General features: G+C 57.0%; 46 protein-coding genes, 7 pseudogenes and 1 riboswitch (2 of these 54 cut by a window edge). Of the genes and pseudogenes, 20 read left to right on the top strand and 33 right to left on the bottom strand.

Annotated elements, in window-relative coordinates:
* Positions 1 to 762 carry the 3' portion of a LacI family DNA-binding transcriptional regulator gene (locus tag JNO11_RS18025; protein WP_033773085.1) on the top strand. Its footprint begins 258 nt before the window's first position, so only the last 762 of its 1,020 coding nucleotides appear in the window; its start codon lies off the left edge, out of view; it ends in the stop codon at positions 760 to 762.
* A gap of 58 nt (positions 763 to 820) precedes the next feature.
* Here the strand turns inward: JNO11_RS18025 and JNO11_RS18030 are convergent, their stop codons facing one another.
* On the bottom strand, positions 821 to 1,648 hold the full coding sequence (locus tag JNO11_RS18030) for a hypothetical protein (protein WP_111534750.1): 828 nt from the start codon (positions 1,646 to 1,648) through the stop codon (positions 821 to 823).
* Position 1,649: 1 nt separating this feature from the next.
* The gene (locus JNO11_RS18035) at positions 1,650 to 1,847 is read right to left on the bottom strand and encodes a hypothetical protein (protein ID WP_033773307.1); all 198 of its coding nucleotides are present in this window, start codon (positions 1,845 to 1,847) and stop codon (positions 1,650 to 1,652) included.
* Positions 1,848 to 2,139: 292 nt separating this feature from the next.
* Between JNO11_RS18035 and JNO11_RS18040 the strand changes: the two genes are divergently transcribed.
* A complete protein-coding gene (locus tag JNO11_RS18040; protein ID WP_010253389.1) occupies positions 2,140 to 3,126 on the top strand; it encodes an aldo/keto reductase in 987 nt (328 codons plus the stop codon).
* Positions 3,127 to 3,131: 5 nt separating this feature from the next.
* Here the strand turns inward: JNO11_RS18040 and JNO11_RS18045 are convergent, their stop codons facing one another.
* Positions 3,132 to 4,316, bottom strand: a complete 1,185-nt coding sequence (locus tag JNO11_RS18045; protein WP_010671506.1) for an NAD(P)/FAD-dependent oxidoreductase — start codon at positions 4,314 to 4,316, stop codon at positions 3,132 to 3,134.
* Positions 4,317 to 4,559: 243 nt separating this feature from the next.
* Between JNO11_RS18045 and pitA the strand changes: the two are divergent.
* Positions 4,560 to 6,062: pseudogene (gene pitA / locus JNO11_RS18050) on the top strand (inorganic phosphate transporter PitA).
* 37 nt (positions 6,063 to 6,099) lie between these two features.
* Here pitA and uspB read toward each other — a convergent pair.
* Positions 6,100 to 6,435, bottom strand: coding sequence for a universal stress protein UspB (gene uspB, locus JNO11_RS18055; RefSeq protein ID WP_010253393.1), 336 nt, complete (start codon positions 6,433 to 6,435; stop codon positions 6,100 to 6,102).
* A gap of 416 nt (positions 6,436 to 6,851) precedes the next feature.
* Between uspB and uspA the strand changes: the two genes are divergently transcribed.
* A complete protein-coding gene (uspA, locus tag JNO11_RS18060) occupies positions 6,852 to 7,289 on the top strand; it encodes a universal stress protein UspA (RefSeq protein ID WP_010253396.1) in 438 nt (145 codons plus the stop codon).
* 51 nt (positions 7,290 to 7,340) lie between these two features.
* Here uspA and rsmJ read toward each other — a convergent pair whose 3' ends face one another.
* Entirely contained in the window at positions 7,341 to 8,087 is a 747-nt protein-coding gene (gene rsmJ, locus JNO11_RS18065) for a 16S rRNA (guanine(1516)-N(2))-methyltransferase RsmJ (protein ID WP_191922486.1), read from the bottom strand.
* 8 nt (positions 8,088 to 8,095) lie between these two features.
* Positions 8,096 to 10,138, bottom strand: a complete 2,043-nt coding sequence (gene prlC, locus JNO11_RS18070; protein WP_010253402.1) for an oligopeptidase A — start codon at positions 10,136 to 10,138, stop codon at positions 8,096 to 8,098.
* A gap of 430 nt (positions 10,139 to 10,568) precedes the next feature.
* Between prlC and JNO11_RS18075 the strand changes: the two genes are divergently transcribed.
* Positions 10,569 to 11,411, top strand: coding sequence for a 23S rRNA (adenine(2030)-N(6))-methyltransferase RlmJ (locus JNO11_RS18075; RefSeq protein WP_008926315.1), 843 nt, complete (start codon positions 10,569 to 10,571; stop codon positions 11,409 to 11,411).
* A 60-nt stretch (positions 11,412 to 11,471) separates the two neighbouring features.
* Entirely contained in the window at positions 11,472 to 12,290 is an 819-nt protein-coding gene (locus tag JNO11_RS18080; protein ID WP_325177682.1) for a CPBP family intramembrane metalloprotease, read from the top strand.
* On the opposite strand, the gene rnz is transcribed toward JNO11_RS18080, so the two are convergent.
* Entirely contained in the window at positions 12,287 to 13,198 is a 912-nt protein-coding gene (gene rnz, locus JNO11_RS18085) for a ribonuclease Z (RefSeq protein WP_010253411.1), read from the bottom strand. The two genes, JNO11_RS18080 and rnz, sit on opposite strands and share 4 nt — an antisense overlap.
* Positions 13,199 to 13,326: 128 nt before the next feature.
* Between rnz and gorA the strand changes: the two genes are divergently transcribed.
* Complete coding sequence (gene gorA, locus JNO11_RS18090) at positions 13,327 to 14,679, top strand: glutathione-disulfide reductase (RefSeq protein WP_052270755.1); 1,353 nt, start codon at positions 13,327 to 13,329, stop codon at positions 14,677 to 14,679.
* 1,798 nt (positions 14,680 to 16,477) lie between these two features.
* On the opposite strand, the gene JNO11_RS18095 is transcribed toward gorA, so the two are convergent.
* The 4 genes from JNO11_RS18095 to JNO11_RS18110 all read right to left on the bottom strand — a co-directional run bounded on the left by JNO11_RS18095 (position 16,478) and on the right by JNO11_RS18110 (position 20,925).
* On the bottom strand, positions 16,478 to 17,374 hold the full coding sequence (locus JNO11_RS18095) for an alpha/beta hydrolase (protein ID WP_022623984.1): 897 nt from the start codon (positions 17,372 to 17,374) through the stop codon (positions 16,478 to 16,480).
* A gap of 567 nt (positions 17,375 to 17,941) precedes the next feature.
* Positions 17,942 to 18,286: a hypothetical protein gene (locus tag JNO11_RS18100; RefSeq protein WP_010253423.1), complete on the bottom strand. Its 345-nt coding sequence runs from the start codon at positions 18,284 to 18,286 to the stop codon at positions 17,942 to 17,944.
* A gap of 22 nt (positions 18,287 to 18,308) precedes the next feature.
* The gene (locus JNO11_RS18105; RefSeq protein ID WP_325177553.1) at positions 18,309 to 19,655 is read right to left on the bottom strand and encodes a cation:proton antiporter; all 1,347 of its coding nucleotides are present in this window, start codon (positions 19,653 to 19,655) and stop codon (positions 18,309 to 18,311) included.
* A gap of 61 nt (positions 19,656 to 19,716) precedes the next feature.
* Positions 19,717 to 20,925: an MFS transporter gene (locus JNO11_RS18110; protein ID WP_325177554.1), complete on the bottom strand. Its 1,209-nt coding sequence runs from the start codon at positions 20,923 to 20,925 to the stop codon at positions 19,717 to 19,719.
* Positions 20,926 to 21,018: 93 nt separating this feature from the next.
* Between JNO11_RS18110 and JNO11_RS18115 the strand changes: the two are divergent.
* Positions 21,019 to 21,948 (top strand): annotated as a pseudogene (locus JNO11_RS18115) (LysR family transcriptional regulator); the annotation flags it as partial.
* Positions 21,949 to 22,022: 74 nt separating this feature from the next.
* Here the strand turns inward: JNO11_RS18115 and JNO11_RS18120 are convergent.
* The 9 genes and pseudogenes from JNO11_RS18120 to JNO11_RS18160 all read right to left on the bottom strand — a co-directional run bounded on the left by JNO11_RS18120 (position 22,023) and on the right by JNO11_RS18160 (position 33,437).
* Positions 22,023 to 22,526, bottom strand: coding sequence for a TIGR00645 family protein (locus JNO11_RS18120; protein ID WP_325177556.1), 504 nt, complete (start codon positions 22,524 to 22,526; stop codon positions 22,023 to 22,025).
* A 54-nt stretch (positions 22,527 to 22,580) separates the two neighbouring features.
* Positions 22,581 to 25,256 carry a two-component system sensor histidine kinase KdpD gene (kdpD, locus tag JNO11_RS18125; protein ID WP_010253433.1) on the bottom strand — a complete coding sequence of 892 codons (2,676 nt, stop codon included), beginning with the start codon at positions 25,254 to 25,256 and terminating at the stop codon, positions 22,581 to 22,583.
* Positions 25,257 to 25,272: 16 nt separating this feature from the next.
* A pseudogene (kdpC, locus tag JNO11_RS18130) lies at positions 25,273 to 25,840 on the bottom strand (potassium-transporting ATPase subunit KdpC).
* Between the two features lie 10 nt (positions 25,841 to 25,850).
* Positions 25,851 to 27,899: a potassium-transporting ATPase subunit KdpB gene (gene kdpB / locus JNO11_RS18135; RefSeq protein WP_010671495.1), complete on the bottom strand. Its 2,049-nt coding sequence runs from the start codon at positions 27,897 to 27,899 to the stop codon at positions 25,851 to 25,853.
* Positions 27,896 to 29,584, bottom strand: a complete 1,689-nt coding sequence (gene kdpA, locus JNO11_RS18140) for a potassium-transporting ATPase subunit KdpA (protein WP_325177557.1) — start codon at positions 29,582 to 29,584, stop codon at positions 27,896 to 27,898. Before kdpA ends, kdpB begins: the two co-directional genes overlap by 4 nt.
* On the bottom strand, positions 29,584 to 29,673 hold the full coding sequence (kdpF, locus tag JNO11_RS18145; RefSeq protein WP_010253443.1) for a K(+)-transporting ATPase subunit F: 90 nt from the start codon (positions 29,671 to 29,673) through the stop codon (positions 29,584 to 29,586). The genes kdpA and kdpF overlap by 1 nt, the downstream gene beginning before the upstream one ends.
* 108 nt (positions 29,674 to 29,781) lie before the next feature.
* On the bottom strand, positions 29,782 to 30,948 hold the full coding sequence (locus JNO11_RS18150; protein WP_010253446.1) for an HD-GYP domain-containing protein: 1,167 nt from the start codon (positions 30,946 to 30,948) through the stop codon (positions 29,782 to 29,784).
* 159 nt (positions 30,949 to 31,107) lie between these two features.
* Positions 31,108 to 32,064: a 2-hydroxyacid dehydrogenase gene (locus tag JNO11_RS18155; protein WP_187500728.1), complete on the bottom strand. Its 957-nt coding sequence runs from the start codon at positions 32,062 to 32,064 to the stop codon at positions 31,108 to 31,110.
* Positions 32,045 to 33,437: pseudogene (locus tag JNO11_RS18160) on the bottom strand (MFS transporter). Before JNO11_RS18160 ends, JNO11_RS18155 begins: the two are co-directional and overlap by 20 nt.
* 420 nt (positions 33,438 to 33,857) lie before the next feature.
* Here JNO11_RS18160 and JNO11_RS18165 point away from each other — a divergent pair.
* A complete protein-coding gene (locus JNO11_RS18165; protein WP_325177558.1) occupies positions 33,858 to 34,775 on the top strand; it encodes a sugar ABC transporter substrate-binding protein in 918 nt (305 codons plus the stop codon).
* A 35-nt stretch (positions 34,776 to 34,810) separates the two neighbouring features.
* On the opposite strand, the gene JNO11_RS18170 is transcribed toward JNO11_RS18165, so the two are convergent.
* Positions 34,811 to 35,311, bottom strand: coding sequence for a GNAT family N-acetyltransferase (locus tag JNO11_RS18170; protein ID WP_010253457.1), 501 nt, complete (start codon positions 35,309 to 35,311; stop codon positions 34,811 to 34,813).
* Between the two features lie 72 nt (positions 35,312 to 35,383).
* Between JNO11_RS18170 and JNO11_RS18175 the strand changes: the two are divergent.
* Positions 35,384 to 37,217, top strand: a pseudogene (locus JNO11_RS18175) (ABC transporter ATP-binding protein).
* On the opposite strand, the gene JNO11_RS18180 reads toward JNO11_RS18175, so the two are convergent.
* The gene (locus JNO11_RS18180; protein ID WP_010253462.1) at positions 37,214 to 38,338 is read right to left on the bottom strand and encodes a GNAT family N-acetyltransferase; all 1,125 of its coding nucleotides are present in this window, start codon (positions 38,336 to 38,338) and stop codon (positions 37,214 to 37,216) included. The pseudogene JNO11_RS18175 and the gene JNO11_RS18180 sit on opposite strands and share 4 nt — an antisense overlap.
* A gap of 141 nt (positions 38,339 to 38,479) precedes the next feature.
* Between JNO11_RS18180 and JNO11_RS18185 the strand changes: the two genes are divergently transcribed.
* From JNO11_RS18185 to JNO11_RS18195, 3 genes are all read left to right on the top strand, one after another.
* Complete coding sequence (locus tag JNO11_RS18185; protein WP_029519450.1) at positions 38,480 to 39,391, top strand: LysR family transcriptional regulator; 912 nt, start codon at positions 38,480 to 38,482, stop codon at positions 39,389 to 39,391.
* A 98-nt stretch (positions 39,392 to 39,489) separates the two neighbouring features.
* Positions 39,490 to 40,431 (top strand): glutathione S-transferase family protein, encoded by a 942-nt coding sequence (locus tag JNO11_RS18190; protein ID WP_187492279.1) that lies wholly within the window; start codon positions 39,490 to 39,492, stop codon positions 40,429 to 40,431.
* A 10-nt stretch (positions 40,432 to 40,441) separates the two neighbouring features.
* Positions 40,442 to 41,047, top strand: coding sequence for a dienelactone hydrolase family protein (locus tag JNO11_RS18195; protein ID WP_325177559.1), 606 nt, complete (start codon positions 40,442 to 40,444; stop codon positions 41,045 to 41,047).
* On the opposite strand, the gene JNO11_RS18200 is transcribed toward JNO11_RS18195, so the two are convergent.
* Together JNO11_RS18200 and crcB are read right to left on the bottom strand one after the other, a co-directional pair.
* Positions 41,044 to 41,859 carry a sugar phosphate isomerase/epimerase gene (locus JNO11_RS18200; RefSeq protein WP_325177560.1) on the bottom strand — a complete coding sequence of 272 codons (816 nt, stop codon included), beginning with the start codon at positions 41,857 to 41,859 and terminating at the stop codon, positions 41,044 to 41,046. The genes JNO11_RS18195 and JNO11_RS18200 overlap by 4 nt on opposite strands.
* Positions 41,860 to 41,991: 132 nt before the next feature.
* A complete protein-coding gene (gene crcB / locus JNO11_RS18205) occupies positions 41,992 to 42,369 on the bottom strand; it encodes a fluoride efflux transporter CrcB (protein ID WP_031593044.1) in 378 nt (125 codons plus the stop codon).
* Positions 42,370 to 42,458: 89 nt separating this feature from the next.
* A riboswitch (Fluoride riboswitch) is annotated at positions 42,459 to 42,534 on the bottom strand.
* A gap of 117 nt (positions 42,535 to 42,651) precedes the next feature.
* Here crcB and JNO11_RS18210 point away from each other — a divergent pair.
* Positions 42,652 to 43,572, top strand: a complete 921-nt coding sequence (locus JNO11_RS18210; RefSeq protein ID WP_033780928.1) for a nucleoside hydrolase — start codon at positions 42,652 to 42,654, stop codon at positions 43,570 to 43,572.
* Positions 43,573 to 43,595: 23 nt separating this feature from the next.
* On the opposite strand, the pseudogene JNO11_RS18215 reads toward JNO11_RS18210, so the two are convergent.
* Positions 43,596 to 44,625 (bottom strand): annotated as a pseudogene (locus JNO11_RS18215) (zinc-binding alcohol dehydrogenase family protein).
* A 137-nt stretch (positions 44,626 to 44,762) separates the two neighbouring features.
* Here JNO11_RS18215 and JNO11_RS18220 point away from each other — a divergent pair.
* Positions 44,763 to 45,665, top strand: coding sequence for a GntR family transcriptional regulator (locus tag JNO11_RS18220; RefSeq protein WP_089414967.1), 903 nt, complete (start codon positions 44,763 to 44,765; stop codon positions 45,663 to 45,665).
* 170 nt (positions 45,666 to 45,835) lie between these two features.
* Positions 45,836 to 47,189: pseudogene (locus JNO11_RS18225) on the top strand (MFS transporter).
* A gap of 21 nt (positions 47,190 to 47,210) precedes the next feature.
* On the opposite strand, the gene JNO11_RS18230 reads toward JNO11_RS18225, so the two are convergent.
* Complete coding sequence (locus tag JNO11_RS18230; RefSeq protein ID WP_325177561.1) at positions 47,211 to 48,602, bottom strand: hypothetical protein; 1,392 nt, start codon at positions 48,600 to 48,602, stop codon at positions 47,211 to 47,213.
* Positions 48,595 to 49,506 (bottom strand): alpha/beta fold hydrolase, encoded by a 912-nt coding sequence (locus JNO11_RS18235; protein WP_325177562.1) that lies wholly within the window; start codon positions 49,504 to 49,506, stop codon positions 48,595 to 48,597. Before JNO11_RS18235 ends, JNO11_RS18230 begins: the two co-directional genes overlap by 8 nt.
* Positions 49,507 to 49,806: 300 nt before the next feature.
* Between JNO11_RS18235 and JNO11_RS18240 the strand changes: the two genes are divergently transcribed.
* Positions 49,807 to 50,583, top strand: coding sequence for a nucleotidyltransferase domain-containing protein (locus tag JNO11_RS18240; RefSeq protein WP_325177563.1), 777 nt, complete (start codon positions 49,807 to 49,809; stop codon positions 50,581 to 50,583).
* Positions 50,584 to 50,764: 181 nt separating this feature from the next.
* On the opposite strand, the gene cspA is transcribed toward JNO11_RS18240, so the two are convergent.
* Positions 50,765 to 50,977, bottom strand: coding sequence for an RNA chaperone/antiterminator CspA (cspA, locus tag JNO11_RS18245; protein ID WP_010671477.1), 213 nt, complete (start codon positions 50,975 to 50,977; stop codon positions 50,765 to 50,767).
* A gap of 656 nt (positions 50,978 to 51,633) precedes the next feature.
* Entirely contained in the window at positions 51,634 to 51,897 is a 264-nt protein-coding gene (locus JNO11_RS18250; RefSeq protein WP_325177564.1) for a DUF2798 domain-containing protein, read from the bottom strand.
* 128 nt (positions 51,898 to 52,025) lie between these two features.
* Between JNO11_RS18250 and JNO11_RS18255 the strand changes: the two genes are divergently transcribed.
* The gene (locus JNO11_RS18255) at positions 52,026 to 52,928 is read left to right on the top strand and encodes a LysR family transcriptional regulator (RefSeq protein WP_325177565.1); all 903 of its coding nucleotides are present in this window, start codon (positions 52,026 to 52,028) and stop codon (positions 52,926 to 52,928) included.
* A 226-nt stretch (positions 52,929 to 53,154) separates the two neighbouring features.
* On the opposite strand, the gene JNO11_RS18260 is transcribed toward JNO11_RS18255, so the two are convergent.
* Both JNO11_RS18260 and JNO11_RS18265 read right to left on the bottom strand, forming a co-directional pair.
* Entirely contained in the window at positions 53,155 to 53,466 is a 312-nt protein-coding gene (locus tag JNO11_RS18260; RefSeq protein ID WP_325177566.1) for a zinc-binding dehydrogenase, read from the bottom strand.
* Positions 53,363 to 54,169 (bottom strand): NAD(P)-dependent alcohol dehydrogenase, encoded by an 807-nt coding sequence (locus JNO11_RS18265; RefSeq protein WP_325177567.1) that lies wholly within the window; start codon positions 54,167 to 54,169, stop codon positions 53,363 to 53,365. Before JNO11_RS18265 ends, JNO11_RS18260 begins: the two co-directional genes overlap by 104 nt.
* Positions 54,170 to 54,337: 168 nt before the next feature.
* Between JNO11_RS18265 and JNO11_RS18270 the strand changes: the two genes are divergently transcribed.
* The gene (locus JNO11_RS18270; protein ID WP_325177683.1) at positions 54,338 to 55,243 is read left to right on the top strand and encodes a LysR family transcriptional regulator; all 906 of its coding nucleotides are present in this window, start codon (positions 54,338 to 54,340) and stop codon (positions 55,241 to 55,243) included.
* 509 nt (positions 55,244 to 55,752) lie between these two features.
* On the opposite strand, the gene mntP is transcribed toward JNO11_RS18270, so the two are convergent.
* Complete coding sequence (mntP, locus tag JNO11_RS18275; protein ID WP_010253515.1) at positions 55,753 to 56,328, bottom strand: manganese efflux pump MntP; 576 nt, start codon at positions 56,326 to 56,328, stop codon at positions 55,753 to 55,755.
* Positions 56,329 to 56,644: 316 nt separating this feature from the next.
* Between mntP and JNO11_RS18280 the strand changes: the two genes are divergently transcribed.
* A complete protein-coding gene (locus tag JNO11_RS18280) occupies positions 56,645 to 56,887 on the top strand; it encodes a DUF1158 domain-containing protein (protein ID WP_325177568.1) in 243 nt (80 codons plus the stop codon).
* Here the strand turns inward: JNO11_RS18280 and JNO11_RS18285 are convergent.
* Positions 56,877 to 57,671: the 3' portion of a PLP-dependent aminotransferase family protein gene (locus JNO11_RS18285; protein WP_325177569.1), read on the bottom strand. It continues 642 nt past the right edge of the window; the window shows 795 of its 1,437 coding nt (coding positions 643-1,437); the start codon falls outside the window, past its right edge; its stop codon occupies positions 56,877 to 56,879. The two genes, JNO11_RS18280 and JNO11_RS18285, sit on opposite strands and share 11 nt — an antisense overlap.

Here is a 57,671-nt window from a genome sequence, read left to right on the forward strand (position 1 = left end):
CTTGGCTATCGCCGCCTGAAACTGCACAAAACCCTGGTGGCCGAAGCGCAGCCTGAGCAGCTGGCGCAAAGCATTATCGCCCGCAGCAGCACCCGCGACGGCATCATTGTTTTTGCGCATGACTCGCCGCCCATCTATCGGGCACTGGCGCTGTGCCGCAGCCGCAATGTGCCGGTGATCACCATCGTCACCGATCTGCCCGATGCCGACCGCTTGTGTCATGTTGGTATCGACCAGTATCAGGCGGGACGCACAGCCGGACTGCTGATGAGTAAGACAGTGAACCAGCCCGGCGACATTATGATGGTCAGTGGCCGTTTTGATTACCGCGCCCATCGTCAGCGCATCGCGGGATTCCGTGAGGCCATGGAGCAGCGCGCGCCGCAGCGTCATCTGCGGGAAGTGCTGTCGGGTCAGGATCAGCGGGAGACCATCCGCAGTGAGCTGGCCCGCCATCTGCGTCCGTCGCAGGCGATTGCAGGGGTCTATAACACCGGCATGGGGAATAGTGATGTCAGCGACACCCTGCGCGCCCACCAGCTGCTGGGTAAATGCACCTACATCACCCATGAGCTTTATGATGTCACCCGCCAGCTACTGCTGAACGATGAAGTGGCCTTTACCCTGGATCAGCATGCTCAGCAGCATGCCCGTTTAGCGATTGATCTGATGCTGAGTCATCTCGAAACCGGCTATCAGCCGGATGTCTATCAGGCGGGCAAAGTGGCCTTTCGGCTGTTTACGGCGGAAAATATGGTGTGAGGTGGAAACTGTTTCCCCTGATGAAGCGCTGTCATTAAGGGAAACAGATTGGGCTCAATTAACCCGCGGTATCCCGGCTTTCATCGTCCGGGCTGTCCGCATCTTCATTACCCTGACTCTTCTCCACTTCCTGCGGATGTCCCATCGAAAGCGCCGTGGCGCTGGCCGGATCGAACAGTGACAGACTTTCTATCTGGTCAACCATGATCACTTTACGGAACGACATCGCATCTTTGGGTTTCGAGTCGAGCGTGATGCCATGCTCGGCGTACCACTTGCTGTAGTTATGTTCCACCGCCAGCTTCAGCGTCTTGCTGTCGCGATATCCGCTCAGCATCGGGATCAGAACGATGTTTTTGGTGCTTTCATATTCAAAGGTCGAGGCATGAACCATGCCGATGTAAATGCGGCGCGACTTCAGCGTAATCCACGCCAGTTCGCCCTCTTCCATGCATTGAAACAATAATTGCTCCACGCCATTGGAGCGTGACAGTCGCTGATAGAGGTCTTTACGACCGGAAACGTTCAGTCGTGCGCTGCCTGCCCAGTTTGAGCGATAGAGACAGAGCAGAATGGCAAAGGCGAGCATGATCACCACCGGAGCCTGGATGCCCAGGAAGCTCCAGTTCATAAACTCCACCTGCCACTTCAGATGAACGCCGGGGATCATCTGGACGGCGTTGGCTATGCCGGAGATACAGAGCAGCAGTAACCAGACGATGCCGGTCGCGAACACACCCTGCAGGACGAAAATACAACCGTAAAGAGCGACCAGGAAATAGACATCCCAGCCCGACGAACGACGGATTTTAAAGCGGCTGTTCAAATCACGGCTGGTGTACCAGTAACCACTGACCATCAACACCATAAATATTGCGGTACCCACCTCACACTCCCTTTAACGTATTCACGTGGCGGGAAAAATCTTCATGGACTTCCTCGCTCAGCGTGTTAACCGAGATATTACCGTTTTCATCAATGATGATGCGCTCACCTTCAGCGATTGAGTCGTTGATATCCTGACGGGTCATGATCTGCAAAAACTTCTCGGGACTGGCAAAGACCGACTTAACAAATTTAAACATGGCGATCCACTTATTGGCCTGAAAATTGAAGTATGTGACCGAATCCACACTCTCGCCTGTTTAATTTCGGGTGAAATTTCTTAAAATCAATTAATTAGCGAAGCGGTAGTCACCTTGCCCATGCCGTTTTCCGCTGAAATCTTCAACGTAACCAGCAGCATGGCGTAGCAGCATCGTATTTTTACCGTGCAGGTCTGCAACGACGTCACATCGCCTCTCTGCCAGGAAGCGCTAAGCTCATTGGTTAGCCGCTTTCTGTCACCCTGTCTGAAACGCATCGAGGAATGTTTGCATGAAACTACGAACACTGGGCCGTACCGGTCAGCGCGTCTCCGAAATTGGCTTTGGCGCATGGGCCATTGGCGGAACCTGGGGGGAAGTGAGCATGGAGGATGCCAAAGCCGCGCTGAATGCTGCGCTGGATGCGGGCATTACCTTTATTGATACCGCCGATGTCTATGGCGATGGCCGTTCCGAAAAAATCATCGCAGAGGTGCTGAATCAGCGCGGCGGTGAACGTCCGTTTGTCGCCACCAAGCTGGGGCGTCGCCTCTCGCCACATGTGGCTGAAGGTTACAATGCTGAAAACCTCAACGCCTTTATTGACCGTTCACGCGAGAACCTGCAAACCGACACGCTGGATTTAGTGCAGCTGCATTGCCCGCCGACCGAGGTCTACTACAACCCGGACGTCTTTGCGGTGATGGATGAGATGGTCGCTGCCGGAAAAATCCGTCACTACGGTGTCTCCGTTGAGAAAGTTGAAGAAGGTCTGAAGGCGCTGGAGTTTCCAAACGTCTCGTCAATTCAGCTGATCTACAACATTTTCCGCCAGCGTCCGGCTGAACTGCTGCTGCGTGAAGCGAAACGCCGTGATGTGGCGATCATCGCCCGTGTGCCGCTGGCGTCGGGCCTGCTGACCGGCAAAATGCGTGCCGACAGCGTGTTTGCCGCTGACGACCACCGCACCTTTAATCGTAATGGCGAAGCGTTCGATAAAGGCGAGACCTTTTCCGGAGTACCTTATGAGGTGGCGCTGGAGGCGGTTGAAGAGATTCGCCGCTTTGTCACTGGCGACACCACCATGGCGATGTTTGCCCTGCGCTGGATCCTGATGAACGAAGATGTCAGCGTAGTGATCCCTGGCGCGAAAAACCGCGAACAGGCTGAAGCCAATGCCCGCGCCAGCGATGTCGATGCGCTCTCTGCAGATACGATGGCGGCACTGAAACAGATCTATCAGGAGAAGATCGCGCCTCACGTGCATCAGCGCTGGTAAGCGCCTTACAACGCCTGGGCGCAGGCCCAGGCGGAACTCCACGCCCACTGGAAGTTATAGCCGCCCAGCCAGCCGGTGACATCGGCCACTTCACCAATAAAGTAAAGTCCCGGCACCGCACGCGCCTCCATCGTTTTCGAGGAGAGCTGTGTGGTATCCACGCCGCCCAGCGTCACTTCAGCAGTTCGATATCCCTCGGTACCGTTTGGCTGAATGCGCCAGGCGTGCAGCGTCTGCGCCAGCTCGGTTTGCTGTTTGCTGTTAAGCTGCTTCAGAGTGATATCCGGCACCACCTTCAGCGCCTGCAATACTTCCACCAGACGCTTCGGCAGGATTTTCGCCAGGCTGTTCTTCAGGCTGAGATTCGGGTGTGCTTCACGCTGCGCCGTCAGAAACGCCTCAAGCGGCGTGGCAGGTGACAGATCGATGGTGACGAATTCTCCGGGTAGCCAGTAGCTGGAGATTTGTAACACCGCCGGGCCGGAGAGGCCGCGGTGGGTAAACAGCATCGCCTCTTTGAAGCGGGTGCCATCCTGCGCATCGATAGTGGTCTCCAGCGCGACGCCTGACAGCGTCTGCAACTGCTCCAGCAGCGGCTTGTGCAGGGTAAAGGGCACCAGCGCCGCCCGCGTCGGAAAGACGCTCAGCCCGAACTGCTCCGCTATTTTATAGCCAAACGGCGTGGCGCCCAGGCCTGGCATCGACAGGCCGCCGCTGGCGATGACCAGCTTCTCCGCCTGAACCGTGCTGCCGTTAAGTTGCAGGGTATAGCCGCTTTCATCGCGCGCCACGCTGAGCACTTCACTGCGCAGCCGCAGGGTGACATTGCCCTTGTCACATTCGGCCAGCAGCAGATCGACAATCTGCTGGGCGGAGTCGTCGCAGAAGAGCTGGCCCAGGGTTTTCTCGTGCCAGGCGATGCCGTGGCGATTAACCAGATCGATAAAATCCCACTGGGTATAACGCGCCAGCGCCGATTTACAGAAATGAGGATTGTGCGACAGATACGCCGCCGGTTCGGTGTAGAGATTAGTGAAGTTGCAGCGGCCACCGCCAGACATCAGAATTTTACGTCCCGGCTTTTTGCCGTTATCCAGCAGTAACACGCGGCGTCCCCGCTGTCCGGCCTGGGCGGCGCAGAACAGCCCTGCGGCACCGGCACCAATGATGATAACGTCAAACTGTTCCACTACGACTCGCTCACTTAACTGGAAAGGCGCAGATTGTAGTGATCTGCTCACTGAGACGCCAGCGTCAAAAAAATGCCGCAAATGTGTCATATTGTAACTGACTAATATCTAACCCTTTTTCTCTGAGTTACCCTTACGCCTTACATCGAAAGGTTAAATTAGCGCTATATTTTCCTTTCCCATACAGCACGTTGTCGCGGATAATGCGCCGCGTTCATGTCCTCCAAAAATGGCGTAACGTTTATGCTACATCTGTTTGCTGGTCTAGACCTCAGTACTAGCCTGTTATTGGTTCTTGCCCTGCTGTTTGTATTGTTTTACGAAGCGATCAACGGTTTCCACGACACGGCCAACGCAGTTGCGACGGTCATCTATACGCGTGCCATGCGTGCCCAGCTTGCTGTGGTCATGGCGGGTGTATTTAACTTCCTTGGCGTGCTGCTCGGTGGATTGAGTGTCGCTTACGCTATTGTTCATATGCTTCCCACCGATCTGTTGTTAAATGTTGGATCGGCTCACGGTCTCGCCATGGTGTTTTCTATGCTGCTGGCGGCGATTATCTGGAACCTCGGCACCTGGTATCTCGGTCTGCCGGCCTCCAGCTCCCATACGCTGATCGGCGCCATTATCGGTATCGGTCTGACCAATGCCCTGATGAGCGGAACCTCGGTGGTGGATGCGCTCAACATCCCGAAAGTGCTGAACATCTTCCTTTCTCTGATCCTGTCGCCGATTGTCGGTCTGGTGATGGCGGGCGGCTTAATCTTTATACTGCGTCGCTACTGGAGCAATACCAAAAAGCGTGCGCGTATTCATATGACGCCTGCTGACCGTGAGAAGATCGACGGCAAGAAAAAGCCGCCGTTCTGGACCCGTATCGCCCTGATTGTTTCGGCAATTGGCGTGAGTTACTCCCACGGTGCGAATGACGGTCAGAAAGGGATCGGCCTGATCATGCTGGTCCTGATTGGCGTGGCACCTGCTGGTTTCGTGGTGAATATGAATGCCTCCGGTTACGACATCACGCGAACCCGCGATGCAGTCAATCACCTGGAGCAGTATTATCAGCAGCATAACGCCTCGCTGACCCACATCATCCAGATGGCACCGCCTAAGCTGCCCACGCCGGAAGAAGTGCCAGCAAGCAGCCCGCAGGAGTTCCATTGTGACAGGCGCGCGCATTACAGGCGGTACAGGGTGCGCAGGTGTTGCTGAATAACCTGCAGAGCTACGATCAGCTGACGGTTGATCAGCGCGGTCAGATGCGTCGTCTGCTGCTGTGTATCTCCGATACCGCCGATAAAGCGGCCCGTCTGCAGGAAACCTCGCCAGATGACAAACGCTTCCTCAATAAGCTGAAAAGCGACCTGCTTGGCACCATCGAGTATGCGCCTATCTGGATTATTGTGGCCGTCGCGCTGGCGCTGGGCATCGGCACCATGATTGGCTGGCGTCGTGTTGCCACCACCATTGGTGAGAAGATTGGTAAAAAAAGGCATGACCTATGCGCAGGGAATGTCAGCACAGGTGACAGCAGCGCTGTCGATTGGCGTCGCCAGCTATACCGGCATGCCCGTCTCCACCACGCATATCCTCTCCTCATCGGTTGCCGGTACCATGCTGGTCGACGGTGGCGGGCTGCAGAGCCGGACCATCAAGAACATCGCCATGGCGTGGATCTTCACCCTGCCGGTCTGTATTCTGCTGTCAGGTTCGCTCTACTGGATTGCCTTAAAACTGGTGTGATGCCAGCTAAAAAAAGGGCGACGCAAGTCGCCCTTTTTTAATGCCAGATCGCCAGCGCCACCAGACTGATGACCACCAGTCCGCACAGCGCACTGGTCAGCATAAACTGCCCCCGCACCCGCTCGCAGCGCCGGATAAACTCATCGTCATGATGATCAAGATAGCGCTTTGCCCAGATATAAGTGACCAGCCGCACCTGCTTGCTCGGCTGGCCATGAGAGGTGAAAAAACCCGCCCCATCGACATACTGATACAGCAGCGGATCACAACCGCGTAAGACCGCCAGCAGGGCGCGCAGGGATGAAAAATAGCGCGCCATATTCACGATACACACCACGCAAAGCGCCCAAAAAAGCGCAATAGTGCTGATCATATTCACCCCCTCCCGGCTGGAATCGCAGCAACAGGCCCAGCGTCAGACACTGAGTCCACCTGCAGAAATAACCAGCCACTGAATCACCGGAATGCAAAGTTTTTCGACCCCCCTGAGCGGCTGCGAATCGGACCGCCTTTTTTCAGTGTAGGAGAAATCTTTACATTTTTTCCAACGATGATTTTCGTTCAGCGCGAGTAAATCTGTCATAGCCTTGATCTTATTCATAAGCCAGGCGGCAACGGCAGCATTTACAGTGAGAGAAGGCTATACTGAGAACATAACAACATCATCACCTGCAACGCAGGTAGACACTTTGGTGGCGCTCATCGCCCGCTCGCGCAAGGGATTTCGCTAAGCTGTGACGCGGCAGGAACACCGGATGCCATCCTTAATCTCGTGAAAGGAGTTTTATCATGGCTTATAAACATATCCTGATTGCAGTAGACCTTTCTCCCGAAAGCCAGTTGCTGGTGGATAAGGCCGTCTCGCTGGCTCGTCCGTACGATGCCAGAATTTCCCTGATTCACGTTGATGTCAATTACTCCGACCTCTATACCGGCCTGATTGATGTCAACTTAGGGGATATGCAGAAGCGTATCTCTGAAGAGACGCATGCGGCGCTGAAAGGGTTGTCAGATGCGGCGGGCTACCCGATTAGTGAGACGCTGAGCGGCAGTGGCGACCTCGGCCAGGTACTGGTTGACGCGATCAGAAAATATGACGTTGACCTTGTAGTATGTGGTCATCATCAGGATTTCTGGAGCAAGCTGATGTCCTCAGCCCGTCAGCTGATCAACACCGTGCATATCGACATGCTGATTGTGCCGCTGCGCGATGAAGACGAGGCGTAATTTCGCCGTATAAATGATTAAAGCCGGCGCAGAGCCGGCTTTTTTTATGCTTTAAAGCGGTGGATAAATATCAAAGCGATGGCTTTTGGTCACCACGGCCGCCTGCGTCACAATACCCGCCAGCGGCGGTGCATAGTCTGGCCGTTTAACCACGATGCGTTTCTTCGCCAGCCGGCGAGCGGGTTCCAGTAATGCGTCAGCATCTTCATCCGGCCCCACCAGCGACTGAAACACCCGCATCTCCTTTTTCACCAGCGCACTTTTCTGGCGATGGGGATACATCGGATCGAGATAGACCACATCCGGCGGCGGCGTGATATCCCCCAGCGCCTGCGCGCTGGCCGCATGAATCAGCGTCAGCCGATCGCGCAGCCAGGGGCCGATTTCCGCATCCTGATACCCGCGCTGCAATCCATCTTCCAGCAGCGCAGCGACAACCGGATGACGCTCCAGCATTCGCACCCGGCAGCCCAGCGCCGCCAGTACAAACGCATCTCGTCCCAGCCCGGCGGTGGCATCGACCACATCCGGCAGATAACCGCCTTTGATGCCGACCGCTTTGGCGACGGCTTCGCCGCGTCCACCGCCGAAGCGACGGCGATGTGCCATTGCGCCGCTGACGAAATCAACAAAAATACCGCCCAGCTTTGGCTCATCACGCTTGCGCAGTTCAAGGTGCGTCGGGGTCTGCACCAGCGCCAGCAGTGCGTCTTCATCGTGCTCCAGCTGCCAGCGCTGCGCTAAACGTGATAAGGCGCCGTCTCCGGCGCCTGATTCATCGAGCAAACAGATTTTCACGAACCGACTTATCCCTGAATGCCGTAATGTTCCAGCATCGCATCGAGCTTCGGTTCACGGCCACGGAAGCGTTTGAACAGTTCCATCGGCTCTTCAGAACCGCCACGGGTCAGGATGTTATCCAGGAAGGACTGACCGGTTTCACGGTTGAAGATGCCCTCTTCCTCGAAGCGGGAGTAAGCATCCGCCGCCAGCACGTCTGCCCACAGATAGCTGTAGTAACCCGCCGCATAGCCACCGGCAAAGATGTGGCTGAAGGCATGCGGGAAACGGCCCCATTCCGGACCCGGAACCACTGCCACGCGGCTTTTCACTTCGCGCAGGGTTTCCAGAATCTGTGCACCTTTCTCCGGATTAAACTCGGTGTGCAGGCGGAAATCGAACAGGCCGAACTCCAGCTGACGCAGGATAAACAGCGCAGCCTGATAGTTCTTCGCCGCCAGCATTTTATCCAGCAGCTCTTTCGGCAGCGGTTCGCCGGTTTCAAAGTGGCCCGAGATAAAGGCCAGCGCATCCGGTTCCCAGCACCAGTTCTCCATGAACTGGCTTGGCAGTTCGACTGCATCCCATGGCACACCGCTGATACCGGAGACGCCAGGCGCTTCGATACGGGTCAGCATGTGATGCAGGCCGTGACCAAACTCATGGAACAGGGTGATCACTTCGTCATGGGTGAACAACGCAGGTTTGCCTTTCACCGGACGGTTAAAGTTACAGGTCAGGTAGGCAACCGGCTTCTGCAGGCTGCCATCGGCTTTACGCATCTGGCCGACGCAGTCATCCATCCAGGCACCGCCACGTTTATGTTCGCGGGCGTAGAGATCGAGATAGAAGCTGCCGCGCAGTTCGCCGGTTTCATCGAACAGATCGAAGAACTTCACGTCAGGATGATAAACCTCAACGTCGTTACGCTGCTTCGCCGTGATGCCGTAAATGCGTTTCACCACTTCAAACAGACCGGCGACCGCACGCTCTTCCGGGAAGTAAGGGCGCAGTTGCTCATCGCTGATGGTGTAGAGATGCTGCTTCTGCTTTTCACCGTAATAGGTGAGATCCCACGGATTAAGCTCGGTCACGCCGTGCTCTTTCCGGGCAAAGGCGCGCAGTTGCTCCAGCTCTTTTTCACCCTGCGGACGGGCGCGTTCCGCAAGGTCATTAAGGAAGTCGATTACCTGGGACGGGCTTTGCGCCATTTTGGTCGCCAGCGATTTATCGGCGTAGGAGTCGAAGCCCAGCAGCTGTGCCAGCTCGTGACGCAGCGCCAGCTCTTCCGCCATGATTGGGCCGTTATCCCACTTACCGGCGTTCGGACCCTGATCGGAGGCGCGCGTCGCATAGGCGCGATACATCTCTTCACGCAGCGCAGCGTTGTCGCAGTAGGTCATGACCGGCAGATAGCTTGGGATATCCAGCGTCAGCAGCCAGCCTTCCTGCTCTTTGGCTTCAGCCTGTGCTTTAGCCGCCGCCAGCGCGCTTTCCGGCATACCGGCCAGCTCGCTTTCATCGGTAATCAGCTTGCTCCAGCCCATGGTGGCATCGAGCACGTTGTTGCTGTAAGCCGAACCCAGCTCAGAGAGGCGCGCGGCGATTTCGCCGTAGCGCTGCTGTTTATCTTTTGGCAGGCCGATGCCGGAGAGTTCGAAATCACGCAGGGCATTATCGACAGCTTTCTTCTGCGCCAGATCCAGTGCAGCGTACTGATCGCCCTCTTTCAGGTTGCGATACGCCTGATAGAGCCCTTCATGCTGACCAACCCAGGTGCTGTATTCAGAGAGCAGCGGCAGCGTCTGCTCATAGGCTTCACGCAGCTCCGGGCTGTTTTTCACCGCATTAAGGTGGCTGACCGGTGAGAAGATACGGCTCAGGCGATCGTCAGTTTCCGCCAGCGGCTGAACCAGATTATCCCAGGTATACGGCGCACCCTGCGCCACGACTTTTTCGACTTCTGCGCGACAGTGGCTCAGCACTTCCGTCACGGCAGGCACCACATGTTCAGGCTTAATGGCAGAAAAAGGGGGTAGCGTAAAAGATGTCAGTAGCGGATTGGTCATAGCGCAGTCCTTTATAGATGTATGGGGCGCAGCGGGTCGCGCAACGCAATCTAAGTAACATGCGGCTTAGTGTAGCGAAAATCAATGGCAGCCAGGATGAGGTGGGGAAGAAACGCGCGAATAGCAGCACGGAAGATGCACGCTTTTATCTCATGCACATGATGCTGGCTGGCGCGTCGGGGAAGATTTGCGGTCGCTTTCCGTGACTGCGTGCCGGGAACCACACGCCCCGCCCTGAGCGGCTTGCGGTAATCCCGATTTGTTATCACGCTTCTGGCCCATCAACAGGTCATCCCTGATATAATCGCGGATTCTCATGCTTTTCCTGCGTCGGTTGCTGTGCGTCGTTCTGTGGGTAATACGTGAGGTAATAATTGGTATAAATTGATTTTCCATCAATTAAAACCTTATACATTCAACAGGATAAACAATGCTGAGTTATCGCCATAGCTTCCATGCTGGCAACCACGCCGACGTGCTGAAGCACACCGTTCTGAGCCTGATCATCACGGCGCTGAAAGAGAAAGAGAAACCGTTTTTCTACCTGGATACCCATGCGGGCGCAGGTCGCTATCAGCTTAGCGGCGAGCACGCCGAGCGTACCGGTGAATATCTGGAAGGCATCTCACGTATCTGGCAGCAGCCCGATGCGCCGGAATTGCTGCAACCCTATTTTGATGCGATTCGTGCGCTGAACCGTAGCGGCACGCTGCGCTACTATCCGGGTTCGCCACTGATTGCCCGCCATCTGCTGCGTGAAGATGACAAACTGCAACTCACTGAGCTGCACTCCAGCGACTATCCGCTGCTGCGTAACGAATTCAGCAAAGACAACCGTGCCCGCGTCGATCGTGCCGACGGTTATCAGCAGTTAAAATCGAAACTGCCACCGCCGTCGCGTCGCGGTCTGGTGCTGATCGATCCGCCGTATGAGATGAAAAGCGACTACCAGGCAGTGGTGAAAGGGATTCAGGAAGGCCATAAACGTTTTGGCACCGGCGTCTTTGCCTTGTGGTATCCGGTGGTTTTACGCCAGCAGATAAAACATATGCTGCGCGACCTGGAAGCGACCGGCATTCGCAATATTCTGCAGATCGAACTGGCGGCCCGTCCGGACAGCGATCAGCGCGGCATGACCGCCTCCGGCATGATCGTGATTAACCCGCCGTGGAAGCTGGCCCAGCAGATGAATACCCTGCTGCCGTGGCTGCACCAGAAACTGGTTCCGACGGGTACCGGCCACTACGCGGTTAACCAGATCGTACCCGAATAACTCTCTTTGTCTTCTACGCCGCTCACTACCGGTGCGGCGGCGTTGTACCAGGTCTTTACCATGTGGATCATACTGGCTGGCGCGCTGGCCGCGCTGCAACCGGCCCGACGGCTGGCATTATTATTACTGGCGCTCGCCACACTGCTGGGTTTTTATCAGGACGTGTTAGCGTGGCCGGTGCTGCTGCTGTTTACCGGCACCGCCGCTGTGGTGGCACTTCGTATTTATGACCGTGACCATCATCGACGACAAATAGTGACCGAAGCGCTGCTGGTGCTGATCGCCATCGGGTTGCTCCTCCATCTTTTTCCAGGCTTTAATAATCCCCTTAAGGCAGAGGATGTGCAGGCCGGACCGCGCAGCGTGCCTTTCAGCTTCGGGTTTAACTTCGATAAAGCGCTTATTCCTTTTGTACTGCTGGCCTGCCTGCCGACGCTGTTTCGCGCGCCTGCCACGCCACCACGCTATCGGCTACCCGCCGCACTGGCGCTGATCGCTGCCATTCCGCTGCTGCTGTACTCCGCGCTATTACTGGGCGGATTAGCGTTTGAGCAACATACGCCGGGCTGGCTGGGCCCATTTATGCTCGCCAACCTGTTCTTTGTTTCGCTGGCGGAAGAGGCCCTGTTTCGTGGCTATCTGCAGCAGCGATTAAAGCAGGTAGTGGGCGGCATCCCTGCGCTGTTACTGAGCGCGCTGCTGTTTGGTCTGGTGCATCTGAGCGGCGGCCTGTTGCTGGTGATCTTCGCCACCCTGGCCGGGCTGTTATATGGGCTGGCGTGGCACTGGAGCGGCCGCTTATGGCTGGCGACCGCCCTGCACTTTGGCCTTAACCTGACCCATCTGCTGTTTTTCACTTATCCCGCACTGCATCATTAGAGGTTAAAAACCGCCAGATCCCAGGCCAGCTCGGTGCAGGGAAAAATCGTCTGGCACTCCGCCAGCAGGCGATTCATGTCTTTTGCCAGATAGCGTGAACTGAAATGGGTGGCGATCAGCCGTTTTGCCCCGGCGCGTTTTGCCACTTCGGCGGCCTGCAGTGTGGTGGAGTGCCCGCGCCCGTTGGCTTTTTCCACCATCGCGGCCTCCAGCGTGGTTTCATGCACCATCAGGTCAACATTGGCCGCCAGTTGCAGCGCGACCTCAGTAGGTGCCGTATCGCCAAAGATGGCCAGCGTTTTGCCGGGTGTCGCGGGGCCAAGATAGTCAGCACCGTTGATTACCCGCCCATCTTCCAGCGTCACGCATTCACCCTGCTTCAGCTGCTGAAACCACGGGCCGCGTGGCACCCCTTCCGCTTTCAGCCGCGCAGCATCCAGCAAACCGGGTTTATCATGCTGTTCAATGCGATAGCCAAAACACTCCACCGGATGGCTCAGCGGCCAGGCGCTGATACGAAACTCACCGTCGTCCAGCGTCCAGCCCGCCTCAATCTCAACGATGGTCAGCGGGTAGTCGGTGTAAGAGCCGCTGATCGACAGCGCCGTCTCAACAAAGGTTTTTAATCCCCTGGGGCCATAGACCGTCATCGGTGTGGTCAGCCCGGCCATTGACCGGCTGGTGAGTAATCCCGGCAGCCCGAAAATATGATCGCCATGCAGATGGGTGATAAAAATCTTATCCAGCTTGCCCGGTTTGAGGCTGGAGCGCATAAACTGTAATTGTGTGCCTTCCCCGCAGTCGAACAGCCAGGTTTCACCACTCAGCGCGCGGGTAAAAGCAATAGACGTGACGTTACGTTGCAGGCTGGGAGCACCGCCGCCGGTGCCGAGAAAAGTAAGGTGCATGGTATGCTTCCCTGTAAGCGAGTGAAAAAACAGAACCCTATTACAATCATAGGCGCAAACTTTGCGTCATTTCGACCCGCAGCGTTACACTCAACCCCAATTTTTTATGCAACCGGATGGATACTTCAATGACCCGACATTTCGACTATCTCGCCATTGGCGGCGGCAGTGGCGGCATCGCCTCAATTAACCGTGCGGCTATGTATGGCCAGAAATGTGCCCTGATTGAAGCGAAAGAGCTGGGCGGCACCTGCGTGAACGTGGGCTGCGTGCCGAAGAAAATCATGTGGCATGCCGCGCAAATCGCCGAAGCGATCCATCTCTACGGACCGGATTATGGCTTCGACACCACCGTGAATCGCTTCGACTGGGCCACATTGGTGAAAAACCGCAGCGCCTACATCGATCGCATCCACAACTCCTATGACAACGTGCTGGGTAAAAACAAAGTCGAAGTGATCAAAGGCTTTGCCCGCTTTGTCGATGCGCACAGCGTTGAAGTCAACGGCGAGATTATTACGGCTAACCATATTCTGATCGCTACCGGCGGTCGTCCGGTCCACCCTTCTATTCCGGGTGCAGAGTACGGCATTGATTCCGACGGTTTCTTTGAGCTGGACGCGCTGCCAAAACGCACTGCGGTCATCGGCGCAGGCTACATTGCGGTTGAGCTGGCTGGCGTGGTTAACGCGCTGGGATCGGAAACGCACCTGTTCGTCCGTAAACACGCGCCGCTGCGCAGCTTCGATCCGCTGCTTACCGAAACGCTGGTCGAAGTGATGAACAGCGAAGGCCCGGCGCTGCACACCGAATCTATTCCAAAAGCTGTGATTAAAAACGGCGATGGCAGTCTGACGCTGCAGCTGGAAAACGGCAGCGAATATACCGTGGATTGTCTGGTCTGGGCGATTGGCCGTGAGCCCGCCAACGATACCCTGAATATTGACGCCGCTGGCGTCGCGCTGGACGACAAAGGCTACATCAAAGTCGATAAATTCCAGAACACCAATGTGTCAGGCATCTACGCCGTGGGCGACAACACCGGTGCGGTTGAGCTGACGCCGGTTGCGGTCGCGGCGGGCCGTCGTCTCTCTGAGCGTCTGTTTAACAACAAACCGGACGAGCATCTGGATTACAGCAATATTCCGACGGTGGTGTTCAGTCATCCGCCGATTGGTACCGTGGGACTGACCGAACCGCAGGCACGGGAACAGTATGGCGACGACCAGGTGAAGGTTTATAAATCGTCATTTACCGCCATGTACACTGCGGTAACCCAGCATCGTCAGCCGTGTCGCATGAAGCTGGTCTGTGTGGGTGCAGATGAGAAGATTGTCGGCATTCACGGTATCGGATTCGGCATGGATGAGATGCTGCAGGGCTTCGCCGTGGCACTGAAAATGGGTGCCACCAAGAAAGACTTCGATAACACTGTCGCGATCCACCCAACCGCAGCGGAAGAGTTTGTGACGATGCGTTAATTCCCCGAACAAAATACTATTGGGAAAAACTGGTCATCAGGGCCAGTTTTTTCCTGCAACTTCGCTCAACGAAAATTAATGCGCCCGCTGACGCGAAATGTAAAACCTGCGTTTCTCTTCATATTTTCAACACCCAGCAAGAGCCAGGCTGATTAACAGCGAAAAAACCGAACCGACAGTAATTAAATCCATTTATATATGAAATTATTTAATGACTACCGATTATATTCACAGGCCCGGCGTCCATTTCCAGAGGATTATCGTTAGTGAATTTATCGCTGTATTTAATGAATGCCTGAAGTGATACGACTGCTAAATAACCTCTCCACGCTGTCGCCTTTGAGGAGATAGCCTTTCTTCGAAACTCTCAGGATCACATCATCACTTAAACCCAGAAAAAAGAGCTTCGACTTTAAATTAGACATAACCTGCCAGACCCGCTGCGTAGAAGAACTCAGTCCATGTTTATCCCAGACGTTCTCCATAAGTTCCGAATCCGTGACAACATCAATGGTGGCATTTTCAAAAAAGATACTCTAATACGTGCGACATGGTTTTTCTCAGGATGATATCTTCACCATACCCATTCAGACAAATTAGTCGCTTTGTCTTGTGTAAATAAACCACATTCCCTTCAATAAGATAGCCAATAAAATTCACTTCATTACCCGGTAGCATGATGTTCTCCAGAACAATGATGAAAACAAGATAATAACTTTTATTCAGGTATTTAAAAAACATCCCTTCATTATTTGTACATCACTTTTTAATCAGCCCTGGCCACGCCTTTCCATTGTTCCTGGTCTGTAATAGCGATGCCTCGATGATCGTCATGCATATAACCCTTTGTTGTGTGTTAAAATCCTGACTATCCACCTCGCCACATCGTTAATAAAAAGTAATAATAAATAAGTCTGTTCTGGCGGAGAAGCAGACTGACCTTAATACTCATCCGACAGAATGCAATAAGATTGTTGTTGCTTATCATCGCCGGCAAGAAAACTTAAATATTTCTTAGTTAAATCAGAAACCACCGATAAACTGACCAGGATGGATTGCTGTCTGATTTGCCTCATCTTATGCGTAGCCGTTATGAAATCATCTAACGTTAACGAAGACAATAAAGTGGGATTTTTATTTTAGTTCAAAACTTACGGGTTTTATTACGACCATCTGTAGCAGAATCAGCCAAAATAAAGCTTAAAAGAAGAATCGCTTTGGATTGAAAGACGATTGCGTCATCCGAACACGCCCGCTTCAACGCTTTCATTAGTTTTTTTTATAATCCATAAGACCTGATATTTCTGGCCAATTTTTGATCTGTATCAACTGGCAATATATCGGTGGAAAAAGCAAAGTAATGGCGGAAAAACAGAAGCAAAAGGTATGAGACAGGAATGTTCTTTACCCGAGAATTAATCAGATCCGTTTGTTTATTAAGATAATTATTGAAGCGTCCTTATTTAGCTATTTTGTACCCTACTAACGGCAGGAGATTGTCATCTTATTGTATACAGAGTCAGAAATAAGCGTGAGTGCCCCTTAGCTCCGTATAACCTCGTTAACGTGATAAATAAGAATGAGTTATTAATGCGCCCTGACCTGTCAGCATAGTCCGCTGATATCAATATTGAGGGGCTGGGTCTGGGTTTGGGTTTGGGTTTGGGAGATTTAAGATGACAGAGGACGCAGCATTAACCGGGACCGGGACAAAAGGCCACCTTCGATCTGGTGACCTTGCGCCAGGCAGGGGGAGAACGGATCCCCCCGGTGCAGTCGTGCACCGCGCCAGTGCAACTCAGCTCACGCGATCCAGCCAGCGAACATAAGCCTGATCCCATAACGCCGCTGGCGTGCCCGCCTTGCCAAGGCCAAAGCCATGCCCGCCTTTGCTGATCTGAATCAGCTCAACCGGCACACGATTACGGCGGCAGGTGTCGCGCATCAACTCGGTGTTAAATGGATTTGAGGTGTGATCGTCCTCGGCCTGCGCCAGAAACGTCGGCGGATATTGCCGGGTTACGTAGTTCTGCACTGACCAGTTCGCCTCATCCTGCGGCGTGGCATTTTTGCCGACCATCATCAGATGGGTATTGGTGTGCTGATAAGGTGCTTCCAGGGTGATGACCGGATAGATCAGGCCAACGCTATCGACTTTGGGCACCACCTCATCCAGCGGATCGATGGCCGGATAGGATTCAAAGTCCGGTCGCGCCGCTGCCAGCCCCAGCAGATGCCCACCTGCCGAGAAGCCCAGCACATGCACCTTGCGCTCAAAGGATCGCACCAGCCGGATGGCACGCTGCGCATCCTGCAGCGGTGCCAGCCGCCCCGCCTGCCACTTCTCATGCGGCAGCCGGTAGCTGAGCACATAGGCGGTATAGCCATTGGCATTGAGCCAGCGCGCGACCGGCCAGGCTTCGCGTCCCATGCCGATCCAGCGATAACCGCCACCCGCTGCAATTAATACCGCTTCGCCATTGGGATTTTCCGGTTTAAAGCGCTGAATCGCCGGGCTGACGATATTTGACCAGGAACCGGTGCTGTTAATATGCAACTGGCCCGATGGGCCGCCGCCGCCGGGCGGATCGTCCGGCCAGAGGGGAATAATGTCATCGCGGGCAAATATTTTGCCAGTGGTCATGGAGAGCCCGAGCGCTCCCGTGCCGAGAATAAAGCGTCGACGCGTAATCATAATGCCTGTTATGTGATACCAGAAGAGTGAGCAAACCGTTGCGGCAGGCTGCGGTAGAATCAACAGATGCAAGTCGGGTGCCATGGCTGGCGATTATGTACGCAATGGCCCCTGAAAAGCCATAAAAAAAACGCGCCCGCCAGGCGTAATGTCAGTCAGTTAAGCGACAGGTGATAATGCAGTCTGGTGCCGGCCTGCTCTGAAACTTCAGTGTGTATTGTTAAAAAGGGCACGAAAGTGGAGGCCTGAGCGCCTCTGCTGCTGAAAGGGCTATCCGCAGCGCTGAGGCGTGACGGCGGGCCAGAAGTCCACGCCGGGAAGCGTGGACAGTTCGGGGCCGTCCAGGGAGGGCCGATCCCCGAACGGTTCGTCGGCACGACGTCAAAGCCGAAGGTACCGCGTGAGCGGCGCGAGGACGGCCCGGCAGCAGCAGAGGTGCGCTGGCCCGCACTGCGGCTCGCTCGCCCGGAAAAAAGCTGCCACGTTTGACCGTGAAAGCCTTTACAAATTTAATCTTAACTGATCAGTATTAGCCCGGCAGGCGCGTTTTTATTTAATCCGATGCGGTTAATCTTCCTGCTGGAACTGCGCCATCACGGCCTGCTCACACTGCTGTTCGTTAACGCGCAGTTTGGCACGCTCATCATCTCCCAGCTGCAGCCAGGCACTGGCCACTTCACGCGCGGACTCTTCATCGAACTCGGGCTGATTCATCGCCGATGACGACTGACTGCGCGCCACGGTCGATTTCATCTGTTCGACATACTGATCCGCACTGGCGACCTTTTTCTCGCCGCTGACAATGTGGCACAGCTGACTGGCATAAACATTCTGCTCAGTGTCAGCCTCGTCCGCCGCCAGCGCGCTGCCGGTGGCGAGGATGCTCAGCAGCACTATCTGAGTTACTTTCATTCTTAACTCCTGTTAGTTCGGGTTAAACCTTACGCTGAAGGGCTTCAAGGCGTTTCTGACGCCAGTTCAGCAGCGGCGACACGGTGGTGCCGTGGACCACCACGCTGCAGACCACCAGCGTTAACGCCATATTGGTCATAATTTCCATCTGCGGGCCTTCCATACCGTGCGTCCAGGCATAGGCGATGTAGTTCAGGCTGCCAATCCCGCGGATGCCCAGCCAGCCAATCAGCAGACGCTGCCCCAGCGGCAGTCCGGCGCGCAGCGTCACCAGCCAGACGGCCAGTGGCCGCACCACCACAAACAGCACCAGGCCGATCAGCACGCCGTAGATGTTCCAGTGCTGCGCCAGTGTGACGCCCAGCACCACCATCATGCCAGCCGCCAGTAAACGTTCAATAGTATCGCCAAAAGAGAGGGCGTCGCCTACCACAAACCCTATCGACTTCACCATATTGTTGTCGCCCTGATGCGCCAGGCGTTTGTTAGGGTTCACCAGTGCTTCAGAGGGCAGCACGCGCTCGTCGTCAGAGAGATCGTCCGGCTGATGGCGACGGAATACGCCCATCTCAGCACGGCGTAATCCCAGCCCGGCGGCGAAGGCAGCCAGGAAGCCGGAGGCACCCAGCCACTCCACCAGTGAATAACTCAGCGCAATCAGCGCCAGCGCCAGGAAATCATTGGGCGCCACATCGCCATTGGCATTGCGTAGTCGGGTCGCCAGCAGGCCAATCAACTGCCCCAGCACAAAACCGATGATCAGACCGCCGCCAATTGCCCAGAGCACCTCTACCGCACCCCAGTGCCCCAGCATCGCCACGCTCAGGCTTTCGCCATTAAACAGCAGCAGCGCCAGCATCAGCAACGGCAGCGCGGAACCATCATTCATACCCGCTTCGCTGGAGATTGCCACGCGCAGCGAGTCATCATCCTGCGCATCGTTGACCGAGATTAAGCTCGCCAGCACCGGATCGGTCGGCGCGACAATGGCACCAAACGCCAGTGCAATCGGCCAGTCTAATCCCACCAGGAAGTGCGACAGCAGGGTCATCGCGGCTACGGTCAGCAGCATGGCGGGAAAAGCCAGTTTCAGCCCGGTATGCCAGCAGTTGTTCTGCAGCGGCTGACGCAGCTTGAGGCCGGTGATGAACAGCGAGGCAGCCATGGTGATTTCAGTGATGTGCGCCACGGCTTCGGAATGGGTGACGATATCGATGTGGATAACATCAAATCCCCACGGGCCGCACAGCATGCCCGCGATAAGGAACAGACCAAATGAGGTGACTGGCCCCCGGTGAATCCAACCGGAAGCCAGCGACATCAGCAGCAGAAGGCCGCCCGTCGCTGCTGTCCAGGCTAAAAAGTCCATAACACTCCAGATTATTTCGGGTTTATGAATAAGCCTGGCACATTTTTTGACGGGCGAGGTGTCAGTTTTTCAGGTGACGACTGGCGAAGCGGACCGCCAGCGCGGCGGCACCGGCTAAGGTCGAGAGCGCAACCACGCCATTCCAGCCCCAGTGTGCCAGCGCCAGACTTCCCAGCGCCGCACCGGTGGCCATACCGATAAACACCACGGTAAACAGCAGCGCATTCAGGCGACTGCGTGCTTCCGGCGCCAGGCCATAGACCAGCGTCTGATGCGCCACCAGCGTGGCCTGCACTCCTAAATCGAAGCCGATGGTGCAGAGGACAATCAGCGCCAGCTGGGCTGGCATTGGCAGCAGCGGCAGCAGAAACATCAGCGCAAAGGAGATCGTTACCAGCGCGGCGCCAGCCTGCGTGACCCTTGCCGGACCGATGCGGTCAGCAAAACTGCCCGCCAGCGGTGCCGCCATGGCACCCGCCGCACCGGCTAAACCAAACGCCCCGGCCACAGCACTGTCCAGATGAAAGCGGTCGCTGAGCATTAACGCCAGCGTCGACCAGAAGGCGCTAAAGCCCACTGACAGCAGCCCCTGAGCCAGTGCGGCACGACGCAGCGTCTGATGGTGACGCCACAGGTGCACCAGCGACAGCAACAGGCGCGGATAGCTCACCGAGGTGCCTGGCGCGAAACGCGGCAGTACCCGCCACAGCGTGAGCGTAATCAGCAGCACCGCCAGCGCAGCAATCATATACATGGTGCGCCAGCCGAAATACTCTGCCACCACCCCGCTGACCACCCGCGACAGCAGGATGCCCACCAGCAGCCCGGTCATCACCGTGCCGACTGTTTTACCCCGGCTGCGTTCCGGCGCCAGCGCCGCCGAAGCGGGCACAATATCCTGCGCCACGGTGGCGGTCAGGCCGGTGATAAAACTGGCAATCAGCAACGCGCTGAGTCCACCGGAAAAACCACACAGCAGCAGCGCCGCCACCAGCATTAAGCCTTTGATAAAGATAATGGTGCGCCGGTCATGGCGATCGCCCAGCGGGGCCAGCAGCAGGATGCCCAGCGCATAGCCCGCCTGGGTCAGCATCGGCACCATGCCGACCGCGCCAATGCCGGCGTTAAACTGCTTGCTGATGATATCCAGCATCGGCTGGCTGTAGTAGATCGACGCGACGCTGAGTCCGGCACCGGCGGCCAGGGTAAACACCAGCGGCGCAGAGAGCGGTTCATTTTGAGTTTGAGTCTGGGTCTGTATGGCTGACATGCTGTAATCCTCATCATTTCGTCCTGCCATTAAAGCGCATTGCGGTTATACGCGGTAGACTGACATCAGGCAAAACCGTTATACGTGGTGCGTATGAACAATCCTAACAGCAGCGATCGCATCGATCTGATGCAGACTTTTATCCGTATTGTCGAGAGCGGCAGCTTATCCGCCGCCGCCGCGCAGCTCGGCACGACACAACCCACCGTCAGCCGCCGACTGCAGAGCCTGGAGCAGCGGCTGGGCCTCAAGCTTATCCTGCGCACCACCCATGCGCTGAAGCTTACCGATGATGGCGAGCGCTGCTACGCCCAGGCGCGGCAGCTGCTGGCGACCTGGCATGCGCTGGAAGATGAGCTGACCGGGGCCAGCGATGACCCGGTGGGTACGCTACGGGTTCGCGCCCCGCACGCTTTTGGTCAGGATCAGCTGATCGCCCCGCTGGTGGACTATCTGCACCGCTACCCCAGGCTTAATATTGAGTGGATGCTGAATGACCGCACGCCCGACTTTATGGCGGAGAATGTGGACTGCGCCATTCAGGTCGGCGCGCCAACCGATCCTTCGGTGGTGGCGATACTGCTGGCAGAAGTGCCGCGTATTGTGGTGGCCGCCCCGCACCTGCTGGCGCAGCAGCCGCCGATAGAGCGGGTTGAACAGCTGCGCGATCTGCCGTGGCTGGCACTGACCAGTTTTTACCGTAACGAAGTGGTGTTGCAGAAGATTGACGACGGCCAGCCGGTCAACCTGGCGATTACGCCCCGGCTGAGCAGCGACAGTTTATATGCGGTGCGCAAAGCGGCACTGGCGGGGATGGGAGCCGCGATCGTCTCGTCCTGGGCGGTGCAGGAAGATCTGGCGGATGGCGGCCTGGTTCAGCTGATGCCCGCGTGGCAGGCACCGCCGCTGCCGGTGTGGCTGACCTATCCCTGGGCGAGTTACTACCCGGCCAGGCTGCAACACTTTTTTGCCATGATCAAAGAGGTGATGCCGCAGCTGGCGGGCACGCGTCCGGCCTCACAGCCAGCGGGTCGTTCAGGGGGGAACAGAGCGGAAAGGGTAAAGCAGGCGCCCGCCTCAGCGGGCCGCCAGAGAGGTTACTTCGGTTTTTTATCGCTGCGCGACATCTGATCCAGCCAGCCCATCACAAAGGCGGAGAGCACAAAGGTCAGGTGGATAATCACGTACCACATCAGCTTGTCGTTTTCGACGTTGCGCGCTTCCATAAACACCCGCAGCAGGTGAATCGAGGAGATGGCGACAATGGAGGCGGCGACTTTGTTTTTCAGCGAGCCGGAGTCCATCTTGCCCAGCCAGCTCAGCTTCTCTTTATCTTCGTCGCTATCGAGCTTAGAGATGAAGTTCTCATAACCTGACAGCATCACCATCACCAGCAGGCCGCCAACCAGCGTCATATCCACCAGCGACAGCAGCAGCAGGATCAGATCGTTTTCCGCAATGCTGAAAATGTTGGGCAGCAGGTGGAAAATTTCCTGGAAAAATTTAATGGTCAGCGCCAGCAATCCCAGCGAAAGTCCAATGTAAACCGGGGCCAGCAACCAGCGCGATGCATACATCAGGTTTTCGGTAAAACGTTCCATACAATCCCACGAATAATCAAACAGGTCCGGGAGTATAACCGATCAACTGTGAAGTTATTTCAGCCCTTCGTCAGAAATTTCAGGGACCGGCGGCAGCGGCAGCGAGAGACGAAATGCCGCGCCACCTTCGGCCCTGTTCTCTGCCCAGATCTGACCGCCGTGGCTCTCGATAATGGTTTTACAGATTGCCAGACCCAGCCCGACGCCCGGCACCGCCGACTCTTTGTCGCCCCGCCAGAATTTATCGAATATCCGGCTTAAATCGTCTTCGGCAATGCCCGGTCCGCTATCCCAGACCGAGATCTCCAGCCGTGATGCCGCACGCCAGGCGCGAATGCCGCGTGGTGCGCTGTTACCGGCATACTTCAGGCTGTTCTCAATCAGGTTGGTGAAGACCCGCTCCAGCAGCGTGCTGTCGCCTTTGATCAGCACAATGTCGTCCGGCAGATCGAGCCGGACCTCATGCCCTTTCAGCGACGGTGCCATGCTGCTCAGCGCCCCGCCGACCACCTCTTCCAGCGCCAGCCACTCCTCACGCAGATTGAGGCCGCCCGACTGAATGCGCGCCATATCCAGCATGTTGCTCACCAGCCGGATGGTGCTCAGCGTCTGCTCGCGGATCTGACTGGCCTGCGGCACATATTTTGAGTTATCGCTGGCCAGGTCGAGCATCAGCATTTCCGCCTGACCAAACAGCACGGTCAGTGGGGTGCGCAGGTCGTGGGACAGCGCCGACAGCAGCGCATTGCGCAGCTGTTCACGCTCCGCCGAGAGCCGGGACGCCGCCTCGCTATGCGACAGCGCCATCCGTTCCAGTGCGTTAGCAATCAGCACCGTAAAGGTTTCCACCAGCCGCTGCTGCTCGGGGATCATCAGCTGACGCAGGTTCTGCGGCTCCACCACCAGCAAACCCCGGCAGTGCGCGCCACTTTTCAGCGGCAGGATCTGATAAGGCACCGCCGGTAAGGTATCAGTGCCCGCACCCGCAGGCTGGCCTTTGCTGTAACTCCATTTAGCAATCGCGCGATCCGGCTCGCTGGCCGGTAACGCATCGCCCACCGGTTGCAGTTCGCCCTGCTCATCCGGTAGCAGCAGCAGGCAGCGCGCCTGTAACGTGGCATCCAGCACCCGCTGGCTGGTGGCGGCGATATCCTGCGGCGTTAACGCACTGCCCAGCGATTTCGCCATCTCATAGAGCTGGCGCGCCCGCTGCTCGCGGTAGCGCGCCACCCGCGCCTGATAACGCACGCCTGCCGTAAGATTGCCGACGATTACGCCCACCGCCAGCATCACGCCAAAGGTCACCAGATATTGCAGATCGGAGACCGCCACCGTGCCGGTGGGGGCAACAAAGAAGAGGTCAAAGGCGACGATATTCATCACCGTGGCGATCACCGACGGCCAGCGACCATAGCGTAGCGCCACGATCACCACCGCCAGCAGATAGATCATCACGCAGTTGGCGGGATCGAAACCGATCAGTACCGACTGCCCGGCGGCGGTTACAAGGATACAGAGCACCAGCGCCATCATTACGCCGCGCAGCTGAATACGCCATTTTTCGCTGGTGACGCGGCCATCCGGCAGCGGATGCGGCGCATCCTTCAGCGGCTCATCCAGCGCCACCACCAGCAGATCGAGATCCGGCCCCAGCTGGCCGAGCCGTTCGGCAAAGCTGTCACGCCGCCAGCGCCGCAGCGGGCGACGACCGGTGACAATTTTGCCCAGATTGTGCGCGCGGGCGTAACCCAATACCGCTTCGGCTTCATCGGGTTCAGAGAGGGTCGCGGTTTCCGCGCCCAGCTCCTGCGCCAGCTGTAACGTACGCAGAATCGCCCGTCGCCGCGCTTCCGGCAGCCGGTGCAGCCGGGGCGTTTCGACATAGACCGCATGCCATTCACTCCCGAGCCGCGCCGCCAGTCGGGCGGCGGTGCGCACCAGCTTTTCACTGCCGCTGTCGTCGCCAATGCAGAGCAGAATGGCGTCGCGGGTGTGCCAGACGCGCTCCCGTCCCTGCTGATCGCGCCAGGCGCGCATCTGATCATCCACCCGATCTGCGGTGCGACGCAGGGCCAGCTCACGCAGGGCGAACAGGTTACCTTTGCGGAAAAAGTTTTCGATGGCGCGTTCCGCGCGGTCGCCAATGTAGACTTTGCCCTCTTTAAGCCGCTGCCGCAGATCGTCGGGCGGCAGATCGACCAGCACCACTTCGTCGGCGCTGTCGAAAAAGGGATCGGGCACGGTTTCGCGCACCTGAATGCCGGTGACGCCGCCTACCACATCATTGAGGCTCTCAAGATGCTGTACGTTGACGGTGGTCAGTACATCGATGCCCGCTTCCAGCAGCTCCTCAATATCCTGCCAGCGCTTGGGATGGCGCGAGCCCTGCACGTTGGTGTGCGCCAGCTCATCCATCAGGATCACCGCCGGATGGCGAGCCAGCGCGGCATCGAGATCAAACTCCGCATGACGCGAGCGGCCGGTTGCGCGACGCGGCAGCAGAGTTAACCCTGTCAGCAGCTGCGCGGTTTCCGGCCGGTCATGGGTCTCTACCACGCCGATTAAGACATCCAGACCCTGCGCGCGCAGCCGCTGTGCCTCCTGCAGCATGGCATAGGTTTTACCCACGCCCGCACAGGCACCAAAGTAAATTTTCAGCTGCCCGCGATGACTTTCGCGATTAGCCTGCAGCAGCGCGTCGGGATCGGGACGCTGGGGTTCGTGGTTCATCGCTTCCTTTACACCATTACAGTTCGTTGAGCGCCATATTCAGCTGCAACACATTGAGGGTCGGTGTGCCGAGGAATGGCATCAGCGGACGATGCGTCATCTTATCTATCAGCGCCTCGACCTGCGGCAACGGCAACTGGCGGCTGGCGGCGATACGCGGTGCCTGCCAAAGGGCGGCCTGTGGCGAAATATCCGGGTCCAGCCCGCTGGCTGACGCGGTGACCAGTTCAACCGGGACGGCGGCAGGTGCCTGCGGATTCGCGGCCCGCAGCGCAGCGACGCGATCGGCTACCGCTTTGTCCAGCGCCGGGTTGCTGGCGGCCAGATTGCTGCCCCCCTGAGGCCAGCGGATTATAAGGTTTATCACCACTGGCTGAAGGGCGGCCCCAGAAATAGTTGAGCTGGGTAAAGTTCTGGCCAATCAGCGCCGACCCGCGCGCCACGCCATCCTCCTCCAGCAGCGAGCCGCTGGACTGGGACGGAAACAGCCACTGCCCCAGACCGGTGGTGAGCAAAGGATAAACCACGCCGGTAACAAGCGTAAGCAGCAACAACAGTAAAATTGCCGGACGTAACTGACTCATTTTTCTCTCCTCAGGCCATGCCTGAAAACACTAACAGCAGATCGATCGCTTTGATGCCGACAAACGGCACCAGCAGGCCACCCAGACCGTAAATCAGCAGGTTGCGGCGCAGCAGCGCAGCAGCGCTCAGTGGGCGGTAGCTGACGCCTTTCAGGGCCAGCGGGATCAGGAAGACAATCACCAGAGCGTTAAAGATCACCGCCGACAGAATCGCACTGGCTGGCGAGTGAAGGTGCATCACGTTAAGCATGTTGAGCTGCGGATAGGTCGCCGCAAACGCCGCCGGAATGATGGCGAAGTATTTCGCCACGTCGTTGGCGATACTGAAGGTAGTCAGCGAACCGCGTGTCATCAGCATCTGTTTACCAATGTGCACCACTTCAAGCAGCTTGGTCGGGTTCGAGTCGAGATCGACCATGTTGCCCGCCTCTTTCGCCGCCTGGGTACCGGAGTTCATCGCCACCGCCACATCCGCCTGCGCCAGTGCTGGCGCATCGTTGGTGCCGTCGCCGGTCATCGCCACTAAACGCCCTTCCGCCTGATACTGGCGGATCAGCGCCAGCTTGGCTTCCGGCGTGGCCTCTGACAGGAAGTCATCCACGCCCGCTTCCGCGGCAATCGCTGCGGCCGTCAGCGGGTTATCGCCGGTGATCATCACCGTTTTGATACCCATTTTGCGCAGTTCGGCAAAGCGCTCTTTGATGCCACCTTTGACGATATCTTTCAGCGCCACCACGCCCAGCACGTTCGCGCCCTCTGACACCACCAGCGGCGTGCCGCCACTGCGTGCCACCTCTTCCACCTGCGCATTGACCTCGGCCGGGAAACGGCCATGGTTCGCTTCGATGTGGCGACGTACCGCATCGACCGCGCCTTTGCGGATCAGTCGATCCTGCACGTTCACGCCGCTCATGCGGGTCTGCGCAGAGAACGGAATAAAACTGGCACCCATGCTGCTGAGATCGCGCTCACGCAGATTAAATCGCTGTTTTGCCAGCACCACGATACTGCGCCCTTCCGGCGTCTCATCGGCCAGCGAGGCGAGCTGTGCGGCGTCGGCCAGTTGCTCTTCGCTGACGCCCGGCGCGGGCAGGAACTGGGTCGCCTGACGGTTACCCAGCGTGATGGTGCCGGTTTTGTCCAGCATCAGCACATCCACATCGCCCGCGGCTTCCACCGCACGTCCGCTGGTCGCAATGACGTTAGCACCCAGCATCCGGCTCATCCCCGCCACGCCAATCGCCGACAGTAAGCCGCCGATGGTGGTCGGGATCAGACAGACCAGCAGCGCCACCAGCACCGTGATGCTGACCGGCGTTCCGCCCCATGCCGAGAACGGCCAGAGTGTCACGGTCGCCAGCAGGAACACGATGGTCAGTGACACCAGCAGGATGGTCAGGGCGATCTCATTCGGGGTTTTACGGCGTTTCGCGCCTTCCACCATGGCGATCATCCGGTCAAGGAAGGTTTCGCCCGGGTTGGCGCTACAGGTGATCACCAGCCAGTCAGAGAGAATGCGGGTCCCGCCGGTGACGGAGGCGAAGTCACCGCCCGACTCGCGGATCACCGGTGCGGACTCACCGGTAATGGCGCTCTCATCCACCGAGGCACCGCCTTCCATCACTTCACCGTCACAGGGAATGATGTCGCCCGCTTCCACCAGCACGGCATCGCCTTTGCGCAGCTCATCGGCACTGACCTGCTGCCACTCGGCGCCATAGCGCGCCGCTGAGAGTTTTTTGGCAAAGCTGGTCTTTTTCACCCCTTTCAGGCTGCTGGCCTGGGCCTTACTGCGCCCTTCTGCCAGCGCCTCCGCCAGGTTGGCGAACAGCACGGTGAACCAGAGCCAGACCGCAATCGCACCGGTAAAGCTGGCGCTGCCGCTGATCCGGCCGGTCAGCATCGCCAGCGCCAGCAGCGAGGTCAGAATACTGCCGAGGTAGACCACAAACATCACCGGGTTACGGAACTGCACCCGGGGATCGAGCTTTTTCACTGCATCCCAGGCCGAGGTACGCAGCAATGCTGCGTCAAATAACGCCTGTTGTTGACGACTCATGAGGATTGTCCCTGAACAAGTTGCAGATGCTCAGCCACCGGGCCCAGCGCCAGAGCAGGAATAAAGGTCAGTGCACCCACCAGCAGCACCGTGCCGATCAGCAGTCCGATAAACAGCGGACCGTGGGTTGGCAGCGTGCCGTTACCCACCGGCTGCACTTTTTTCACCGCCATCGCACCGGCAATCGCCATCACCGGAATGATGATGCCGAAGCGGCCCAGCAGCATGCAGGCAGCCAGTAGCAGGTTCCAGAACGGCGTGTTAGCACTCAGGCCGGCAAAGGCGCTGCCGTTGTTGTTGGCCGCCGAGGAGACCGCGTAGAGCACTTCGCTGAAGCCGTGAATGCCGGGATTGGCCATGGCACTGCGTCCGGCGTCGGTCATCATCGCCAGTGCGGTACCGATCAGCACCAGCGCCGGTGTGACCAGAATCGCCAGCGCGGTCATCTTCATCTCCCAGACGTCGATTTTTTTACCCAGGAATTCCGGAGTACGACCGATCATCAGCCCGGCGATAAACACCGCCAGCAGCACAAACAGCAGCATGCCGTAGAGACCGGCACCGACGCCGCCAAACACCACTTCGCCCAGTTGCATCAGCCACATCGGCACCATGCCACCCAGCGCAGTAAAGGAGTCGTGCATGGCATTCACCGCACCGCAGGAGGCGGCAGTGGTGATAACCGCGAACAGGCTGCTGTTAAGAATGCCAAAGCGCGTCTCTTTACCTTCCATGTTGATGGCGCTGTCAGCACCCAGCTGGAGGAAGTGCGGGTTGCCCTGCAGTTCGGCCCACATGACGACCGAGACCGCCGCCACAAACATCAGCGTCATCGCCCACAGCAGCATGTGGCCCTGACGACGGTCACGCACGCTTTCGCCAAACGCGAAGCAGAGCGCCACCGGGATCAGGAAGATGCTCAGCATCTGCACCAGGTTAGTCAGCACCGTCGGGTTTTCAAATGGATGGGAGGAGTTGGCGTTAAAGAAGCCGCCACCGTTGGTGCCCAGCATTTTGATCGCTTCCTGCGACGCCACCGGCCCCATCGACAGCGTCTGCTGCACGCCTTCCAGCGTGGAGAAACTGTGATAAGGCGCGAAGTTCTGGATGCTGCCCTGGCTGACAAAGAACAGCGCCATCAGCAGGCTGATAGGCAGTAAGACATAGAGCGTGATGCGCGTCAGGTCGCGCCAGGCGTTACCCAGGGTCGCAGAGCTGCGATTAGCGAAGCCACGGATCAATGCAAACGCCACGGCGATACCGGTCGCGGCTGAGAGGAAATTCTGCACCGTCAGGCCCACCATCTGACTAAAATAGCTCAGGGTGCTTTCGCCGCTGTAGGATTGCCAGTTGGTGTTGGTGACGAAGCTCACGGCGGTGTTAAGCGCCAGATGCCAGCTCAGGCCAGGCAGCTGCTGCGGATTCAGCGGCAGCGCGCCCTGCATCAGCAATATTGCCAGCAGCACCACGAAACCCAGCGCATTAAACAGCAGAATGGCCAGCAGGTAGTGAGGCCAGCGCATGTCCGATTGTTGCGCGCCCAGCAGTCGCCACAGCGGCGCTTCCAGGCGGGCAAACACCGGCTTGTCAGCCACTAACGACGCCAGACCCCGTCCGAGCGGCTGCGCCAGCACCATCAGCAGTAGCAGATAGAATGCGATGAGTAAAAAAGCATTGGCCGCCATCAGAAGGCCTCCGCATTTAACAGGGCATAGATCAGATAGCCCAGTAACAACACCACCAGCACAATGCCGGTTATTACGCCCACGCTCACAGGAACCTCCAGAGGATTGGATTTATGGCTTAGCTTGCGCGGAGGCGTATAAAGAAGGGGTTAAAATGCAGCGGGCGGGCGTAAAAATAGTGTAAAAATGGCCAAAAATCAGGCGACTTCCAGCGCCCAGATACGATTGAGATCGACGTTACCCCACAGCGTGCTGTCCTCTGCGCCCACAATGCTGTCGGTGCAGAAGCTGTCGCCAAGGTCGAGCTCTTCCGGTTTCACTTCACGCTGGGCGTGCAGCGACCAGAAGACATGCACGCAGGGACGCATCAGCGATTTTTCGCCCGCTTTCACCACCAGCGCCACCCGGCCGGAGGCCAGACGCACCAGCGATCCCACCGGATAGATGCCGATGGTCCGTACGAAGGTGTGCAGTAAGCCAGGGTCGAAATGGCCGCGCCAGCTCAGCATCTGGTGCATCGCCTCGGCGGGTGTCCAGCCGTTGCGATAGGAGCGGGTCGAAGTGACGGCATCATAGACATCGCACACCGCCGCCATGCGGGCGTAGAGCGAAATCGCCTCGCCTTTCAGGCGGTGCGGATAGCCGCTGCCATCATATTTCTCATGATGATGCAGGGTGATATCGAGCAGATCGTCATCGGCGTCGGCTTCTATCAGCATCTGCGCACCGACCACCGGATGCTCACGCATCACCCTGAACTCCTCTTCAGTCAGCTTGCCCGCTTTGTTCAGGATCGCCAGCGGCACGGCCGCTTTGCCGACATCATGCAGTAAACCGCCCATGCCCACCCGACGCAGTTCCTGTTCATCCAGCCCGAGTTTTTTACCCAGCGCAATCATCAGCCCGCAGACCGCCATGGAGTGCAGGTAGGTGTAGTCATCATGATTTTTTAGTCGCGCCACGCTCAGCATGGCGGAGGGTTCACGCGTGATCGATCCGGCGATTTCATCCACCAGATCCATCATATAATCGAGCTTCAGGCCGTTACCCAGCCGCGCTTCGTTGAACATCGCCAGCACTTTCGGTTTGCCCTGCAAAAAGATCTGCTGTGCCTGATCCAGTTCCTGGAAAAACGGGGTGCGGCCAATGGTTCTCTTCGCGACCGTGGAGGCGATCGGCGCCTGCACCGATCGATCGAGGTCGATCCAGAGCTGGCGGATCCCTTCAGTGCGAAGCATGGCGATTTGTCGGGGATCGGTGATCAGCATCTCATTATGAATGCGCTGGTCTTTTATCCACCAGACCTCCAGCTTGTGGATAAACATCCCTGGGCGCAATTCATCAATGGTAATCAGCTTTATCACGCTATCACTCTTTAATATCAGCGGGTGGTAAGGTGATATCGGCAGCCGGACAAATTTTCTTCAGGCTGTTTTGTGCGAAGGTGAGGGTCTGGTGAGTGGTCAGAGGAGAGGCGTCCTGCCTCGCCCCCGTTTCAGCAGGGAGTTAAGACGCCGCGGTGGTTACACTACCCGGGTCAGCATCGGCTCGCCACGGGCAAACGCCAGCATATTCTCAAAGACCAGGTCAGCCATCGCCGCCATGGTTTCGCGGGTGCTGCTGGCGATATGCGGCGTGATCACCACATTGTCGCGCTGGCGCAGTGCGTCAGGCACCTGCGGCTCCTGTTCAAACACATCCAGCCCGGCACCGGCGATCTGCCCGGTTTCCAGCGCATCCACCAGCGCCTGCTGATCCACCACGCTGCCGCGCGCAATGTTAATCAGATAGCCCTGCGGTCCCAGCGCCTGCAGCACTTCCGCATTGATAATGTGGCGCGTCGCGGCACCGCCCGGCAGGGTCAGCACCAGAAAATCGGCCTGCTGCGCCAGCGCCACCAGGCTCTCATGACGGGTGTAGGGTACATCGGGGCGTGAACGCGGGTTGTAATAGTGAATCGCCATATCAAACGCCTGCGCGCGCCTTGCTACCGCCTGACCGATATTGCCCAGCCCGACGATACCGCACACCTTGCCACCGATTTTGCTGCTCAGCGGAAAGCGGCCCTGCGTCCAGTGACCGGCGCGTGTGAAGCGATCGGCCTCGCTGATGCGGCGCGCCACATCCAGCAGCAGCGCCATCCCCAGATCGGCGACGCAATCATTGAGCACCTCCGGCGTGTTGGTCACCACAATGCCGCGCGATCGGGCGGCTTCCGTATCGATGCTGTCATAACCGACGCCGTTACTGCAGATCGCTTTCAGGTTTGGCAGCGCGGCGATCAGCGCGGCCGGTGCGCCCATCACCGCGTTGCCGCTGGTGACCAGCATGTCGATATCTGCGCCCTGCTCAGCCAGAAAGGCTGCCTCATCTTCCGCCTCCCACAGACGGAACGCGGTGAACGTCTTTTCAATGTTCTCTATCAGCTGCGGCGGCAGGAATTTCCCTCTGATCAGCACCTTACATTGCTTTAATGCCATCTTCTTTCTCCTGATTGTTATAGGATGCCGGGCGATCGCTCTCTTCACCGACGCGTTCAATCGGTCCCATCACCAGCAGGAACAGCAGCGCCGCTACCACGCAGTGTGCCGCCACAAACGCCAGCCCGATGCTGTAGCTGCCGGTCAGACCGACGATGATGCCGAACAGCAGCGGCGTGGTGAAACCGGCAATATTGCCGATGCCGTTAAAAATAGAGCCTGCCAGGCCCACCGCCTCTTTGGGTGCGGTGTCGCTGATCACCGTCCAGGTGCCTGCACCGGCCGCTATACCTTTACCGAAAAAGGCGAAGGACATAATGGCGATAATGCCGCCGTTACCGGGAATAATCGCCGCCAGCACCAGGCTGGACGCCATCAGCATGCCGACGATATAGGGCGTTTTACGCGCCCAGGAGACGCTCCAGCCCCGGGCGATTAACTTGTCTGACAGGTAGCCGCCGCTGATCCCGCCCAGAAAACCAAACAGCGCCGGAGCAACGGTGGCGAAGCCCGCCTCCATGATGTTCATGCCGCGCGCCTGCACCAGATAGATCGGAAACCAGGTAATAAAGAAGTAGCTGAGCGCGATGATGCAGTACTGACCGAGATAGGCGCACCAGAGCATGCGATTAGTGAGCAGCTTTCTGAACATCGCTTTACTGACCGGTGGCCGCGCTTTCAGCGTCTGCGCCGAGTCGATATCCACCAGCGCACCACCGTCAACGATGTGGCGCAGTTCACTCTCTGACACGCCAGGGTGATTGCGCGGCTCGCGCATCCAGGCAGCCCAGACAAACACCGCCAGCAGGCCGATGCCGCCCAGCACAAAGAACGGCCACTCCCAGCCAAAGCGCGACACCAGCCAGCCTGACAGCGGCGAGAAAATGGCGACGGCAAAATATTGCGCCGAGCTGAACAGCGATGAAGCCCGTCCCCGCTCTGCGCCAGGGAACCACATAATCACCACGCGCGCATTGGCGGGAAAGCTGGGTGCCTCGATCAATCCCAGCATAAAGCGCAGACCAAACATCAGCATCAGCGCGCCGGTCATGCCGCTGGAGAACTCGCCAACGAATCCCATCGCCAGCGTCGAGACTGACCAGAGCGCCAGCGTGACGCCATACACTTTTTTTAGCCCCGAAGCGGTCAAGAAACAGCCCGCCGGGAATCTGACCGATAACGTAGGCCCAGCTGAAGGCAGAGAGGATCAATCCCAGCTGGATCGCTGACAGGCCGAACTCCTCTTTGATCGCCGATCCGGAGATCGAGAGGATCGAACGGTCGGCATAAGCCACGACCGACAGAAAGAGGATCAGGCAGAGGATCCAGATGCGCACATGAGACGTCCGGTGAGTCGTTTGGTCTTTAAGCATGAGCTGAATTCCTTAAAAAGCGGCAGGTTGCGCCACGAGGTTTTTTTCAGGAATAACGCTGAGATTTCCCGCTTAAGGAAATATAGATAGGAGGCTAACGATGGATCATTGTGCGGATGTTGAGATCGTCAGGCCCGATTCAACGGTTTTCTGACAACCACCACAAAGGCCAGTGCGATGCTGCACAAAAGCGCAAAAAGCCGCGGCTGACTGCCGCAGAGTGTGCGCCACGTCGAGGATTTCATCGGCGCTGGCAGCTATGACGCGGCGATTTTACGGCAAAGTGTGGCGGCGCTAGCAAGAGTGAAAAGGGCCGGTTGTCAAACCCGGCGACTGTTCATAAGCTGCAAATGATAATCTTTGTCCATTTTTATAATAAATGAAAAATCTATTCCACTCAGTTAACCTCGGGAGTCTGCAATGAAAAAACGTGCATGGGCAATACTCTGTCTGCTCTCTCTTTCCACGTCGGCGCTGGCAGAGAAAATTGGCGTCTCAATGGCCTATTTCGACCAGAACTTTCTGACCATTATCCGCCAGTCGATCGAGAAAGAGGCCAAAGCGCGTCAGCTGGATGCGCAGTTCGAAGATGCACGCGGCGACGTGGGCCGTCAGACCGATCAGGTGCAGAGTTTTATCAGTTCCGGGGTGGACGCGATTATCGTCGATCCGGTCGACTCCGCCAGCACCCCTGCCCTGACCAGACTGGCGCAGCAGGCTCACATTCCGCTGGTCTACGTTAACCGCACGCCGGGCGATAAAACCCTGCCGCCGGGCGTGGTGTTTGTCGGCTCTGACGAACGCGAATCGGGCACGTTGCAGATGGAAGCGCTGGCGAAGCAGGCGGGTTATCGTGGCAAGGTCGCCATTATCATCGGTAACCTCAGCGATGCGGGTGCGCTGCAGCGCACCAAAGATGTCGAGCAGGTGGTAGCAAAGTATCCCGACATGAAAGTGGTGCTGAAGCAGACCGCCAACTATTCGCGTAATGAGGGCATGGATTTAATGCTCAACTGGCTGTCGAACGGGGAAGAGATCGATATTGTCGCCGCCAACAACGACGAAATGGCGATTGGCGCAACTATGGCGATTGCCCAGGCGAAACCGAAGAAAACCATTCTGGTGGGCGGCATTGATGCCACGCCGGATGGCCTGAAAGCCCTGGCAAGCGGCAAACTGGCCGTCACCGTGTTCCAGGATGCCGTGGGTCAGGGCAAAAAATCGGTCGAGGTGGCGCAGCAGATGATCAAAGGGGAAATAGTCGATTCCCACCAGTGGATCCCGTTTGAACTGGTAACGCAGCAGAACATGCAGCAATACAGCAATAAAAATCCGTAATGCAAAGCGGAGCGGCAGCGCTGCCGCTCTGGTTATCACTTCTCGTGCAGCAGTTTCGCCATCATCACCACATCGCGTAGCTGACCGTCGCGCAGGGCGGCCTGCCGCATCACCCCTTCACGCTCAAAGCCCAGCCGCTCATAGAGCCGCAGCGCCCGTTCGTTGTCGTGAAACACCTCCAGCTCCATACGCGTAATCCCCAGCCAGTTACGGGAATAGTCGAGCGCGGTGCGGATCAGGCGCTCACCGACGCCGCGACCGGCGTAATCGGGATGCACACCCAGCCCAAAGCTGATGCAGTGGCGGGTGCGCGGCTTGTTATCCACAAACAGCGTCAGCTCACCGGCCAGCACGCCCTCGATCTCCGCGACAAAGGCGATAAACCCCTCAGCATCCATTCTGGCGATTTTTTTCTCCCAGGTGGCAACGCTGGGAAACGGCAGCTGCAGCGTCCAGGGATAGACATCGGGATGACTGTAGAGTCGCTGATAGGCGGCGGCATCCTGCGGTTCCCGTGCCCGAATAATGATTTCCATATTTTCTCCTTTTAGCCGAACGGGGTTCATGCACTAAGCTGTAGCTCTTTACCGGACGGAAAGAGTATCGCTATGTTGTATCGCCGTTTTGAGCGTTTTATCAATATTTTTCATGACGCGCCCACCGACTCGCCCCCCCTCAACGGTCTGGTCGTTTTACCTCTACTATCTGCGGCAGGTCTGGCCGAGTTTCGCGGCACTGCTGGTAGTGGGACTGGCGTCAGCCCTGATTGAAGTGTCGCTGTTCAGCTATCTGAGCCGCATTATCGATATGGTCAATCACTCCACGCCCGCCAGCCTGTTTCGGGATAACTGGCCGATACTGCTGTGGATGGGGGCGGTGGCGCTGATTCTGCGGCCGATTTTTATCGCCCTGCACGACATGCTGGTGCATCAAAGCATCAGCCCGAGCATGACCAGCATGATCCGCTGGCAGAATCACAACTACGTGCTGCGCCAGAGCCTCAATTTCTTCCAGAACGATTTCGCGGGTCGCATCGCCCAGCGCATTATGCTGACCGGCAGTTCACTGCGCGATTCCGCGGTGCAGCTGGTGGATGCCATCTGGCACGTGCTGATCTACGCGGTGACTTCACTGGTGCTGTTTGCCGGTGCCGACTGGCGGCTGATGATCCCGCTGATTCTGTGGATGGTGGCCTACAGCGCCTCGCTGCGTTTCTTTGTGCCGCGCGTTAAAGCGCGTTCGGTGGTCTCCTCAGAGTCGCGATCTAAGCTGATGGGCACCATTGTCGATGGTTATACCAACATCGCCACCATCAAGCTGTTCGCTCACAGCGATCTGGAACGGCAGTATGCGCGTGAGGCGATTCAGGAGCAGACCGAAAAAACCCAGAACGCCGGTCGCATGGTCACCAGCATGGATCTGACCCTGTCGGCGCTGAACGGCCTGCTGATTGTCTCGACCTCCGGGCTGGCGCTGTGGTTATGGAGCCAGTCGCTGATTAGCGTCGGGGCGATTGCACTGGCGACCGGTCTGGTGATCCGCCTGGTGAATATGTCCGGCTGGATCATGTGGGTGGTCAACGGCATTTTCGAAAATATTGGTACGGTACAGGATGGCCTGAAAACCATTGCGCAGCCGCTGAGCGTGCAGGATGCGCCGCAGGCGAAGCAGCTTAAGGTGACGCGCGGCAACATCCGCTTTGAGGATGTGCGCTTCGATTATGGCGGTGGCCGTCAGGTGATTAACGGCTTTAATCTTGACATCAAACCTGGTGAGAAGATTGGGCTGATTGGTCCCTCGGGCGCCGGTAAATCGACGCTGGTGAACCTGCTGCTGCGCCTCTATGACCTGAACGCAGGGCGGATTGTGATCGACGATCAGGATATCGCCGCCGTGACGCAGGAGAGCCTGCGCAGCCAGATTGGCATGATCACCCAGGACACCTCGCTGCTGCACCGCTCAATCCGTGAAAACCTGCTGTATGGTCGTCCCGACGCCAGCGAAGAGGAGCTGCAGCTTGCGATTCACCGCGCCCGCGCCGATGAGTTTATCCCGCTGCTCTCCGACTCGCTGGGTCGCACCGGGCTGGATGCGCACGTGGGCGAGCGCGGCGTGAAACTGTCGGGCGGTCAGCGTCAGCGTGTGGCGATAGCCCGCGTGCTGCTGAAGGATGCGCCGGTTCTGATCATGGATGAGGCCACCTCGGCGCTCGACTCCGAAGTGGAAGCGGCGATTCAGGAGAGCCTGGAGTCACTGATGCAGGGCAAAACCGTTATCGCCATCGCGCACCGCCTGTCGACCATCGCGAAGATGGATCGGCTGGTGGTGCTGGATAAAGGCGGCATTGCCGAGATGGGCAGCCATCACGAGCTGCTGGCGCAAAACGGTCTCTATGCCCGGCTGTGGCAGCATCAGACCGGCGGTTTTGTCGGCATCGATTAATCGCCGCGTCGATAGGGTAAGGCGTCGCGGGCTTCTTCCGCCCAGCCGCGCACGCCTTCCCGCTCCTGCACCAGAAAATCAGCGACCGCATCACGCAGGCCGGGATGCAGCAGATAGTGCCAGGAGTGGGTAATCTGCGGCTCGAAGCCGCGCACCAGCTTGTGCTCGCCCTGTGCGCCAGCATCAAACCGCGTCAGCCCCTCATCCAGGGCCAAATCCATTCCCTGATAGAAACAGGTTTCGAAGTGCAACCGGTCAAACTCCGCAAGACAGCCCCAGTAGCGGCCATAGAGCGCGTTGCTGTCCCGCAGATAAAACGCCATGGCGGCCGGTTGCTGCTGTAAACGGGCGATCACCACCACAATGTTCTGCGGCATGCGTTCCGCCAGCAGGCTGAAAAAGTCACGCGTCAGATAGGGACGCTGACCGCGCACCGCATAGGTGTTGGCGTAACAGGTATAGACAAAATCCCACTGATCTTCGCGCAGCTGATAGCCCAGGTAGCGGTCAAACTCAAAGCCGCTCTGCATCACCTGCTCACGCTCTTTACGCAGCTGTTTGCGCTTGCGCGACATCAGCGAATCCAGGAAATCCTGAAAATCGCGGTAGCCACGGTTATGCCAGTGATACTGACAGCCGAGCCGGGAGAGCCAGTCGGGCTGATCGGCCAGCAGCTGGTTAGCCTGCGCATCGGTAAAGTTGATATGTGCCCCGCTTAAGCCCTGCTGTAACAGGCTCTCAGGCAGGGCCGACAGCAGTTGCGCCGCGGCAGCGGTTTCACCCAGCAGGCGCGCGCCGCTGACCGGGCTGAAGGGGATCGCGCCCAGCCATTTCGGGTAGTAGCGGATCCCGGCGCGCTGGCTGGCATCCGCCCAGGCGTGATCAAAGACGTACTCGCCCTGTGAATGGCGTTTGCGGTAGCCTGGCAGCGCGGCGCGGGTCACCCCCTCCTCCCGCCATAGCAGATGATCGGGCTGCCAGCCCGCCTCTAACCGTACGCTGCCGCTCTGTTCTAACGTGAGCAGAAAGGCGTGGCGCAAAAAGGGCTGGTCATCAGGCAACAGCGCATCCCACTCGGCGGCCGGGATCTCCGCCAGTGACGTCAGGTGAATCAGCGACATGAATTACTCCAGAGAACGTCGGGCAGAGAGTCAGTCAAGCAGGTTTTCCGCGTCAGCGAAAGGGTTAAGGCACGCAAAGTGAAGGCTGCATCAGCGGAGCACAGCTTCTATACTGCGACTTTATCTCCACAGGACACCGCCATGGATCGACTCGATTGTGACCGGATGTTTGTCACTGTGCTGGAAACCGGCAGCTTTTCTGCGGCGGCGTTACGTCTCGGCACCAGCAGCAGTCAGGCTTCCAAGCTGGTTTCAAAGCTGGAGCAGCGGCTCGGCGTCCAGCTGTTTAAGCGCAGCACGCGCGCCCTGTCACCCACCGATGTCGGGCGCAGCTATTATGAGCGGGTCAAAAACCTGCTCGATGCGTTTGAGACGCTGGATGCCAGCGTGCGTGAAAGCGCTACGACGCCTACCGGCAGGCTGAAAATCAGCGCCCCCGGCTCCTTTGGTACTGTGGTGTTGTCTGAGGTGCTGGTGGCGTTTGCCCGGCGCTATCCGCTGATTGAACTGGATGTCAGCTTTTCAGACCGGTCCGTCAACATCGTCGATGAAGGCTTTGATATGGCGATCCGTATCGGCACCCTCAGCGACAGCAGCCTGGTCGCGCGCAAGCTGGGTGAGGTGCATGTGCGCATCGCCGCCTCGCCGGTCTATCTTGAGCAGTTTGGCACGCCGCAGCACTGGCGCGAGATGCCCCAGCATCAGTGCATCATCGACACCAATTTTCGCGATCCCTGGCACTGGCCGTTTGCCGGCGGCGACGGCGACGGCAGCAGCGAGATTGTCACCGTACCGGTCCGCGGACGTCTGCGCTTCGCCAACACTGAAGCCTGCCTGCAGGCCGCGATGGCCGGACTGGGCATTGCGCGGCTGCCCGGTTTTATCGCAGCTCCCGCGCTGCAACGCGGTGAGATTGTCCGGCTGCTGGAGAATTTCGACACGCCACCGCTTGGCCTGTTTGCGGTTTATCCGCCCGCCCGTCATCTGGCACACCGGGCGCGCCTGCTTATCGACTTCCTGGTGAGTCACTTTACCCGTTTTCCGCCCGCGTAATTTCTTCCAGAATGGAAGAAATGATTGTCTTTATGACCGGATTATCAGCCGTTTAGTCATCAGTTAAGCTGCTTCTCACATTACAGAGGAGTCGCGCGATGTTAGTAGAAGGCAAATGGAGTAGTGACTGGCACCCGGTGCAGTCGACCGATAAACAGGGCGGATTTGTCCGTCAGACGTCCGGTTTCCGGCATTTTATCAGCAGCGATGGCTCCACTGAATTTGCGGCAGAAGCAGATCGCTACCATCTTTATGTGGCGCTGATCTGTCCATGGGCGTCGCGCGCGTTAATTGCCCGCAAGCTCAAAGGGCTGGAGTCGCTGATTAGCGTGACGGTGGTTGAACCGCAGCTCGGTGCCCAGGGCTGGCGCTTTGGCAATTTTCCCGGCGCACAGCAGGACCCGCTGAATCACGCGCAGTACCTGCATGAAATCTATACCCGCGTCGCGCCCGATTACACGGGCCGGGCCACCGTGCCGGTCTTGTGGGACAAGAAAACCGGCACCATTGTCAGCAACGAGTCCGCTGACATTGTGCGTATGTTCAACAGCGGCTTTGGCGATCTGGCCGATAACCGCATCGACCTCTATCCCGCCGCGCTGCGTTCTGAGATTGATGCGCTGAATGAGAGTCTCTATCCGCGTCTGAATAATGGCGTTTACCGCGCCGGGTTCGCCACCACATCGATCAGCTACCAGCAGGCATTTAATGACGTCTTCAGCCAGCTCGACGAACTGGAAGCCCTGCTCAGCGATGGTCGCACCTTCCTGCTGGGTGAACGGCTGACTGAAACTGATATTCGCCTGTTCGTCACCCTGATTCGCTTTGACGTCGCCTATCATGGCCTGTTCAAATGCAACCTGCGCCGGATACGCGACTATACGCTGCTGAATCGCTATCTTAAGAGCATGCTGTCAGTCTCCGGCGTGCGTGAGACGGTCAGCATCGATCATATCAAACAGGGTTACTACTCAATCAAGGCACTGAACCCGAACGGGATCGTTCCGGCAGGCCCGGATCTGAGTGAGTACGGTCTTTAAAGGAGCAATAATGGCAAAAGCACTGGTAATTTTTCTGCATGGCGTAGGCAGTAACGGCGACGATCTGGCACCGATTGGCCGTCACTGGGCGACGCTGTTGCCGGATGTGATTTTTGCCTCACCCAATGCGCCCGAACGTTTTACCGCCGGTTTTGGCTGGCAGTGGTTCAGCCTGGAGGAGGTGACGCCAGAGAACCGGCCAGGTCGGGTACGGGCCGCGCGGGCGGCGTTTGACGCGACCCTCAGCGACGTTATCGCACAGCACGGCTTCGCCGACCGCTGGCAGGATGTGGTGCTGGTCGGCTTTTCACAGGGGTCGATCATGGCGCTGGATGCGCTGGCATCTGGCCGTTATCCGCTGGCGGGCGTGGTCGCCTTTTCGGGTCGTCTGGCGGTTGACGGTGAACTGACGCCACAGCCTCATCTGCCCGCGCTGCTGATCCACGGCCAGGCCGATGAGGTGATCCCGTGGCAGGAGAGCGAATCTGCCGCAGCACGACTCAGGGCCGCATTGTTGCCGGTAGAAGCGCGATTTGAACCCGCCACCGGCCACACCATTTCCGCTCAGGGTGCCATGCACGCCGCCGCGTTTATCGGGCAGTGCTTACAGGATTAACCCCAGCAGCGCTTTAATGCCTGCCAGGCATGACGGGCAGCGACCTCAGGCGGCAGGCGTTTCAGCGCATCATTAAAGACTTCAATGCCCACCGGCCCCTGATAGCCCGCGCTTTTGAGCTTATCGACAAAGCGTTCAATGTCGATAATGCCATCGCCGGGCAGCAGACGCTGGTGCTTCGCCATCGCCATCAGACTCTGCTTATCCTGCGCCGGCATGGCGGCCATGTCACACAGCTGTACTTCATAGATGCGATCTGCCGGAATGCCGTCCAGCTGTGAGGCGTCGCCACCCAGTGCGCAGATATGAAACAGATCGACCACCAGCCCGATATTGGGCTGATCGAGCCGCTGCAATCGCTGCCACGCCAGCGGCAGCGTGTTATCCACGCTGCACCAGGCCATCGGCTCATACATAATGCGCATGTTGTAGCGCGCAGCTTCAGAGGCCATCCAGCGCAGGTCATCATCAATCTGGTCGGCGCAGCAATCCTCGCGGGTGCTGGCCGGCGCCTGAATGGTGTCGCAGCCCAGCGCCTGGGCAATCTGAATAAACTGGCGCAGCTCTTCGCGCTTCTGTCCGCGCAACGCGCTGGGTGCCCCGGTGAAATCGCGCAGCACCTGGAGATTGGTAAAGCCAGGTCCCTGCCGGGCAGCGATCTCAGCCAGTGCCACCGCGCCGCCCTCGCACGCCTCGACATCCTCGCGCCAGATCTCCACCTGATCGAAACCGGCGTCACGCGCCGCCTGAAGTTTCTGGCCGGGCTCACCGTTTAACAGCACCAGGTTAAGGAATGTGGGGTTAGTTCGCATTGCTCGGCTCCTTAATCGTCCGGAATAATCGGTGACGTTCAGCTTCTGCGCCCGTTCATGCAGGATGGTCGGGCGTAAAACCTGAAACAGTATCTACCTCTTAAGGAGTATGACAAGCGCCGCTTAGCCGGATCAGCCCAGCATCGTGACCAGTGCGAAACCGGCAAACGCCATCAGCAGCGAACCGATCACATGCACCAGCGCGCTGGTCATCGCCCAGAGATAGTTCCCTGATTGTAGCAACCCCATTAATTCCGCCGTAAAAGAGGAGAAGGTGGTCAGCCCGCCGCACAGTCCGGTGACGATCAGCAGTTTCCAGATCGGGTCGATGTCGGGATGGCGAACAAACCAGGCCATCGCGCCGCCGATCACCAGACCGCCGATCAGATTCACCAGCAGCGTGCCAGGTGGCAGATTGGGAAAGAGCGCATTAAAGCGCATCGCAAAGAGCCAGCGCAGTACACAGCCGGCAGAGCCGCCGATCATCACAGCCAATAACGGTTTCAACATGTCTTGCTCCTGATTGCAGATTGACGCCGGGCTGAGGGGGGAAAGGCAGAGATAAACTGCGCCTGACACCTCAGCTCCCGCGAAAGGATTGAGTGTCAGGCGTCATCAGCCGGTGTAAAGCCCACCGGCGGTTGGGAAAGGTGGCACGCCATCACCTTGAGCCGGTGATAATACGACGCCCGTTTCAGGCTGGCAACAGTGAGGTCATGGCGGCTGAAAACCTTGACGCGCACGCCACAGACGGAGTAATGCTGATGGTTTACAGCCTGTTGCGGAGACCCTATGCGTACCCTGATTTTTGATACCGATATCGGCGTGGATGACGCCTTTGCGCTGGCCTATGCGGCGCGGACGCAGCATCTGCTGGGGATTACCACGGTCTTCGGCAACGTGGCAGTGGGTCAGGCGGTGAAAAACGCCCGACTGTTTTGCGGGAAAATGGCGATTAACGCGGAGGTCTATCGCGGCTGTTCACGACCGCTGGCGCTGCCACCCTCTGCGCCTGCCAGACTGCACGGTGAAGATGGGCTGGGCGATGCATTTGATAATGCCTGCAGCGATCAGGCGCCGGGCGCGGTGCAGTTTATTATCGACAGCGTGCGGGCGCAGCCGCATCAGATCACCCTGGTGGCGATTGGTCCGCTGACCAATATCGCCACGGCCATTAATCAGGCGCCGGATATTATTCCGCTGGTAAAAGAGCTGGTGATCATGGGCGGCGCATTTGGCACCGACGGGCACAGTGGCAACGTGACGCCCTTCAGCGAATTTAATATCTGGAAAGATCCGCATGCTGCCGATCAGGTGCTCGCCTCGGCACTGAATGTGGTGGTGATCCCGCTGGATGTCACACACAAAGTGCTGATCAGCGGCGATGAGGTTCAGCGTCTGAATCAGCCGGTGCTGAGTGCGATCTGTCGCCCTTACCTGGCTTACAGCCTGCAGAAAGAGGGGTTCGAGGGTATGGCGCTGCACGACACCCTGGCGGTGGCGTGGCTCACTCTGCCACAGGCGTTTACCCTGACCGAAAGCCCGCTGCGGGTGATCACGGAGGGCATCGCCTGCGGTCAGACGGTGCGTAAGCTGAGCGCGCTGGCATCCCGCCAGGATCCCTTTAACGGCCTGACCGCCCAGCGTATCGCACTTGGCGTGGATGCTGACGCGGTGCGGGCGCACTTCTTTCAGACTCTCACCGCGCCCTGAACCACGCGAACCGACTGGCCGCGTTACCGGTCGAAATGAATCACGCCTTTGATCAGCTCGCGGTTGTTGATGATTTGCGCCTCAAAGGTTTCATCCAGCGTGGAGAAGGCCAGATGGTGATTCAGCATCATTTCGGCGCGCAGCTGGCCGCTGGCCATCAGCGCACGCACCCGATCGAAATCTTCACGGGTGGCGTTGCGGCTGCCCATCAGGGTGGTCTCTTTTTTTATGGAATTCACTGTCCGGGATCACCAGATCGCCTTTGTGCAGGCCGACATAAACGATCGTGCCGCCGTGTCGCATCAGGTTGACCGCATTGTTCATCGCCGCCGGGCTGCCGGTGGCGTCGATCACCTTCAGCGCCAGACGGCCACCAAACTCCTCGCGCAGCGCGCTGTAAAACGCTTCATCAGCCGGATTCAGTGCCGCCAGGCCGAGCTGGTCAGCAACATGCTGGCGACGAAATTCGCTGGTATCCGCCACCACCACCTGCGCGCCGCTGGCGGCGGCGATAGCGGCAACACCCAGCCCAATCGGTCCGGCACCCACCACCAGCACCTGCTCATCCGCCACAATTGCGGCACGACGCACTGCATGGGCGCTGATGGCAAAGGGCTCAATCAGCGCAGCCGCTTCCGGCGCGACATCATCCACCACCAGCAGCGTGCTGACCGGCACGCTCAGGTAGTCGCAGAACCCGCCATCCTGATGCACACCAATCACTGAGATCTGCTCACAGCAGTTGGTCTTGCCGCTCTGGCAGGCGTCACAGCGCAGGCAGGAGATGTAGGGCATTAACGCTACCCGCTGGCCCGGCTGAAAGCCCTCCGCATCACTTCCCGGCGCCACGACTTCGGCACAGATTTCATGGCCCAGCACCCGTGGATAGCTGAAGAATGGCTGATTACCGGACCAGGCGTGGATGTCGGTGCCGCAGATTCCCGCGGTGAGGATTTTAATCACTACCTCGCCAGCGGCGGGCGTGGGGATATCGCGGGTGGTCCATACCATCTTACGTGGTTCAGCGATGACCAGTGCTTTCATTGTTGTCATGGTGATTCTCCGGTTGTCCTGCAGGCAGTTATGGCGAATCCTGCACGCGCTGCGGTGTTCGTTTGCGGGAAGTGTGAAGCACCGCGATTTTTTTGGGCTTTGAATGGTTTTTAATGCATAAAAAACCGGAGAGTGAGATGAGCCGCAGCCAGAATTTGCGCCAGAACGTCATCAACCAGATGCTGGAAAGCATCGCTCAGCGCCATATTCGTTCACCGCTGCCGCCCCAGGCGGCACTGGCGGAAATGTTCAATATCAGCCGGACTACGGTGCGCCACACCCTGCACTATCTGCATCAGTGCGGCGTGCTGGATAAGGTGGATCAAACCTGGGTCATCGTGCGCGATCCGCGCGAAGATGACAGTTTTAGCGCGTTAACGCCGCCAATTGAGCAGCAGGCCAGCCACTTTGAGCAGATGTTTTTTAATATGATTAATCAGCGGCAGCTGGTGCCCGGCGATACCTTCAGCGAGCTGCAACTGGCGCAGCAGGTGAAAGTCAGTCCGGTGGTGGTGCGCGAATTCCTGCTGCGCTTTATGCGCTATGACCTGCTGGAGCCGGTCAGACGTGGCCAGTGGCGGATGAAAAAATTCACCCAGGATTACGCCGAGAAGCTGTTTGAACTGCGCGAGATGCTGGAAACCCATGCCCTGAGCCGTTTCCTGAATCTGCCCGCAGGCGACGAACGCTGGGTTCAGGCGCGGGATCTGCTGGATCGTCACCGATCGATGCGCGATACCATCGCCAGCAACTATCGCCACTTTGCCGCGCTGGATCGTCAGATGCATTCGCTGATTTTATCCGCCGCCAACAACCCGTTTTTCAATCAGTCGCTGGAGATTATCTCGGTGATCTTTCACTCGCATTATCAGTGGGATGAGAGCGACCTCAAGCAGCGAAATATTGTGGCGCTGGAGGAGCATATGGCGATTCTGACCGCGCTGATTGGCCGTCAGGATGTCGACGCCCTCTGTGCATTACATAACCATCTGGCAACCGCTAAAACCTCGATGGTGCGCTCAATCGGTCAGTACAATTAAAAACCGATTAAAAACCACAAAGCATTAGCTCCCGCACGATTCAGAAACATCTTTGCAACATCCTTAACCCTTTGCTCTTAGTCTCGACTGCAACGTCACGGCGGCCTTTTGCCGCTGCGCGCAGACCCCTTCTCACCATAACGATAAGTACCCAGTTTCGGGAGAGTGCAATGGAAAAGACTTCAGTAACCGGCCGCGACAGCGCAGCTGGCGACACGCCACCAGACCAGGATTTCGTGCCGATGCGTAGCGACGTGGTGCGTACACCGCGTATCCGCAAGATTCAGATCACGGCGATGCTGCTGTTGCTGTTCGCCGCCATCATCAACTATCTGGATCGCAGCTCGCTGTCGGTCGCGAATATGACCATTCGCGAGGAGATGGGGCTGAGCGCTACCGAAATCGGCTTCCTGCTCTCCGCCTTTTCGCTGGCTTATGGCCTGGCGCAACTGCCATGCGGCGCGCTGCTGGATCGTAAAGGGCCGCGCATTATGCTCGGCATTGGCATGTTTATCTGGTCGCTGTTCCAGGCCGCCTCTGGCCTGGTGCATAACTTTACCCAGTTCATCCTGGTGCGCATCGGCCTCGGCATTGGCGAAGCGCCGATGAACCCGTGCGGCGTGAAGGTAATCAACGACTGGTTCAACATTAAAGATCGCGGCATGCCGATGGGGATGTTCAATGCGGCTTCGATGATTGGACTGTCGGTGGCTCCGCCGATTCTGGCGGCGATGATGCTGGTGATGGGCTGGCGTGGCATGTTTGTCACGATCGGTATCCTTGGCATGTTCCTCGCTATCGGCTGGTATATGATCTACCGCGACCGCGACAACAACACCCTGAGCGCTGAAGAGATCCACTATTTGCAGGCGGGCAGCGTCGCCTCGCGTAAAGAGCCGATCAGCTTCAAAGAGTGGCGCGGCCTGTTTAAGCAGCGCACCATGTGGGGGGATGATGATTGGCTTCAGCGGCATCAACTACACCGCCTGGCTCTATATCGCCTGGCTGCCGGGCTACCTGCAGTCGACCTATCATCTCGATCTTAAAAGTACCGGCCTGCTGGCAGCGATTCCGTTCCTGTTCGGTGCGGCGGGCATGCTGCTGAATGGTTATGTGGTCGACTCGCTGGTACGTCGCGGCTTTAACGCGGTGAAAACCCGCAAAGTCTGTATCGTCAGCGGGATGCTGCTGTCCGCCGGCTTTACCGCCGTGGTAACCCGCGCGACCGACACCACCAGCGCCGTAACGCTGATTGGGATGGCGCTGTTCTGTATCCACTTCGCCGGAACGTCGTGCTGGGGATTGATCCACGCCAACGTCACCGCCCGTATGACAGCGTCTGTCGGCAGCATCCAGAACTTCGCCAGCTTTATCTTCGCCTCGTTCGCGCCAGTCATAACCGGCTGGGTGCTCGACACCACCAAATCGTTCAGCATGGCGCTGATGATTTGTGCCTGCGTGACGCTGGTTGGCGCACTCGCCTACCTGCTGCTGGTGCGCCAGCCGATCACCGACGGCGAATAATCACGGCTGACGGCGCGACTGCTACGTCAGCGCCGTCAGGGTGACCCCATGTTTTGCACCATACCGCTGAATACCTGCCATCACCTTCTCCGCGCTCAGCGCGGGTGGAGTCGGTAACAGCGGTGCCCGTTCACGCAGCGCCGAGTCGAAGCGGGCAAACGTCGCGAAATCACGCGGGAAACGTTCTTCATCCACCCCGATGAATACGCCTTCATCGCGGGCATGGGAGAGCAGCGCCCGCCAGCGATCAATCTCTGCCAGACCGATACTGTCGGTGCCGTGAGAAAAGAGCATCATGTCGATGTTGCGGAATGGCGGCTGTTTTTCCAGGAAGCGTTGCAGTGCCGCAGCCGAAGGCTCTGTGCAAAAGACCAGCCAGAACGGGATGGCATGCTGATGCATGCTGCACCAGGGGTCCATCAGCAGAAAGCTGTCGACGGTCAGCCGGGTTGGTAAAATCCCCGCCGCCAGATACCAGTCGCGGTAGATCTCAGCCACCACATAACTCATCGCCTCCGGATCTTCATAACGAATCTCCATCAGCTTCCAGTTCTGCGCCTCCGCCAGTTTTTTCAGCGGCGAAATCAGATAACCATCCAGTCCCCACTCCGCTTCCGGCACGTGGTCAGTAATGGCCGGCGGCGTCCAGCGCTCGCGATCGATGCCATAGCGTGCCAGATATTCCGCCACCCGCGGGCCGCCCTGTAAGTACTCTTTTTCGGTTGCGCCGCCGAGCGCACCAAACTGGAAAAACGAGCGATCGCTGGTGCGGGTTACCGGCCACTGTCGGGTACAGTGATTGATAAACAGCGTTGATCCGGCGGGCAGACTTCCCATCAGAAATTCGTTGAAGGCCAGCGGCAGTTCGCGCAGTTTTAGCCGGAAGTAGCGCATCTGATCGAGCATCAGCCGATCCTGATTCGGGTCCTGCATATGGTGCACCGCCAGCCGGGGCCAGGCAGCCAGCAGCGCGGCAGCAATCTCTTTGCCCTGCTCAAAGCTGGTCTGTGCGTCATCGGGATCGTTATTCGCGGCCCGCACCGGGCAAAGAAAAGTCTGGGGCAACCAGGGCACACCCATCGCCGCCGCCAGATGCACCAGTGCACCGTTCGATGAACCGATAAAGGCCGCCGGATAATCCTGTTGCGGGTATTCACTCACCATCCATTCGGCGATCCCTTCCACATCCAGTTCACCCGCCTGGCGCAGGCTGATGCCTTCTGCCATGCCGCCCAGCGCATAGCCCCACTCACGCAGCCCGGTCGGTAGCCGGTTCAGTGAGGGCAACAGGCGATCCAGCGTCGGTGACTGGCTGGGGCTGTCAAAGGGGCGGTCGTGCAGCGCATTGGCCAGCGCAAGCAGCATGGCAGCAGCAGAGTCAAAGCGGGCAATCCCTCTTGGTGGTTTACTCATGTTGATCCTCCTGCTGGATACGTGCCAGGAACGGGCGGATGGCGTGACAGAAACTCCACGGGTAGACGTAGTGCAATGTGTGCGTCCCGTCGCGTAATGTCACTCGTTCGCTGCGCGGCATCAGGGCGGCGAGTTCATCCAGCCAGCGGGCCGGACAGACGGGATCGCGCGAGCCCCGCAGCAGCAACGTGGGTGCGTTAATGTAAGTAAGGCGATGCTCAATGCGGTCGCGCATCATGGCGCGCATGGTACCGAAGGCGCGCCGCAGGCCCGCTTTGGCGTAATCGATTCGGGCCAGTGGCCCCGGTGGACGACGGGATTCCAGGCGGCCATTACGCCAGTCGCGCCAGAGCTGACGCGGCAGACTGCGGGCATGACGATCGACCGTCGGCCCCTGCAGCACCAGTCCCGCCACAGCCTGTGGATGTTTCACCGCCAGCGCGGCCAGAATCTGGCAGCCAAACGAATTGCCGACCCAGATAGCGCGCTGGAAACCGTTATGCTGTAACCACAGCCACAGCGCATCCGCCAGCTGATCCACCGACATGATCGGCGCAGAAGGTGGCAGTGTGCTGGCGCCAAAACCGGGCAGATCCGGCACCAGCACGTGATAGTCGCGCCCCAGCGCCAGCGCCAGTGGCTCCATCGCCCGGCCCGACATCACCAGACCGTGGATCAGCACGACCGGCAGTCCCTGATCCTCATTGGGCGTAACGCGGGTAAACATGCGCCAGTCACCAATCTGCTGATAATAACCGGCCAGACCGGCGTGATGACTGTTCGGCGACACCGGCGGCGTCTCCTTAAGCTGCCGCCAGCGTTTCATGCCCCATAACGTGGCCGCCACACCCAATCCAACACCTGCCACAATCGCTGCCTGTTTTCGTCGATGCTTCTGGATCATCCGCTGCTCCTGGTTTGGGGAGAATAATTCAGTGTAGGTCGGGATCAGATAGCAGGCGGGTTATCCGCGTGATGGTGTGAAAAAGTATGGGGTTTCGCCTAAGAAGACGCTGGCTTTACGGGTGATAAACTCTGGCGGGAGATCTGTCTGGTGTAAGCGGGAAGGCAATGACGGCAGTGAATGATGTGTGTACGCTGTGAGCGAGAAGCGGACATGAGAGATATAATTAATCCGCCATGAGAATCTCAGATTCCCAGGACTTATTAACCCGGTGAATGACGCCATTAAAAGGGAGACAGGGTGGCAATCGATCACAACGGCTTTATTGCCCTGCCAGAAACCAATAAATTGCAGCCAGAGTTCCGGAATATTGTTGCACAGGTCGTGGCAAAGCTAATCCAAAGTTTTCCTGAGCTTATACATAGCCTTTATTTGTATGGCAGTGTGGCTGAAGGCCGGGCAAAAATCGGGAAGTCCGATCTGGATATGACAGTCATATTTAGCGTTGATCCCGGCGAAGCGGCTAAAGTGCAAATTACTGAAATACAAAGTAAAATTGAAAAAAATAATCCTGTTGTCAGTAAAATCGATTTTGATTGTGGTCTGTTACAACAGGTAGTGCATCCGGATAATCTGCTTAGCTGGGGATACTGGCTCAAACATCACTGTGTCTGCGTTTACGGAGAGGACCTGAGCCAACGATTCCAGGCATTTAAACCTTCAAAAGAAATTGCTGTAGCAGTGAATGGTGACTTCCTGCCGGTGCTGGAAAAATTAATAACTCAAATGCAGTTATCTGCTGACGAAAATAAAAAGTTGCAGCTACAGCGTGCTGCTGCACGAAAGGCAATCAGAGCAACCAATATTCTTCGCAGTGAACATGACAAACAGTGGCCTGAAACACTCGAGGAGTATCGCTTTACATTCAATGCCCGATATCCAGCGTTAGCAAAAGAAATGGATTACTTGCTGGCAATCAGTAATACGCCTCAGGGGAGCATCGCTGATTTCAAAAGGCGCGTTATGGCTTTTGCCCGATGGCTTAACGTAACATTTCATAACGGGCAGGGCTTATGAAGGGAGGATTAACATCTGGGTAGCCTAATAAACGCGGAGCAGGTCAACGGACCAGAAATGATGCGAATTTCAGGCAATAAAAAACCCGCACTGAGCGGGTTTCTTTTATTATCAGCAGAGCTTATCTGCTCAGACTTATGTCTTCATCGCTATTGTAAGCGTCGCTGATAATGAGCGCGGCTTACTGCGCTGTGACGTTGCCAGCTGCAGGGCCTTTGGCGCCATTTTCAATGGTGAAGGAGACTTTCTGACCTTCATCAAGCGTTTTGTAGTTATCACCCTGGATAGCAGAGAAATGTACGAATACATCTTTGCTGCCATCATCAGGAGTGATAAAGCCAAAACCTTTATCTGAGTTAAACCATTTTACTAAACCAGTCATTTTGTTAGACATAGATATTTCCTTAATCGATTAGCCACTAAGAGCGGCGAAGATGGCCTGTAGTTAGAGATTTACTTATTGGGCACTTAGGAGGAGGCTCTCGAAGAAGGATATCTGTGGATAACACTTGAACTGAGGACTACTTTACTAAAACTGCTTTCATAAGGTCTGTGTTCCAAACCGATGACGCATTAAGACATAGCGATAATAATTTAGCAATGTATAAGTTTATTTATTTTAACCATTTAAACGCTCAGATGGCTGAATGGCTGTTTTATTTTGACTGCTCAGGAAGTGCTTCAGGCTCCGCTGTGTGCGAAGAGGAGCAGGTTAAGCCCGTCATAATGACGGTGCCGATTTAACGTTGATGTTTAACAATAAACAGAGCCTGTAATGTCACATCGCCTAAAAATTTCCGCACGGCCAGCGAAGGGGTTTCCTCGCCCTCCTTATCTGTGAGCTTTACCTGCTGCATGTCGTACGCCCGACTCTTCGGTATCTTTAATCCTGGTTCCGGTCAGTATCCGGACGACCTGCCCGCCCTCACCCTGCATCTGAAATGCTTGAGGTTTGCCACCCGCCACCATTCTGACCCAGAAGCAGCCTGCCGCGATGAGCGAGAAGCGGGCTAAACCACACCGGCGCCCGTAATGGGCATGCTGACTGTCTCAGTGACCGTGAACGGTCAATCCTACGAGCCGGATAACAACAGGGCGGACAACCAGTATGCAAAAGAAAGCCGCTGGCATGGCGACCTGATAAGCATTCATCACATTTGTCATGTAATGAGGCCCCATTCCGAATTCGGCTAACGTGATGACCAGACTCATCAGGAACGCCATGATGATCGCCATATAAAGCGCAAATATGTAAGGTGTCGTGCGCACCGGCAAGCGGGTTCGTAAGGCTTTTTTTGTTGCAGCATCAGTCATCTGAATATCCTGTTTAACAAAAGTAGATAAGACTGCGGCTAACTTAACAAGCTTATGCGGGGGGTTGTAGAGCGGTTATGCTTTAATCATTATTAAGTAAAATTGACGAATTAACGGTTGAGGATACGATGGACATTTTAGGGCTGATTAGCACTTTTATCCGCGTGGTGGAAAACGGCAGTATTGCAGCGGCGGCACGCGCTAAAGGTATGAGTCCGGCAGCAGTCAGCCAGAGTCTTTCCCGTCTTGAAGCGCATCTGGGCGTGCGACTGCTATCGCGCACCACCCGCAGCATGACCTTAACGGAAAACGGTAAACGCTATTTCGAGAAAGTCCGTCACATCCCACATGATATCGAACTCGCCTCGCAGGCTGCTGCGAATGAAACCAAACCACAGGGGCCACTTTGTATCGCTACGACAGCCGCGTTTGGTCGGTACGTTCTGGCTCCCCTTATGCCCGCTTTCAAAGCGTCCTTCCCCGATATAGATATTGAACTGATCAGTACCGATCGCAACGTCGATCATCGCCTGGAAGGCGTCGATGTCAGTATCCGCATCGAAGCACAGCTGAATGATCAACTGATCGCCAGAAAAATTGCATCGTTACCCTTTATATTCTGTGCGGCTCCCGCTTACCTTAATCGCGCTGGTACTCCTCAGACGCCTGGAGAACTTAGCCAGCACGCCTGCCTGGTTTTCCGCTATCCCACCGACAGACGGTTTCTGCCATGGACGTTTATGGTCAACGGACAGCCTGTTAATGCAAAACTTAACCCCAGTTTTATCAGCGATGATATTGATATCATCGCCAGAATAGCCGTAAACGGCGGCGGCATTGCCCGTCTGGCAAGCTTTGTAGCTCAGCCACTGATAGACAGCGGTCTGCTAAGGCCTTTGTCCTGGTCAGGTCACAGTGGCGAGAGCACCATTGAGTCCCTGCCGATGAATATCTATGCCTGTGTCACCGAACGTTCGGCACTCAATTCGAAAGTACGGACATTTATTGAATTTTTGGCCGATGCGATTTAAGACAGGAGCGTTTTTGCCGGGCGAAAATTGACGCATTTTTCTGCTTATCCACCCGCAAAAGTAACTCACCGCTGCCGGTCGTGGTGATACGAAAAGCGGCCCTTTTGACGATGTGCAGAAAGGATATAAGTACGCTTTGAGAAGGGGTTTAACGCGTTGAGATTGGGATCCAAAAGTATCTGGCAGTCAGTAAAAACTGCCAGAATTGAGGAATGAAAAGTCGTTATCAGTCGCTAATTCTGATGACGATTTTGCCAAATGCACCACGGGAGAGGTGCCGGAAGGCTTCAACCGCCTCATTAAAGCTGTAAACCTGTTCAATGACGGGTTTAATATTATGTTTATTGAGGAACGGATTCATCCGATCAAACGAGGAGCGTGGTGCAACCGCAATGCCCCGGATTTTTGTCTGACGGAAAATTAACGGCATCAAATCAAGTTGTGCTGTCTGGCCGGTCAGAAATCCTACCTGAGCAATCGTACCGGCAACTTTTGTCGCAGCAATTGACTGATTGATGCCATTGCCCCCCGGCGACATCTATCGTTACGTCAGCGCCTTTACCATCAGTTATTTCAAGCACTTTTCTTTCCCACTCAGGGTATTTTTTATAGTTAATCCCTTCATCTGCTCCCAGTGATTTAATGCGCTCAAGGTTTGCATCGTTACTGGAGGTGGCAATGACGCGTGCACCATAGGCATGCGCTATCTGAGCAGCGAAGACCGATACGCCACCGGTTCCCTGTACGAGCACGGTCTGACCAGGCTGCAGATTGCCGATATCCATTAGCGAGTACCATGCCGTAAGTGCAGCGATGGGAAGTGTAGAAGCTTCTTCATCGGTCATGCTGTCAGGCGCTTTAACTGCGCTGTCCTCATGAATAATCATGTACTCAGCCAGCCCGCCGGGTAACGGCATTCCAATACACCATGCTGGCTCATCGGCCGCAGGTTCACCCTCTAACCAGCGTGAATAGAGATGCGAGTTAACGCGATCACCCGCGCTAAAACGGGACACACCCTGCCCCGTGGCAACAACGGTACCCGTCGCATCAGAGACAGGAATCAGTGGCTTTGGAACCAGATGAGGCTCATAGAAGCCCTCTACTATTGCCTTATCCCTGAAGTTCAGAGATACCGCGCCAACTTTAACCAGAAGTTCACCCGGACCAGGTACAGGCGTTTCCACCTCTTGAAGCTTTAAGTTTTCAAGGCCAAAATCTTTCAGTAACCATGCTTTCATTTTGTCATTTCCCATGTGTATGCATCCAATAGGGCGATGATAAAAAAAGAAGGGGGGCGTAAAAAGCCACGTAAAAGGACTTCAGTGTTACTGCAGGAGAAACAATCGGAATGAGATATAATCCGCAATACACTATTTCGGCAGGAATATTTTTTGCGGAGTTAAATGATGCGCTCGAACATGCTGGAATTGATGGATATTTTTGTTCACGTCGTTGAATTCCGTAGTTTCACCCGGGCCGCTGACGCCTTACAGCTGCATCGCCCTGCGGTCAGTAAGTCCGTACAACAACTGGAAGACAAGCTTGGCGTTAAGCTATTGCACCGCACCACGCGCAGTCTGAGTGTGACCGTTGAAGGGGAAGAAATTTATCAGCGGGCTAAAACGCTACTGAGTGATGCCAGCGATATAATGGCTTCTTACTCTTCAAATCAGCGACCTCGTGGCCAGCTGCGCATTGATGTTCCACTGGCGCTGGCACACAGTATCCTGATCCCACAATTAAGCGAGTTTCAGGCTTTATATCCTGAAATTGAAATAGTCTTAACCGCTTCAGATCGCCTGACCAATTTAATTACAGAGGGTGTGGACTGTGTTATTCGTCTCGGTGAGCTTGCTGATTCGAATTTTATTTCGCGCAGAATGGGCAGCCTGCAGATGGTCACCTGTGCAGCACCCTCTTATCTGGATAAATATGGCACTCCTTTAACACCTGATGACCTTAAAGATCATAAAGCCATTTATTTTTTTAATGAACACAGTCGGGACGTCCAGGAATGGAAATTTGTCATGAATGGCGAAATTGTTTCACGGCATCCGGGAAGCAGCCTACGAGTTAACAATTCTGACGTCCTTCTTTCCTGTGGCGTGGCGGGCCTCGGCATGCTTCACGCATTATATACGGCATTAAAGCCCTGCCTCGAAACAGGCCAGCTGAAGGAAGTATTATCGGGTTATGCGACTGTGACGAAGCCGGTTTCAATACTCTACCCTGACAGACGCTATCTTCCGCCTAAGGTCCGGGTCTTTATCGAATGGTTTACTGAAATATTCAGGAAGAATCATCAGGGTTAACCGTGAATCTTTGTTTCGGCACAGGCAATCCCGTGACCCATTAAAAGTGCTTGTTTCCTGTTTAAGGTATGCCGCCATTTTGTCTGGCATCCGGAAATCTCCCGGGCAGATTAGACCACTGCAGCAACGTCTTTTCTGGCTCAAAGTGACGCATAACGGGAAAATCAGAAGGAGAGGAGTAGCAACAAACAGGATGCACCCGAAGTGCAAAAACGCGGGTTTAAATCAGCAGAAGCAAAGGCAGAAAAAGCAGAAAAGGTGATAATCACAGGTCGATCCCTGACCGCGATTATCGAGGGTTTCTTGCGGGGTGCTTAGTACATGGCACCCGGCGGTACGTGTTTGAACGTCTCAACGTAAGCGCGGAACACGTGTTTAAAAATACGTTTCATGGAACACCTGATTCAAATTTAGTTGAACATATACCGAAAAAGTATAGCTCCTGTGCGTTTTAACAGCAAATAAATTTGAACCAGATCACAAAAATGGCGGTTTTATGTGCAAAAGCCCTACGCGGTGTAGCCGAGATGCTGCAACAGAATGGTAGAGCCGACGGCAATCAGCACTACTCCACCCAGCACTTCCGCCCATTTGCCCAGGATCGGACCGATAAAACGCCCGACTAATACGCCAGTCGTCGCCATCACCGTGGTGGCTGCACCAATGGTCAGCGCGGTAGTAATGATGTTCACCTGCAGGAAAGCCAGACCCACACCGACAGCCAGCGCATCCAGGCTGGTCGCTACCGCGGTGGTCGCCAGTACCATAAAGCCATGGCTTTGCGGGGCTTCACAGGGTTCTGCAACAGCAGTCTGACGGAAGCCTTCCATCATCATACGGCCACCCAGAAACGCCAGCAGGATGAAGGCAACCCAGTGATCCCACGCCATGATGTAACGGCTGGCGGCCAGGCCAAGCGCCCAGCCAATCAGCGGCGTCAGCGCTTCAATTGAGCCGAAAATCAGACCGGTACGCAGCGCTTCTTTAAAACCGGGACGATGCAACGTGGCACCTTTGCCCAGAGCAGCAGCAAACGCGTCCATCGACATGCCCAGCGCAAGAATTAAAGTGGCAATAAAGGTCATGATTTATTCACCTGGGGCGAAAAAGCGGCAATTCACGCTGAATTCACCACACAAAGTGTTCAGTTATGAAAAAGTGGGCGCAGTCTACCATGCAAACCCAAAGATAAAAAGACAGTAAAATCAGGGATTTAAGTATAGCAAAGGCTATAACTCTTATCGTCCGCTATGAATCGCGCTAAGTCGATGGTAGCAAAGCATTTTCTGACCATTTCTCTGGCCATGTAGCATGCAGGATGCGCACGAAGCAGCGCGCCACCATTGAACCGTGTCGCCGTTTACCGGAAAATGCCGGGCTGATAAATATGGGATACCGGTTATGAATAACCCTTTTGAAACGTTGATCGTGCCTGGTAGCATTTTACTGCTGGGCTTTCTCTCGGCGCTGCTGCTGCCCGCGCCCGCCTTTAGCGTGACGGTAGCGCAGCATCTGTTGCAGATGTTCCATTTGCAGGACCTGAATCAGCTCTACACGGTGGTGTTTTGCGTCTGGTTTTTGCTGCTGGGCGCACTGGAGTTTTTTGTTATCCGTTTTGTCTGGCGTCGCTGGTTCAGGGGCTGACCGCCTGCGCATCGACCAGTGCTTTTAGCCGTTCGGCACTGCGCGCATAACCTTCACGTGGCAGATGTGCCGTCCCCAGCAACAGGCCCGCACCGCGCTGATCCGCCTGCTGATACCAGATCGACAGCGGCGACGGCGCCATGCCCCACTCCACCGCCTGCTGCGCAATCACCTGATCCGGTGAACCGGCGGGTAAACGGACAATCACCGCCAGCCCGGCGCGTTGCAGGTCAGGAAAGTGAGGATGCAGCGCCGCGATCATCTGCTCCAGCCGCTCATGATAGACGCGCTTCATGCGCCGCAGATGCCGCATAAAGTGGCCATCCCGCAGAAATTCCGCTACCGCGTTGTGCAGCAATCCGGAGGAGGCAGGCGAAAGCAACGCGCAGACCTCACCGAACCGGGCCGTCAGCGCGGGTGGCACCACCATAAAACCGAGACGCAGTTGCGGCGTCAGCGTCTTGCTGAACGTGCCGATGTGCAACACCCGCCCCTGGCTGTCGAGCGCGGCCAGTGCCGGCGCGGCGCGATTGCCGGGCTGAAGCTCGCCGAGATAGTCATCTTCGATAATCCAGCGCTGCGTGCGGCTGGCCCAGTTAAGCAATTCATGGCGGCGTGCCAGGCTCATCGTCATGCCAAGCGGCGCCTGCTGTCCCGGTGTGACCAGCGCAAAAGCGGCATCCGGCGCGCGGGCAATCCCGGCCTCAACCTGCAACCCTTCGGCATCAACCGGCACGGCAACCGGCGTGACGCGCAGCGCTTCAACCGCGCGACGCGCCACCCA

It is taken from the genome of Pantoea sp. 1B4, from assembly GCF_016925765.1.
Classification (GTDB): Bacteria; Pseudomonadota; Gammaproteobacteria; order Enterobacterales; family Enterobacteriaceae; genus Pantoea; species Pantoea agglomerans.

What these genes read in the sequence shown, in the direction of transcription:
- JNO11_RS18035 (WP_033773307.1), bottom strand. Translation starts at nt 1,847, where the DNA reads ATGTTTAAATTTGTTAAGTCGGTCTTTGCCAGTCCCGAGAAGTTTTTG.
- JNO11_RS18040 (WP_010253389.1), top strand. Translation starts at nt 2,140, where the DNA reads ATGAAACTACGAACACTGGGCCGTACCGGTCAGCGCGTCTCCGAAATT.
- uspB (WP_010253393.1), bottom strand. Translation starts at nt 6,435, where the DNA reads ATGATCAGCACTATTGCGCTTTTTTGGGCGCTTTGCGTGGTGTGTATC.
- uspA (WP_010253396.1), top strand. Translation starts at nt 6,852, where the DNA reads ATGGCTTATAAACATATCCTGATTGCAGTAGACCTTTCTCCCGAAAGC.
- prlC (WP_010253402.1), bottom strand. Translation starts at nt 10,138, where the DNA reads ATGACCAATCCGCTACTGACATCTTTTACGCTACCCCCTTTTTCTGCC.
- JNO11_RS18075 (WP_008926315.1), top strand. Translation starts at nt 10,569, where the DNA reads ATGCTGAGTTATCGCCATAGCTTCCATGCTGGCAACCACGCCGACGTG.
- JNO11_RS18080 (WP_325177682.1), top strand. Translation starts at nt 11,472, where the DNA reads ATGTGGATCATACTGGCTGGCGCGCTGGCCGCGCTGCAACCGGCCCGA.
- rnz (WP_010253411.1), bottom strand. Translation starts at nt 13,198, where the DNA reads ATGCACCTTACTTTTCTCGGCACCGGCGGCGGTGCTCCCAGCCTGCAA.
- gorA (WP_052270755.1), top strand. Translation starts at nt 13,327, where the DNA reads ATGACCCGACATTTCGACTATCTCGCCATTGGCGGCGGCAGTGGCGGC.
- JNO11_RS18095 (WP_022623984.1), bottom strand. Translation starts at nt 17,374, where the DNA reads ATGATTACGCGTCGACGCTTTATTCTCGGCACGGGAGCGCTCGGGCTC.
- JNO11_RS18100 (WP_010253423.1), bottom strand. Translation starts at nt 18,286, where the DNA reads ATGAAAGTAACTCAGATAGTGCTGCTGAGCATCCTCGCCACCGGCAGC.
- JNO11_RS18105 (WP_325177553.1), bottom strand. Translation starts at nt 19,655, where the DNA reads ATGGACTTTTTAGCCTGGACAGCAGCGACGGGCGGCCTTCTGCTGCTG.
- JNO11_RS18110 (WP_325177554.1), bottom strand. Translation starts at nt 20,925, where the DNA reads ATGTCAGCCATACAGACCCAGACTCAAACTCAAAATGAACCGCTCTCT.
- JNO11_RS18120 (WP_325177556.1), bottom strand. Translation starts at nt 22,526, where the DNA reads ATGGAACGTTTTACCGAAAACCTGATGTATGCATCGCGCTGGTTGCTG.
- kdpD (WP_010253433.1), bottom strand. Translation starts at nt 25,256, where the DNA reads ATGAACCACGAACCCCAGCGTCCCGATCCCGACGCGCTGCTGCAGGCT.
- kdpB (WP_010671495.1), bottom strand. Translation starts at nt 27,899, where the DNA reads ATGAGTCGTCAACAACAGGCGTTATTTGACGCAGCATTGCTGCGTACC.
- kdpA (WP_325177557.1), bottom strand. Translation starts at nt 29,584, where the DNA reads ATGGCGGCCAATGCTTTTTTACTCATCGCATTCTATCTGCTACTGCTG.
- JNO11_RS18155 (WP_187500728.1), bottom strand. Translation starts at nt 32,064, where the DNA reads ATGGCATTAAAGCAATGTAAGGTGCTGATCAGAGGGAAATTCCTGCCG.
- JNO11_RS18165 (WP_325177558.1), top strand. Translation starts at nt 33,858, where the DNA reads ATGAAAAAACGTGCATGGGCAATACTCTGTCTGCTCTCTCTTTCCACG.
- JNO11_RS18170 (WP_010253457.1), bottom strand. Translation starts at nt 35,311, where the DNA reads ATGGAAATCATTATTCGGGCACGGGAACCGCAGGATGCCGCCGCCTAT.
- JNO11_RS18180 (WP_010253462.1), bottom strand. Translation starts at nt 38,338, where the DNA reads ATGTCGCTGATTCACCTGACGTCACTGGCGGAGATCCCGGCCGCCGAG.
- JNO11_RS18185 (WP_029519450.1), top strand. Translation starts at nt 38,480, where the DNA reads ATGGATCGACTCGATTGTGACCGGATGTTTGTCACTGTGCTGGAAACC.
- JNO11_RS18190 (WP_187492279.1), top strand. Translation starts at nt 39,490, where the DNA reads ATGTTAGTAGAAGGCAAATGGAGTAGTGACTGGCACCCGGTGCAGTCG.
- JNO11_RS18195 (WP_325177559.1), top strand. Translation starts at nt 40,442, where the DNA reads ATGGCAAAAGCACTGGTAATTTTTCTGCATGGCGTAGGCAGTAACGGC.
- JNO11_RS18200 (WP_325177560.1), bottom strand. Translation starts at nt 41,859, where the DNA reads ATGCGAACTAACCCCACATTCCTTAACCTGGTGCTGTTAAACGGTGAG.
- crcB (WP_031593044.1), bottom strand. Translation starts at nt 42,369, where the DNA reads ATGTTGAAACCGTTATTGGCTGTGATGATCGGCGGCTCTGCCGGCTGT.
- JNO11_RS18210 (WP_033780928.1), top strand. Translation starts at nt 42,652, where the DNA reads ATGCGTACCCTGATTTTTGATACCGATATCGGCGTGGATGACGCCTTT.
- JNO11_RS18220 (WP_089414967.1), top strand. Translation starts at nt 44,763, where the DNA reads ATGAGCCGCAGCCAGAATTTGCGCCAGAACGTCATCAACCAGATGCTG.
- JNO11_RS18230 (WP_325177561.1), bottom strand. Translation starts at nt 48,602, where the DNA reads ATGAGTAAACCACCAAGAGGGATTGCCCGCTTTGACTCTGCTGCTGCC.
- JNO11_RS18235 (WP_325177562.1), bottom strand. Translation starts at nt 49,506, where the DNA reads ATGATCCAGAAGCATCGACGAAAACAGGCAGCGATTGTGGCAGGTGTT.
- cspA (WP_010671477.1), bottom strand. Translation starts at nt 50,977, where the DNA reads ATGTCTAACAAAATGACTGGTTTAGTAAAATGGTTTAACTCAGATAAA.
- JNO11_RS18250 (WP_325177564.1), bottom strand. Translation starts at nt 51,897, where the DNA reads ATGACTGATGCTGCAACAAAAAAAGCCTTACGAACCCGCTTGCCGGTG.
- JNO11_RS18255 (WP_325177565.1), top strand. Translation starts at nt 52,026, where the DNA reads ATGGACATTTTAGGGCTGATTAGCACTTTTATCCGCGTGGTGGAAAAC.
- JNO11_RS18260 (WP_325177566.1), bottom strand. Translation starts at nt 53,466, where the DNA reads ATGTCGCCGGGGGGCAATGGCATCAATCAGTCAATTGCTGCGACAAAA.
- JNO11_RS18265 (WP_325177567.1), bottom strand. Translation starts at nt 54,169, where the DNA reads ATGAAAGCATGGTTACTGAAAGATTTTGGCCTTGAAAACTTAAAGCTT.
- JNO11_RS18270 (WP_325177683.1), top strand. Translation starts at nt 54,338, where the DNA reads ATGCGCTCGAACATGCTGGAATTGATGGATATTTTTGTTCACGTCGTT.
- mntP (WP_010253515.1), bottom strand. Translation starts at nt 56,328, where the DNA reads ATGACCTTTATTGCCACTTTAATTCTTGCGCTGGGCATGTCGATGGAC.
- JNO11_RS18280 (WP_325177568.1), top strand. Translation starts at nt 56,645, where the DNA reads ATGAATAACCCTTTTGAAACGTTGATCGTGCCTGGTAGCATTTTACTG.